The organism is Sinorhizobium medicae (assembly GCF_007827695.1).
GTDB lineage: Bacteria > Pseudomonadota > Alphaproteobacteria > Rhizobiales > Rhizobiaceae > Sinorhizobium > Sinorhizobium medicae.
On the sequence record NZ_VITA01000025.1, the window covers coordinates 1 to 57,328 of the forward strand.

50 protein-coding genes and 2 pseudogenes are annotated in these 57,328 nt (G+C 62.7%); 20 read left to right on the plus strand and 32 right to left on the minus strand.

What is annotated here, in order from left to right:
- The 9 genes and pseudogenes from FB009_RS33430 to FB009_RS28495 all read right to left on the minus strand — a co-directional run.
- Positions 1-122 (minus strand): annotated as a pseudogene (locus tag FB009_RS33430) (KpsF/GutQ family sugar-phosphate isomerase); the annotation flags it as partial.
- Positions 123-253: 131 nt separating this feature from the next.
- The gene (locus FB009_RS28460; RefSeq protein ID WP_011974402.1) at positions 254-715 is read right to left on the minus strand and encodes an RrF2 family transcriptional regulator; all 462 of its coding nucleotides are present in this window, start codon (positions 713-715) and stop codon (positions 254-256) included.
- Between the two features lie 159 nt (positions 716-874).
- Positions 875-1,870, minus strand: a complete 996-nt coding sequence (locus tag FB009_RS28465; protein ID WP_011974401.1) for a Gfo/Idh/MocA family protein — start codon at positions 1,868-1,870, stop codon at positions 875-877.
- Positions 1,867-2,748 (minus strand): sugar phosphate isomerase/epimerase family protein, encoded by an 882-nt coding sequence (locus FB009_RS28470; RefSeq protein ID WP_011974400.1) that lies wholly within the window; start codon positions 2,746-2,748, stop codon positions 1,867-1,869. Before FB009_RS28470 ends, FB009_RS28465 begins: the two co-directional genes overlap by 4 nt.
- A gap of 23 nt (positions 2,749-2,771) precedes the next feature.
- On the minus strand, positions 2,772-3,605 hold the full coding sequence (locus FB009_RS28475; RefSeq protein WP_011974399.1) for a carbohydrate ABC transporter permease: 834 nt from the start codon (positions 3,603-3,605) through the stop codon (positions 2,772-2,774).
- The gene (locus FB009_RS28480; protein ID WP_011974398.1) at positions 3,602-4,525 is read right to left on the minus strand and encodes a carbohydrate ABC transporter permease; all 924 of its coding nucleotides are present in this window, start codon (positions 4,523-4,525) and stop codon (positions 3,602-3,604) included. Before FB009_RS28480 ends, FB009_RS28475 begins: the two co-directional genes overlap by 4 nt.
- A gap of 105 nt (positions 4,526-4,630) precedes the next feature.
- Positions 4,631-5,824, minus strand: coding sequence for an ABC transporter substrate-binding protein (locus tag FB009_RS28485; protein WP_024311109.1), 1,194 nt, complete (start codon positions 5,822-5,824; stop codon positions 4,631-4,633).
- Between the two features lie 23 nt (positions 5,825-5,847).
- The gene (locus FB009_RS28490) at positions 5,848-6,828 is read right to left on the minus strand and encodes an alpha/beta hydrolase (protein WP_145162607.1); all 981 of its coding nucleotides are present in this window, start codon (positions 6,826-6,828) and stop codon (positions 5,848-5,850) included.
- On the minus strand, positions 6,825-7,511 hold the full coding sequence (locus FB009_RS28495) for a GntR family transcriptional regulator (protein ID WP_011974395.1): 687 nt from the start codon (positions 7,509-7,511) through the stop codon (positions 6,825-6,827). Before FB009_RS28495 ends, FB009_RS28490 begins: the two co-directional genes overlap by 4 nt.
- Before the next feature lie 97 nt (positions 7,512-7,608).
- On the opposite strand from FB009_RS28495, the gene FB009_RS28500 reads away from it, so the two are divergent.
- On the plus strand, positions 7,609-8,688 hold the full coding sequence (locus FB009_RS28500; protein ID WP_011974394.1) for an ABC transporter ATP-binding protein: 1,080 nt from the start codon (positions 7,609-7,611) through the stop codon (positions 8,686-8,688).
- 1 nt (position 8,689) lies between these two features.
- Here FB009_RS28500 and FB009_RS28505 read toward each other — a convergent pair whose 3' ends face one another.
- From FB009_RS28505 to FB009_RS28530, 6 genes are all read right to left on the minus strand, one after another.
- On the minus strand, positions 8,690-8,905 hold the full coding sequence (locus FB009_RS28505; protein ID WP_127582110.1) for a hypothetical protein: 216 nt from the start codon (positions 8,903-8,905) through the stop codon (positions 8,690-8,692).
- Positions 8,906-9,422: 517 nt separating this feature from the next.
- Complete coding sequence (secD, locus tag FB009_RS28510) at positions 9,423-11,957, minus strand: protein translocase subunit SecD (RefSeq protein ID WP_011974392.1); 2,535 nt, start codon at positions 11,955-11,957, stop codon at positions 9,423-9,425.
- Positions 11,958-12,052: 95 nt separating this feature from the next.
- Positions 12,053-12,475 carry a hypothetical protein gene (locus FB009_RS28515; protein ID WP_011974391.1) on the minus strand — a complete coding sequence of 141 codons (423 nt, stop codon included), beginning with the start codon at positions 12,473-12,475 and terminating at the stop codon, positions 12,053-12,055.
- Positions 12,476-12,655: 180 nt separating this feature from the next.
- The gene (locus tag FB009_RS28520) at positions 12,656-14,269 is read right to left on the minus strand and encodes a 5-guanidino-2-oxopentanoate decarboxylase (protein ID WP_011974390.1); all 1,614 of its coding nucleotides are present in this window, start codon (positions 14,267-14,269) and stop codon (positions 12,656-12,658) included.
- Positions 14,266-15,456, minus strand: coding sequence for a pyridoxal phosphate-dependent aminotransferase (locus tag FB009_RS28525; protein WP_011974389.1), 1,191 nt, complete (start codon positions 15,454-15,456; stop codon positions 14,266-14,268). The genes FB009_RS28520 and FB009_RS28525 overlap by 4 nt, the downstream gene beginning before the upstream one ends.
- A 12-nt stretch (positions 15,457-15,468) precedes the next feature.
- On the minus strand, positions 15,469-16,095 hold the full coding sequence (locus FB009_RS28530) for a TetR family transcriptional regulator C-terminal domain-containing protein (protein ID WP_011974388.1): 627 nt from the start codon (positions 16,093-16,095) through the stop codon (positions 15,469-15,471).
- A gap of 266 nt (positions 16,096-16,361) precedes the next feature.
- Here FB009_RS28530 and FB009_RS28535 point away from each other — a divergent pair, with 266 nt between their 5' ends.
- From FB009_RS28535 to FB009_RS28570, 8 genes and pseudogenes are all read left to right on the plus strand, one after another.
- Positions 16,362-17,135 (plus strand): ABC transporter ATP-binding protein, encoded by a 774-nt coding sequence (locus FB009_RS28535; RefSeq protein WP_011974387.1) that lies wholly within the window; start codon positions 16,362-16,364, stop codon positions 17,133-17,135.
- 34 nt (positions 17,136-17,169) lie between these two features.
- Positions 17,170-17,952 carry a transporter substrate-binding domain-containing protein gene (locus FB009_RS28540; protein ID WP_011974386.1) on the plus strand — a complete coding sequence of 261 codons (783 nt, stop codon included), beginning with the start codon at positions 17,170-17,172 and terminating at the stop codon, positions 17,950-17,952.
- A 105-nt stretch (positions 17,953-18,057) separates the two neighbouring features.
- Positions 18,058-18,783 (plus strand): ABC transporter permease, encoded by a 726-nt coding sequence (locus FB009_RS28545; protein ID WP_011974385.1) that lies wholly within the window; start codon positions 18,058-18,060, stop codon positions 18,781-18,783.
- A complete protein-coding gene (locus FB009_RS28550; RefSeq protein ID WP_011974384.1) occupies positions 18,780-19,604 on the plus strand; it encodes an ABC transporter permease in 825 nt (274 codons plus the stop codon). Before FB009_RS28545 ends, FB009_RS28550 begins: the two co-directional genes overlap by 4 nt.
- A gap of 1 nt (position 19,605) precedes the next feature.
- Positions 19,606-20,773: pseudogene (locus tag FB009_RS28555) on the plus strand (M20 aminoacylase family protein).
- A gap of 310 nt (positions 20,774-21,083) precedes the next feature.
- Entirely contained in the window at positions 21,084-22,499 is a 1,416-nt protein-coding gene (locus FB009_RS28560; RefSeq protein WP_011974382.1) for a cytochrome ubiquinol oxidase subunit I, read from the plus strand.
- Entirely contained in the window at positions 22,489-23,493 is a 1,005-nt protein-coding gene (gene cydB / locus FB009_RS28565) for a cytochrome d ubiquinol oxidase subunit II (RefSeq protein WP_011974381.1), read from the plus strand. The genes FB009_RS28560 and cydB overlap by 11 nt, the downstream gene beginning before the upstream one ends.
- A 221-nt stretch (positions 23,494-23,714) precedes the next feature.
- Complete coding sequence (locus tag FB009_RS28570; protein WP_011974380.1) at positions 23,715-24,026, plus strand: chorismate mutase family protein; 312 nt, start codon at positions 23,715-23,717, stop codon at positions 24,024-24,026.
- Positions 24,027-24,047: 21 nt separating this feature from the next.
- On the opposite strand, the gene galE is transcribed toward FB009_RS28570, so the two are convergent.
- From galE to mscL, 3 genes are all read right to left on the minus strand, one after another.
- Entirely contained in the window at positions 24,048-25,076 is a 1,029-nt protein-coding gene (galE, locus tag FB009_RS28575; RefSeq protein ID WP_011974379.1) for a UDP-glucose 4-epimerase GalE, read from the minus strand.
- Between the two features lie 170 nt (positions 25,077-25,246).
- Positions 25,247-26,413 carry a pyridoxal phosphate-dependent aminotransferase gene (locus FB009_RS28580; RefSeq protein ID WP_011974378.1) on the minus strand — a complete coding sequence of 389 codons (1,167 nt, stop codon included), beginning with the start codon at positions 26,411-26,413 and terminating at the stop codon, positions 25,247-25,249.
- Positions 26,414-26,540: 127 nt separating this feature from the next.
- The gene (gene mscL, locus FB009_RS28585; RefSeq protein WP_011974377.1) at positions 26,541-26,969 is read right to left on the minus strand and encodes a large conductance mechanosensitive channel protein MscL; all 429 of its coding nucleotides are present in this window, start codon (positions 26,967-26,969) and stop codon (positions 26,541-26,543) included.
- Positions 26,970-27,186: 217 nt separating this feature from the next.
- On the opposite strand from mscL, the gene FB009_RS28590 reads away from it, so the two are divergent.
- Positions 27,187-30,693 carry a hybrid sensor histidine kinase/response regulator gene (locus FB009_RS28590; RefSeq protein ID WP_011974376.1) on the plus strand — a complete coding sequence of 1,169 codons (3,507 nt, stop codon included), beginning with the start codon at positions 27,187-27,189 and terminating at the stop codon, positions 30,691-30,693.
- Positions 30,694-30,826: 133 nt separating this feature from the next.
- On the opposite strand, the gene FB009_RS28595 is transcribed toward FB009_RS28590, so the two are convergent.
- Positions 30,827-31,474, minus strand: coding sequence for a response regulator transcription factor (locus FB009_RS28595; protein WP_011974375.1), 648 nt, complete (start codon positions 31,472-31,474; stop codon positions 30,827-30,829).
- Between the two features lie 135 nt (positions 31,475-31,609).
- On the minus strand, positions 31,610-32,047 hold the full coding sequence (locus FB009_RS28600; RefSeq protein WP_011974374.1) for a hypothetical protein: 438 nt from the start codon (positions 32,045-32,047) through the stop codon (positions 31,610-31,612).
- 118 nt (positions 32,048-32,165) lie between these two features.
- Between FB009_RS28600 and FB009_RS28605 the strand changes: the two genes are divergently transcribed.
- The gene (locus tag FB009_RS28605) at positions 32,166-32,513 is read left to right on the plus strand and encodes a DUF952 domain-containing protein (protein WP_011974373.1); all 348 of its coding nucleotides are present in this window, start codon (positions 32,166-32,168) and stop codon (positions 32,511-32,513) included.
- Positions 32,510-33,598 (plus strand): quinone-dependent dihydroorotate dehydrogenase, encoded by a 1,089-nt coding sequence (locus tag FB009_RS28610; RefSeq protein WP_011974372.1) that lies wholly within the window; start codon positions 32,510-32,512, stop codon positions 33,596-33,598. Before FB009_RS28605 ends, FB009_RS28610 begins: the two co-directional genes overlap by 4 nt.
- Here the strand turns inward: FB009_RS28610 and FB009_RS28615 are convergent.
- The 3 genes from FB009_RS28615 to FB009_RS28625 are packed head-to-tail and all read right to left on the minus strand — an operon-like array spanning position 33,574 to position 35,762.
- A complete protein-coding gene (locus FB009_RS28615; protein WP_024311103.1) occupies positions 33,574-34,941 on the minus strand; it encodes an MATE family efflux transporter in 1,368 nt (455 codons plus the stop codon). The genes FB009_RS28610 and FB009_RS28615 overlap by 25 nt on opposite strands.
- A gap of 48 nt (positions 34,942-34,989) precedes the next feature.
- Complete coding sequence (locus FB009_RS28620) at positions 34,990-35,493, minus strand: CAP domain-containing protein (RefSeq protein ID WP_011974370.1); 504 nt, start codon at positions 35,491-35,493, stop codon at positions 34,990-34,992.
- A 2-nt stretch (positions 35,494-35,495) separates the two neighbouring features.
- Positions 35,496-35,762: a DUF6460 domain-containing protein gene (locus tag FB009_RS28625; RefSeq protein WP_018011631.1), complete on the minus strand. Its 267-nt coding sequence runs from the start codon at positions 35,760-35,762 to the stop codon at positions 35,496-35,498.
- 147 nt (positions 35,763-35,909) lie between these two features.
- Between FB009_RS28625 and FB009_RS28630 the strand changes: the two genes are divergently transcribed.
- Entirely contained in the window at positions 35,910-36,848 is a 939-nt protein-coding gene (locus FB009_RS28630; RefSeq protein ID WP_024311101.1) for a class I SAM-dependent DNA methyltransferase, read from the plus strand.
- 105 nt (positions 36,849-36,953) lie between these two features.
- Positions 36,954-37,589 carry a YitT family protein gene (locus FB009_RS28635; protein ID WP_011974367.1) on the plus strand — a complete coding sequence of 212 codons (636 nt, stop codon included), beginning with the start codon at positions 36,954-36,956 and terminating at the stop codon, positions 37,587-37,589.
- A 101-nt stretch (positions 37,590-37,690) separates the two neighbouring features.
- On the opposite strand, the gene FB009_RS28640 is transcribed toward FB009_RS28635, so the two are convergent.
- Together FB009_RS28640 and FB009_RS28645 are read right to left on the minus strand one after the other, a co-directional pair.
- Positions 37,691-38,152, minus strand: a complete 462-nt coding sequence (locus FB009_RS28640; protein ID WP_011974366.1) for a carboxymuconolactone decarboxylase family protein — start codon at positions 38,150-38,152, stop codon at positions 37,691-37,693.
- Positions 38,153-38,180: 28 nt separating this feature from the next.
- Positions 38,181-38,687 carry an Rrf2 family transcriptional regulator gene (locus FB009_RS28645; RefSeq protein WP_011974365.1) on the minus strand — a complete coding sequence of 169 codons (507 nt, stop codon included), beginning with the start codon at positions 38,685-38,687 and terminating at the stop codon, positions 38,181-38,183.
- Positions 38,688-38,742: 55 nt separating this feature from the next.
- Between FB009_RS28645 and FB009_RS28650 the strand changes: the two genes are divergently transcribed.
- Both FB009_RS28650 and pdeM read left to right on the plus strand, forming a co-directional pair.
- Positions 38,743-41,373, plus strand: coding sequence for a ligase-associated DNA damage response DEXH box helicase (locus tag FB009_RS28650; protein WP_375714199.1), 2,631 nt, complete (start codon positions 38,743-38,745; stop codon positions 41,371-41,373).
- 109 nt (positions 41,374-41,482) lie between these two features.
- A complete protein-coding gene (gene pdeM, locus FB009_RS28655; RefSeq protein ID WP_011974363.1) occupies positions 41,483-42,208 on the plus strand; it encodes a ligase-associated DNA damage response endonuclease PdeM in 726 nt (241 codons plus the stop codon).
- Positions 42,209-42,258: 50 nt separating this feature from the next.
- Here the strand turns inward: pdeM and FB009_RS28660 are convergent, their stop codons facing one another.
- The 5 genes from FB009_RS28660 to FB009_RS28680 form a co-directional block, all read right to left on the minus strand.
- A complete protein-coding gene (locus FB009_RS28660; RefSeq protein WP_011974362.1) occupies positions 42,259-42,495 on the minus strand; it encodes an Lrp/AsnC ligand binding domain-containing protein in 237 nt (78 codons plus the stop codon).
- Between the two features lie 106 nt (positions 42,496-42,601).
- Positions 42,602-43,009, minus strand: coding sequence for a GFA family protein (locus tag FB009_RS28665; RefSeq protein WP_011974361.1), 408 nt, complete (start codon positions 43,007-43,009; stop codon positions 42,602-42,604).
- 210 nt (positions 43,010-43,219) lie between these two features.
- Positions 43,220-44,023, minus strand: a complete 804-nt coding sequence (locus tag FB009_RS28670) for a TIGR02186 family protein (protein ID WP_011974360.1) — start codon at positions 44,021-44,023, stop codon at positions 43,220-43,222.
- Positions 44,023-44,949 carry a sulfite exporter TauE/SafE family protein gene (locus tag FB009_RS28675; RefSeq protein ID WP_011974359.1) on the minus strand — a complete coding sequence of 309 codons (927 nt, stop codon included), beginning with the start codon at positions 44,947-44,949 and terminating at the stop codon, positions 44,023-44,025. Before FB009_RS28675 ends, FB009_RS28670 begins: the two co-directional genes overlap by 1 nt.
- A gap of 318 nt (positions 44,950-45,267) precedes the next feature.
- Positions 45,268-48,948: a peptidoglycan-binding protein gene (locus FB009_RS28680; RefSeq protein WP_011974358.1), complete on the minus strand. Its 3,681-nt coding sequence runs from the start codon at positions 48,946-48,948 to the stop codon at positions 45,268-45,270.
- Between the two features lie 449 nt (positions 48,949-49,397).
- Between FB009_RS28680 and FB009_RS28685 the strand changes: the two genes are divergently transcribed.
- The 3 genes from FB009_RS28685 to FB009_RS28695 all read left to right on the plus strand — a co-directional run bounded on the left by FB009_RS28685 (position 49,398) and on the right by FB009_RS28695 (position 54,738).
- Positions 49,398-51,194 (plus strand): acyl-CoA dehydrogenase C-terminal domain-containing protein, encoded by a 1,797-nt coding sequence (locus FB009_RS28685; RefSeq protein ID WP_011974357.1) that lies wholly within the window; start codon positions 49,398-49,400, stop codon positions 51,192-51,194.
- 103 nt (positions 51,195-51,297) lie between these two features.
- Positions 51,298-52,506, plus strand: coding sequence for an acetyl-CoA C-acetyltransferase (locus FB009_RS28690; protein ID WP_011974356.1), 1,209 nt, complete (start codon positions 51,298-51,300; stop codon positions 52,504-52,506).
- A gap of 21 nt (positions 52,507-52,527) precedes the next feature.
- A complete protein-coding gene (locus FB009_RS28695; protein ID WP_011974355.1) occupies positions 52,528-54,738 on the plus strand; it encodes a 3-hydroxyacyl-CoA dehydrogenase NAD-binding domain-containing protein in 2,211 nt (736 codons plus the stop codon).
- Between the two features lie 332 nt (positions 54,739-55,070).
- On the opposite strand, the gene FB009_RS28700 is transcribed toward FB009_RS28695, so the two are convergent.
- Positions 55,071-55,544, minus strand: coding sequence for an SRPBCC family protein (locus FB009_RS28700; RefSeq protein WP_011974354.1), 474 nt, complete (start codon positions 55,542-55,544; stop codon positions 55,071-55,073).
- A gap of 126 nt (positions 55,545-55,670) precedes the next feature.
- Between FB009_RS28700 and FB009_RS28705 the strand changes: the two genes are divergently transcribed.
- On the plus strand, positions 55,671-56,234 hold the full coding sequence (locus tag FB009_RS28705) for a winged helix-turn-helix transcriptional regulator (RefSeq protein WP_011974353.1): 564 nt from the start codon (positions 55,671-55,673) through the stop codon (positions 56,232-56,234).
- Here FB009_RS28705 and FB009_RS28710 read toward each other — a convergent pair.
- Entirely contained in the window at positions 56,209-57,294 is a 1,086-nt protein-coding gene (locus FB009_RS28710) for a calcium:proton antiporter (RefSeq protein WP_024311098.1), read from the minus strand. The two genes, FB009_RS28705 and FB009_RS28710, sit on opposite strands and share 26 nt — an antisense overlap.
- Positions 57,295-57,328 lie beyond the last annotated feature (34 nt).

Consider the following 57,328-nt stretch of genomic DNA (forward strand, 5'->3'; position numbering starts at 1 on the left):
GTTTTGTCGCTCGACAGATGGTCGGCAAGCGCCCTGATGCCGTTCGTCGCCGTCGCCAACGTCCTGCCGATCGACTCCAGCACGGTGCCACCGGCGTCCGCCTTCGCGTGTCTCAAGCCCATCATCGACCCCTTAGCGAGAATGCGGTCTCTTCAGCGGACCGCAGCAAAGATAGACGCCAGATAGGCTCTTTCTTTCGACAAACCAAGCCTTTCGGCGGCCTTTTATGACGAACCGGCGACTTTTCGCACCGTCATGATCGGCGCGCCTGCTTTTCCACTGCAGCTTCCGGAGCGAGAACACCGCCTGCGGCGAATTCAGAGAGGGTCATCGAATCGAGGATGGACGACATGGCATCGCGAACCGACGTCATCGAGATGCGGACACGGCAGGTTTCCGGATCGCTGCAGTCTTCGCAGATTTCATAAGCCGTGCGGCTGGCGCAGCGTATCGGCGCCAGCGGGCCGTCCAGCGTCCGTATGACGTGGCCGATGCGAATCTCGGAGGCCGGTCTCGACAGGGAATAACCGCCGCCCGGCCCTTTCTTCGACCGCAGCACGCCGGCATTGCGCAGTTCCAGGAGAATTGTGTCGAGGAACTTCTTCGGAATGTTGTTGCGCTGCGCGATTTCCGTGATGAAGGCCGTCTCCCCGGGCGCGAGCCGTGCCAGATCGACCAGCGCCTTCAATCCGTATTTCCCCTTCTTCGTCAGCATTCGAGCCGCTACTCCCCGGTCCGGCAGAGACGCCGGAACCGCCTCGGATACAATTCGCCCTGCCATAGCACAAGAATGCTTGACCGACACTCAGCTATACTCGAAAGGCAGCGTCCAGACCGGGAGCGTAAAGCGGCGCCTCATCGAGCAGCCCGGCCTTTAGAGCGCGAGCGCGCGCCGCAGCGTTTCCAGGCGTTCCATGGCGATCACGCCCTCGCGGATGGTCGGCGCCGGCGTCTGCTTGCCTGCAAGCGCCGGAATGACGTCGGCGAGCAGCGCATGATAGCCCTTCGGGTCCTCGTTGGCGGCTGCGGTGAAGTTCGGCTTCCAGGTCAGCGTGTCGACCGCGCCGTCAAGTGTGGCAGCCGGATCATCGACCTTGAAGGGCGGATTTCTGTTCCAGCGCACCTCGATGACATTATCCACCTCGATGCGCTGGTGGTCGCCCATGATCTCCAGGCGCTCCACCGGCGCGCCGCGCGACTGGGCCGTGCCCATCGCAATCGTGCCGATCGCGCCGCATTCGAAATCGAAATGCACGTGGAAGAGGACCTTGCCGCGATCCTTTTCGACCTTGCGCGCCGTCAGTTTCGTAACAGGCGAGACGAGGAAGGAAACGAGGTCCATATAGTGCACGCAATGGTGCAGAAAGAAGCCGGTGTAGTCGACATTGCCGGCGAAATAGGCCGGCGCCGTCATGTAGTAGCCGGTGAGGCCATAGACGGGGCCGAACCGGCCCGAGCGCAAGATGTTCGCCGCAATCCTGTTTCCGGCGGAATACCGCTTCATGAAGCCGACGAGCAATGGCTTGCCGGACCTTTCCGAGGCGGCGAGCAATTCGCGCGCGCCTTCCGCGCTGCCGGACGGCGGCTTTTCCATGAAGACCGGCAGGCCCCGCTCCAGAGCCATCTTGCCGAATAGCAGGTGCTGGTCCGGCCCGACGGCCATGCCGACCGCGTCTATGTCGGAGCGGCGGATGAGTTCTTCCGCATCGCCCGTCAGGTTCGAAACGCCGAACTGCCGCCCTGCAGAAGCAAGGCGAGCGGCATCGATGTCGCAGAGCGCAGTCACCTGGATGTCATGGCGAACGAGCTGTGGAAGCAGCATCTGGCTGGCGTGCACGCCACAGCCGATCCAACCGATCTTGAGTGTCATCGACGATATTCCGTAAGCAGGATGTGGGACTTGATGAATTCGGCGCTGGCGGCGAGGCGTTCGCTCTCGTCCTCGTGCGGCGGGCGCCACTGGGCAAAGGGCACGCCGAAACGGTCGTCGTTGCGACGGAACGGCTCGAGCGAGATGGGGCCTTGATAGCCTGTCTCGTGCAGCGCCCGGAACACCGCGACCCAGTCCGTGGCGCCCGTTCCCGGGAAGCCGCGATGGTTCTCGTTGGCCTGGAAATGAACGATGCGCCTGCCAGCGAGCCGGATTGCTTCGGCAATCGAGGCCTCCTCCATATGCATGTGAAACGTGTCGAGCATCAGTTGCACGGCGGGATGATCAACCGCATCGAGCAATTCGATCGCCTGCCGGGTGGTGCAGAGCACGTCGCTCTCAAAGCGGTTCAGCGGTTCGACCGCCAGCATGACGCCGAGCCCGGCCGCATGCTCACCGGCCTCTTTCAGACCGGCGACGCACCGGGCCTTGCGGGAAAGGCGCTCCTCCTCGCTCACAGGCTGCGGCGGCCGGCCCGCAAAGACCAGAGGATTTCCGGTAAGCGGACCGCCGACGATCACGGCGCCGAGCGCGGCGGCGCAGTCGGCTGCGTATTTCAGATAGTCGATGCCGGCGCGATGGGCGGCAGGATCGTCCGAGGAAAGATTGCGCTGGAGGCTGACGCGGGCGGCGAGCACCACGAAGAGCCCGGCGGCTTCCAGCGCGCGGCGCGTTTCGGCAAGGTCGATTTCGCCGGGTTCGGGCACCAGAAGCTCTACGAAATCGTAGCCGAGCCTTCGCATCCCGGCGAAATGGGGGAAATGTTCGGCCGTGAAGGGCCGCGCAAACTGCATGGAGATCAACCCGACGGGGTTCATGGTCAGTCCTCTTTCATTCGCAATCAGCCCTTCACCGCGCCCTGGGTCAGACCGCCGATCAGCCGGCGTTGCACGAGAAGGAAAAGGATGGTGGCAGGCATGGCGCCGACGACGGCACCTGCAGCAAGCAGGCCCCATTCGATCTGGTACTCGCCGATCAGGGTCTGAATCGCGACCGTAACGGGCCGTACGTTCTTGCCGCCGAGCGTCAGCGCGTAGAGATATTCATTCCAGGCCGTGATGAATATGTAGATCCCGGTGGAGATGATGCCCGGCATGGTAAGCGGCAGCACGACGCGGCGCAGCGCTGAGAGCCGCGAGCAGCCATCGATCATCGCGGCTTCGTCAAGGCTCTTCGGGATGGCGCCCACATAGCTGGTCAGCATCCAGACCGCGAAGGGAATGGCAACCGTCGCATTGGCGAGGATGAGCCCGAAATGCGTGTCGAGGATGCCGGCTTTGCGCATGAGCACGAACAGAGGCAGGATCAGCAGCACGATCGGAAACATGTTGATGAGCAGGAACTGCAGCATCAGGAGCTTGCGTCCGGCGAAGCGGAAGCGCGAGAAGGCGTAGGCGGCCGTCACCGCCACGGCAAGGCCGAGCACCACCGTGCCGCAGGCGATAATGAGGCTGTCGAGCATGTTGCCGAGAAACGAGGTCTGCTGCAGCAGGCGCGCGTAATTGTCGAGGCTCCAGCCGGAAGGCGAGACGGAAACGCCTGTCGCGTTCAGCGCCGCTGTCGGCGTCAGCGAGGTCAGCACCATCCAGGCGAAGGGCGCCATGGCGAAGAGCACGATCAGCAGTACCGGGAGGTCGGTAGTGAGGATACGACGGAGCGTGGACGGTCTGTTCATCGTTCGACCTCCCGCATGGTCCTGGCGAGATAAACGGCGACGATCGTGCCGAGGAGAATGGTGAAGGTGACGGCGATCGTCGTGCCGTAGCCGAAATCGAGATTCTGGCGGGCGCGGACGAAGGCGTAGAGCGGCAGGGTATGCGTGGCATAGCCCGGCCCGCCGCCGGTCATGACGAAGATGACATCCATTGAATTGGCCACCCAGATGACCCGGAGCAGCCCCGCCGTCGCAAGCACCGGGGCGATGCCCGGCAGCGTGATGTGCACGAACTGCCGCCAGGCCGACGCACCATCGATGGAGGCGGCCTCGTAGTGGCTGCGCGGAATTCCCTGGAGGCCGGCGAGGATCATAACGGCGAAGAAGGGGAAACCCTGCCAGGTCAGCGTCGCAATGATCGCATAGAGCGCAAGGTCCGGATCGGCAAGCCACGGCACTGCCGACTGCACGACGGAAAGGTAGAGGAGGACATCGTTCAGCACGCCGGTATTCGGATCGTAGATCCAGCGCCACATCAGCGCGATCACCACACTCGGTAGCGCCCAGGGAATGATGATCAGGGCGCGTGCCAGACCCCGCCAGGGGAATTCGCGATTGAGCAGCAGCGCGGTCAGGAGGCCAAGACCCATCTGAAGCGGCACCGTCAGGCCGATCCAGATGGCGGTGTTGCCGAGCGCGGTCCAGAATACGGGGTCGGCGAAAAGTTTTACATAATTGCCGAAGCCTACGAAGCGGCTGGCATTCGGCTTCCATAGGATGAGATCGTAGAAGCTGGTGTAGACCGCCTGCACCATCGGGAAAAAGACGATGAAAAGCGTGACGAGCACCGCGGGCGCCAGCAGCATATAGGGCATCATCCGTACGCTCCAGGGCGTCGGGATGGTCACGGCGGTCGGTGGGGGTGCTGTTGTCGCGGTCATCAGGTCGTTCCCGGCCGTTGGCAATCGAAAGGCCCCATCCGCCCTGATATCAGGGCGGGGCGGATGGGAAGTCGAAGTGGGTGGAGAATCACCCGCTCCACGACATCATTGCTGCACGAAAAGAGCTTCGAGCTGCTTCATCATCTCTTCGGAGGTGATCTGGCCCGTCAGCGCCTGTTGCATGGCCGTTTGCCAGGCCGTGTTGACGAACTCGGACGTCGCGGTGTTCTGCGGCAGCACATGGGCGAAGGGCAGCGATTGTACCGTCGCATCGACAAAGCGGCGCTCATGCAGCGTCCAATTTTCCGAACCGCTCTTGGTCACCGTCATTTGCCCGGTCGCCTTGTTGAAGGCGACGTTGTTCTCGCCCTCGGCAAGAAACGAGATCCACTTCCACGCGGAATCCTTCACCTCCGAGGAGGAGAAGATAGCCAACGACTCGTCGCCATAGGACGTCCAGCGGCCGCCGCCGCATTCCGGCACCGGCACCGCCGAGACCTTGTCACCGAGTGCCTTGACCATGTCGTTCGACGAGCCGACATGATGAATGGTCATGGCCGTGGTCCCTTTCTTGAAGGCGGCGGTGATTTCCTGGAAGCCGTCATTCGGTGCCGAGGGCGGAATGACCTTGTCCTTCTGGAACAGATCGATCAGCCACTGGTTGGCAGCGATCGCCTGCGGCGTCGTCAGACCGCCCGGCTCAAGCTTCGCGCCCTGCGACAGCACGAAGGCCCCCCACTGGTCCCAGCCACCCTTGCCGCCGCGCAGGCCGAAGCCGTAGGTCGCCGGCTGCTTGGTGAGCTTGATCGCCGCGTCGCGGAACGCGTCGCAGGTCGCCGGCGGCTTCAGGCCGGCGGCGTCGAACAGGTCGGCGCGGTAGTAAAGATAAAGCACGACATACTGGATCGGCAGGTAGTACTGCTGACCGTCCGACCCCTTGTTGAGGTCGAGGAGGTTGTCGAGCAGGTCCGCCTTGCCGGCCCAGCCGTCAATGCGCTCGCCGAGCGGCTCCAGCGCGCCCATTTCGATGAGGCGCGGCTGGGCGAAGAGCTTGACCATCGCGGCGTCCGGCGCGTTGCCGCCGACGAGCGCGGTGTAGAGATTATCGTAGTAGCTGTTCCACGGAACGTTTTCCGCTTCGATCTCGATACCCGGATTGGCCGCTTCGAATTTCGCGATCAGATCGGCCATCGGGTTTTCCGGATTGTCGAAGTGATACCAGAAACGAACGGTTTCCGCCGATGCGGTGCTTGCCAGAAGCGATGCCGCGAGAGCGGTGCCTATTTTCCAGATTTTCATTGTCTCCTCCTTTGAAAATCGCTTCAGTTCGCGCCTGCCATTCGCCGGGCTTCGGCACCTGCCTTCGCAAGCGCCTCCCGCGCGGCGGCGAGATCGAGGGTGTTCTGCAAGAAGCCGTGCGTGACGCCGGGCACCACCATCAGCGCCTCGCCCCGCCCGAGTTGCTTCAGGCGTTGGTGCAGCGCGATGCTGTCCGACAGCAGCGGGTCGACGCCCGCCGCCATCAGATGAAGCGGCGGCAGAGCCGCCAAGGCCTCATCGGAGGCGAGAAGCGGACATGCGAGCGGATCAGCCGAAACGTCGCGGTCGCCGACATACCAGCGCCAGTAGCGCTGCATCTTCGCCGTCGTCAAACCCGGCCCATTCTCGAAATTTCGATAGGACTCCGTGCGGAAATCGCCGGCATAGGTTCCGTAGAAAAGGAGTGCACCAGCCATTCGCGGGCGCCCCGCCGCCGCTTCGTGCAACAGTGCGGCGAGTGCAAGATTGGCGCCCGCCGAATCGCCGGAAAGGAGTAGCGGGCCCGCCGCCACGCCGAAGGGCGCCGAGACTGCAAATGCGTTGCGGATCGTCGCGACAACATCCATCAGGCCGGCGGGATAGGGATTTTCCGGCGCCAGGCGACAATCCGGCAGGAGCACCGGCAGGCCGCATTCCAGCGCGAGAACGCGCGCACAGCGCTCATGCGATTCCGGGCTGCAGAAGGCAAAGCCGCCGCCATGCACAAAGACCACCGCACCGGAGCCGGCGCCCGGCGGCACCAGTATCTTGAGGCGCAGGCGCGCCGAGCCGATAGCCGCGTCCGCCTCGACAAAAGCCTCTCCGACCGCCGCCATTTCCGGCAGCCCGACGTTCCACCGCCGGTTGCCCTCTTCCGAAAGCGAGCGGCCCTCGGCCGGCGGCAAGGTCGTGGGATCGACCTGCGGCCCCGTTTCGGCAGCCACGCGCAGGAGCAGCGCCGCCATTTCCGGCGACAGCCGCGACAGGTCCGGCGCCGCGCTCATTGGGTCGCATCCGGGAAGACGTCGGGGCCCAGATCAACGATCGTCGCGATGTGATGGCGCAGGGCTGCGCCGGCCTTCGCGACATCGCCGCTTTCGATCGCCTCGATGATGGCGCCGTGCCGCTGCGCAGTCGCCACGAGATCGCGCGGGGTGATGCTTCGCGAGATCTTGAAACGGTGATTGTGGACGAGGCAACGATGCAGGATCGGATCGAGCGCCGGAAGCCGGGCATCCTGGAAGATGCGCCGGTGGAAGTCCCGGTCGAAGGATGCAAGCTCCAACTCGTCCCCGGCCTTCGCAGCATCGAGCATTTTCGCAAGTAGCGCCTGAAGATCGGCAGCCAGCGTGCGGCTCGGCGCCTGGAGCGTCCGGACGATGCCGCTGCACTCGACGTGCAGGCGCACGCGGAACATTTCCACGGCCTCCGCCTCGGTGCATTCGGAGACCTGCGTACCGCGATGCCCCTGCCGCCGCACCAGGCCCTCCTCCTGCAATTGCAGCAGCGCCTCGCGCACCGTGCCTTGGCTGCAAGAGAAATGCGCCGCCAGATCCAGCTCGGTCAGCGCCGCTCCCGCCGGAAGCACGCCCAGCATGATGTCACGCTTCAGCGCATTGAAGGCAGCGGTGGCCTTGGCGGGGCGGGCCGCATTGCGGGTCCTCGAGGGGGCAGAAAAATACGTCATCGCGGGCTCGCGGAGTTGCCAATCAAAATTGCTGCCATTATTGATATTGATATCGATAATGGAGGTCAAGGGTAGAGATGACCTTGGAGGGAAAACCGTGACGGCAATCGCATTGAGGCAGATCCGGAAAACCTATGGCTCGCTGCAGGTCATCCACGACGTCGATATCGACATTGAAAGCGGCGAGTTTCTGGTCCTCGTCGGACCCTCCGGTTGCGGCAAATCCACGCTCCTGCGCATGATCGCCGGGCTGGAGGAGATTTCCGGCGGTATTCTCGACATCGGCGGCAAGGTGGTGAACGCGCTGCCGCCATCGGACCGCGACATAGCCATGGTGTTTCAAGATTATGCGCTCTACCCGCACATGAGCGTGCGCGAGAACATGGCGTTCGGCCTGAAGATGCGTGGCACGGATGACGAGACGATCGAAAAACGCGTGTCGCACGCCGCAGGCATCCTCAAGATCCAGCCCTTCCTCGATCGGCGGCCGGCCCAGCTTTCCGGTGGCCAGCGCCAGCGTGTCGCCATGGGCCGCGCCATCGTGCGCGAACCCTCGGCCTTCCTCTTTGACGAGCCCCTCTCCAACCTCGACGCGGCACTGCGCGTCGAAATGCGCCTGGAAATCGCCAAGCTACACAACCGCATGAAAGCCACGACCGTTTACGTCACCCATGACCAGGTCGAGGCGATGACACTGGCAGACCGCATCGTGGTTCTGAATGCCGGCAAGATCGAGCAGATCGGCCCGCCGCTCGATCTCTACCACCGACCGGCCAGCCTCTTCGTCGCGCGCTTCATCGGGAGCCCGACGATGAATACCTTGCCGGCGAAGGTTGTCTCCGATGGCGGCGGCAGTGCCATACGCCTAAAAGAGCGCACCCTGCAGCTGGTCGGCTGGTCCGGACAGCCGATCCGCGCTGGCGAGGTCACTTTCGGCATTCGGCCGGAAGACCTGGTCGTCTGCCGGCCGGAAGATGCGTGGTTCAGCGGTGAGCTTGCCGTGGCCGAGCGGCTGGGTAGCCAGACTTACGGCTATGTTGAGATCGGCGAGGAGCGGATGCTGACCGTCGAATTTCCGCGCAGCACGCCGATCCGCGTTGGCGAGCCGATCCATGTCCGCCCGAACATGGAAGCAATCCATCTGTTCGATACCGCGACCGGCCTGCGCAAGACCTGAATCAGGCAGCTATGTCGGGAGGCCGGTTGGTGATGTTCCGCCCACGCTGAGCGGAAAGGAGCCGGCCAATGGCCGCGCGGGCCTCATCGACCGAACGGAAGCGCTGCGCGTCCAGGTCCCAGACATAATATTTGACGGCCAGAAATTTCAAACGGTCTTCGTCGGGAACGACGACTCCGACGGCTTCACCGCCATATTCGATAACTTGCTTGCTCATATAAGTAACGCTCCTCCGCACCCAACGGCGCGGATAATTCAATTCTCGGCAAAGGGTAAGGTCTGGAAGTTCTGACGATCACATTCGGCGGAGTTGACGAATGTGACCTTTAACCGTTGCACGACAAAGGGAACGTGAGCCGCAGAAAGCGGCGGTCGATATTCCGAGCATGTCACTCTCCTCTGGCTGGCCGGCGCAGCACGCCGAGCGTTCATGAACAATCGAAGCGGATCTCTCCGCTGACAGCGACAAAGTAGAATAATTTACCGATTCGTCAACTGCAGAAACGATAAAGCGAAAAATAATTCTCTCAACTCGTTCCGCCGAACCATGGCAAAAGTTCCATTCGCCTGCCCGTGGCATCTCGCTATCTAGGGAGCAGCGAATCGCCGTGCAAGGGACAGGGGCGATAAAGACAGGACTTTCCGACGAAAAAGGGGCAGCCCCATCGGAGGCTGCCCCTGGCACGAGATGCGTTTCACGGTTTCAACAGAACGTTGAAGCGCTCTGATCCTGATCAGGCGGTCGGCGTTTCCGCCTGCTGTCCGCCGGAACGAGCGGCTTCCCGCTCTTTCCACCAACGGCTCAGGAACAGCAGGATCGGACCGCCGATATAGATGGACGACGTCGTCGCGACGATGACGCCGAAGATCATCGGCCAGGCGAAGCTCTGCACCGCCTCGCCGCCCCAGATGGCCATCGGAACCAGCGACAGCGCCGTCGCTGCGGAGGTGAAGATGCATCGCGCGATCACCTGATTGATGCTCAAGTCGATCAGATCCGAGAACGCCATCGATTTGTACCTGCGCAGGTTTTCGCGCATGCGGTCATAGACCACCACCTTGTCGTTGACCGAATAGCCGATCATCGTCAGCAGCGCGGCGATCGCGGTCAGATTGAAGTCGATGCCCGTAAGAGCAAAGAATCCGACGGTTTTGGTGATGTCGAGCAACAGCACGGCGATAGCGCCGACGGCGAAGTGCCATTCGAAGCGGAACCAGATGTAGAGCAGGATCGCAACCATGGCGAGTGCCACGGCGAGGAAGCCCGATCGAGCCAGTTCGCCGCTGACCGTGGGACCTACGACCTCGGTCCGCTCCATGCTGGCGCCGGGGATGGCGGTCGTCACGGCATCCTTGACCTTGTTCAGGGCCAGGCTCTGCGCCTGCTCGCCGCCCGGCTGGCGCTGCACGCGGATCAACACCGATTGCCCGCCACCGAAGTCCTGCAGGGCCACCTCGCCGAGATTGAGCTCCTCGACGCTTCGCCGGAGCGTCGCCAGGTCGATCTTCTCCTTGGAGACCGCCTCCACCTGAATGCCGCCGATGAAATCGATGCCGTAATTCAGGCCGGGTGTGAAGAACAGAACCACCGAACTGATCGACAGGAAAGCCGAAAAGCCTATCGCCAGGAAACGGCCTTTCATGAAGGAGAAGCTCGGCAGGCGCGGCACCGGACCGAAGAGCGACGGTATCACGAGCTTCTTCATCTTCCGGCGAACGACAACCTCGCGCATCAGAAGACGCACGACGGTAACGGATGTGAACATCGAGATACCGATGCCGAGCATCATGGTGACGGCGAACCCCTTGACCGGGCCGCTGCCGAACCAGAACAGAAGGACCGTGCCCGCAAGCGTCGTGACGTTGGAGTCGATGATCGTCGCATAGGCCTTGTTGAAGCCGATATCGAGCGCCTTCATCGCGCCGGCACCCGCCTCGGTCTCTTCCCGGATACGGGCATTGATAAGGATGTTGGCGTCGACGGCCATGCCGATGCCGAGGATGATACCGGCGATGCCGGGCAAGGTCAGCGTCGAGCCTATGAGGCCGAGGATGCCGATCGTCATGATCGTGTGCAGAACCAGGCCGACATTGGCGATCATACCCCAGGCCCCGTAAAGGACGACCATGAGGACGACCACGAGGCCGAAACCGGCGAGACCGGTAAAGAGGCCCATGCGAATCGAGTCGCTGCCGAGATTGGGGCCGACGGAGCGCTCTTCGATAATGGTCAGCGGGGCGGGCAGTGCACCGGAGCGCAGGAGTGCGGAAAGAACCGTTGCCTCCTCGACGGTAAAGCTGCCGCTGATCTGACCGCGGCCACCAAGGATCGGCTCATTGATGACGGGCGCCGTCAACACCTTGCCGTCGAGCACGATGGCGAAAGGCCGCCCGACATTTTCGCGGGTGATGTCGGCAAACTGCCGGGCTCCGAGCGAGTCGAAGGTGAAATCCACGACCGGCTGATTGGTGCGCTGGTCGAAGCCGACCTTGGCATCTTCGAGCCGCTCTCCGGAAATGGCAATGCGGGTCTCGACCGCGTAGCGGTTGCCATCGTCGGCGCCGGGCAGAATGTCCACCCCACGCGGAGCCGGCTGGGTCACATCCACGCTCTGGTCGAGCATGTGGAAGCTCATCTGTGCCGTGGAGCCGAGAAGCTCACGCAGGCGTGTCGGATCCTGGAGACCGGGGAGCTGAACCAGTATGCGGTTGGAACCGATCCGCTGGATCAGCGGCTCGGCAACGCCGACCTGGTCGACACGGTTGCGAATGATTTCCAGGCTCTGCTCGACCGCCTTGGTCATGCGGTCGGCAAGACCCGCCTCGGTCATGCCCAAGGTAATCACATCGCCCGTCGTCGATACTTCGACTTCAGGAGCACTGGCGGCAAAACCGACCGTGCTTACGGGCGTTGCCAATTCCTGCAGCTTCGGCAGAACCTTGTCCCGGTCCTGAGCATCGGGAATGCTCACGGTGACGCCATTGCCGCTGATACGCGCCGAGGAGGCGGATACGCGCTCACCGCGCAAGACGCGGCGGGTATCGTCGAGAAGCGAGTTGAGGCGGGCTTTCTGAAGCCCCGCCCCGTCGACTTCGAGGACGAGGTGCGAGCCGCCCCTCAGGTCGAGGCCGAGCGTGACCGGCTCGAACGGGAGAACGGAAGCGACCTGCTCCCTCATGGCCGGCGTCAGCACGCTCGGCAGCGCCGCAAGGCATCCGAAGATGATAATTGCGACATAGGCGAGAACCGCCCATCTGGATGTATGCATGTGGGAATTCCATAAACGCCAGAACGCGCCATGGGCAGCATCCGGGCCGGGTTTTCATCAATGGCTGAGGCGGGCGCGAAAGACCTGCCGAACTCTCAAAGGAAGGCTCCCGCCGCTGGCGGCGCGCGAATGCACTTGCTCTGACAGGATGGGAGACGCGCAATTCTGGTTTTCGCCACCGGCAGGGAAGGAGCCATCTCTGGCGCAATCAGGGCAATGGCCTGGAAAGGAACGAACGCTGCAGGATCTGCGCCGGAGCATGACTTGCCATCGGCCCGCTCGCCGATGAAACGAAGATCGGGCAGCGCAACCGCCCTGCATATCTGGCGAGCGACCGGGCGGTCGGAGGAGCCTGTATCGGGCTGAGCGACATTGCCGGCCGGCGCCCCGGCCGCACGGGACGCGGCACTCTGGCCGATCGCGATGACCTGCATCGAAAGCGAGGCACAGAACAGCCACAGCACGGCGAGAAGCCGGCTGGCCTGCATATTCCTGCTGCCACCACGCATGAGGTCCATCGAGGACACGGTCCCTTTTCTCTCTGCATCCTCTATCCGCGATCGGATGCAGGCGAGACGAAATCAGCCCGAGGACCAGGCTAAACGAAGAACGTGGCCGGATTCGAGCATGTGCGCACTTAACACCACTCCGGGCCGGAAAAGTCAAATCCGGGGCTGGATGAGCCCTTCACCAGGGCGTCACGCTGTGGCTCCGGCAGTCCTTTCCTGATGGATCTCGATCAGCGAAGGCCCCGATCGCGACACCGCATCGGCAAGCGCACGCGGCAGATCCTTCACCGTCGCCAGTCGCTCCGCAGGCACGCCATAGGCCTTTGCAGCAAGCAGGAAATCGGGTGCGGAGGGTTTGACGCCTTCCGGCGTGATTCCGTTTTCGACCATGTAGGACTCGATTTCCCGGTACCCGTCATTATTCCAGACGAGGAAAACGACCTGGGCGGCCGCATCCACTGCCGAGCCGATCTCCGCCAGGGAAAACTGAAATCCGCCGTCGCCGACAAGACATATGACCGGTCGCTCCCGATCGGCAACCGCAGCACCGACCGCGGCGGGGGGCGCATAGCCGAGGGAGCCGTAGCCCGTCGCCGAATTGAACCAGGCCCTTTGGCGCGGCGCATCGCAATAGAGGTTCCCGGCATAGACGGCCTGAGTCGAATCGCCGACGATGATGCAATCTGGAAGCGTGCGGTAGATCGCCTCGACGACGCCGACCTCGGCAAGCATTTTCGGTGTCAGCTCTCTCAATGCCGCCTTGCGCGTGGCCTCCGCCCGAAGAATGCCGTCCCTGGCCGCGGCATGATCCGGCAGGAAGCCCAGAATACCCGCGGTGGCGGCCCTCGCGCCTGAAAGGATCGAAAGCGCTGCCTGCGGCCCGCGTGCGAGCTGCGCCGCATCGATGTCGGTGCGAACAAGGTTCTTCAGCGGCGGAAAACCGCCATCGGCGTAGAGATCGTAATCCGTCTGGCCCATCTCGGTGCCGAGCGCCAGCACGAGATCCGCCTCTCGCAAAAGGGCGCGCACCGCCTTGAGGCTGGGGCTTGCCGGCACCCGGAGCGGATGGCCGGCAAGAATGCCGCGGGCGTTGACCGTCGTGACGACCGGCGCGCCGATCCTTTCGGCAAGTTCACGCACTTCCGCTTCCGCCGTCAGGGCACCGCCGCCGCACACGATGACCGGGCGGGCGGCCTCCGCACAAAGGATCGCTGCCCTCTGCAGCGTTTCGCTGTCGGAGCGCGGCCGGGTTGCCGTTGCCGGCGCCGAGGGCCGGTCCTCGATCCTGAGCGCCATCACGTCGGTCGGAATCTCGATGTGGACCGGGCCCGGACGGCCGGAAAGCAGAACCGCAAAGGCGCGGTCCACGACGAGCGGCAGATCCGCGGGGTTGAGCAGCGTGTGCGAATAAAGTGCCAGCGTCTTGATCATTCCGTGCTGATCCGGCAGTTCGTGGAGCAACCCCTGCCCATGACCGAGCGAATCGCGGCGGTTGACGCCAGAGATCACCAGCATCGGGATCGAGTCCTGCCGGGCCTGCGCCATGGCGGTGATCGTGTTGGTGAGGCCCGGGCCGGTGATCACGAGCGCCACGCCCGGCTTGCCGCTGACGCGTGCATAGCCATCGGCCATGAAGCCGGCACCCTGTTCGTGGCGAGGCGTCACGTGGCGGATTTTCGATGCGGAAAGGCCACGATAAAGCTCGACCGTGTGCACGCCGGGAATGCCGAATACGACCTCCACGCCGTTTGCCTCCAGAAGGTCGACGAGGGTTTCGCCGACGGTCTTCAATTCGACGCTCATGCGCGGCGCTCCCTGCAGGCGGTGCAGCGTAGGGCGAGAGCAGCAATGCGGCGGCATGCCTCTTCAATGACATCATCGGGAACGGTGAGGCTCACGCGAAGGAAGTTTCGTGCCGTGTCGCCGAAAGAAGACCCCGGCATGACTGCAACCCCCTCCTCCTCGAGGAGCGCCCAGGCGAAGGCTTCGCCGGAGAGGCTTGTGCCCGAGACGTCGATCAGCGCGAACATACCCGCTTCGGGCGGCAGCACCGAAACGCCGGGCACTCCCGCAAGGCCGTCGATGGTCAGTCGGGCGCGGTGACTGTAGGATTCCCGCATTTGTCTCGCCGTGCCGATCTCGTGCGTCAGCGCGTAGGCGGTCATATCTGCGATGAACGGCTGCTGACCAAAGAGCATGGTCTCGGAAATCGGCAGCAGGCGCTCGGTGAACTCGGCCGGTCCAACCGCCCAGCCGCTGCGAAAGCCCGTTGCTGCATGCGACTTGGAGATGGACGAGACGACCACTGTTCGTTCGGCGAGATCAGGATTGTCGAAGGGCGAAGCAAAGGCGGCGTCGAAGACGAGTTCCTCATACACTTCGTCGCAGACGATCCAGAGATCGTGACGTCGTGCGACCGCACCGATCGCCGCAATCTCTTCCGGCGTCAGGACGGCACCGGTCGGATTGTGCGGGGTGTTGAGGAGCAGCACCCGGCACTCGGGCGTGACCGCCTTCTCCAGGTCCTCGGCCTGCATGTGAAAGCCGTGTTGCGGGTTGAGCGGCACGAACACCGGATGGGCGCCCGTCGAGCGGATCACCCCTTCATAGGTGGCGTAGAGCGGGTCTCCGACGAGCACGCCGTCGCCTGCCTCCGCAAGGCCGAACATGACGGCGAAGAGCGCCGTCTGCGTTCCCGGAAAGCAGAGAATATTTTCCTTCGTAACGCCGGAGCGGCGGCGCCGGTACTTCTCCGTCAGGGCCGCAACGACCGCCGGTTCACCGCGGCCGTTCGAATACCGATAGCGCCCCGCGTTCATGGCCCGCTGGCACTCCTCCAACAACGCGGGATCCGGCGGCAGATCGGGTTCGCCGATGGTCAGTTCGATGATATCGGCCCCGCTCGCCTTCAGCTGACGCGCGCGAACATGCAGCGTCCATTTTCCGGAACCGAGGTCGGCGAGGCGGGATGTGATCGACGCGTAGCGCAAAAAGTAGCTCCCTTATTTGTTTTCTGTTTTTTTGATGGGAAGACCGAGCAGGGCTTCAACCGACGCCATGGCGATGCTGACCAGCTCGCCCTCGCGAAAAAGATCGCCGGCCAGACAGCCTTCCACCCAAAGTCCGTCAACGAGGCCGTTGATCGCGATCGCGTAGCGGCGGCACTCCTCGGGGCCTGCAGGCCGGCCATTGGCCGCAAGGAAATCGGCAAGCAGCGCCTGCAAAACATTGCGGAAGGCGAGATAGCCGTCGCGATGGATTTCCGCAAGCACCGGATCGACCCTCACCTGACTGATGAAGGCGGCCCAGAGAGAAATGCTGCGGCTGTCAGCGACCGGCTCGGTCAGGTTGATCGCTATGAAGTCCCTGAGACGCGTCGCCGGATCACCCTCGACATTCGCCGCCTTCTCCGTGAGAGAGGCGATGACGGCGCGGTAAGCCTCCGCGACCATCTGGTCTTTGGATACGAAATAGTGGCGGACGAGCCCAGCGGTGACGCCCGCGCGAAGGGCGATCTGGCGGACGGTCGCGCCCTTGAGACCGAATTCCGAAATACAATCCAGCGTCGCCTCGATCAATTCGTGACGCCGCTCGCCCTCCGGGGCACGGTAGAAGCTGCGGCGGTTCACCGCATGCTCCGAACATTGGCGTTCAGCCAGATGGTGATTGCCTGCGAAACGGTTGGGCTCATGTCGCTGCTCCGGGGTGACCGTTCGTTGAGAAGGTTAAAAAATCGACTTCATGGCTATTATACGCTTGAATAATAGGGACACAAGTGCAACGATGCCATTTAGAAACAGCGTGACAGCCGAAGATGCTGCACGGGAGAACGACCAGGGGAACTGTTTTATATGGCTTCAGAAAGCGTTCCGCGAACGATAGGAGCCGCGTGCCGATGACGGATGCGGCCCAGGCAATCGCGGTGACAGACCTTCACAAGCGTTTCGGGTCGCTGGAAGTGTTAAAGGGCGTATCCCTAAGCGCGCAGCAAGGCGACGTCATTGCGATCATCGGCGGCAGCGGTTCGGGCAAATCCACCTTGCTCCGCTGCATCAACATGCTGGAACTGCCGTCGGCCGGTCAGATCAGCGTGCACGGTGAAGAGATCCGAATGAAGCCGGACGGCCGCGGCGGGCTGATGCCGGCCGACCGAAAGCAGGTCCAGCGGATCCGCACCCAACTCGGCATGGTTTTCCAGAGCTTCAATCTTTGGCAGCACATGACAATCCTCCAGAATGTCATCGAGGTGCCGATTCATGTGCTCAACAAATCGAAGGCCGAGGCATTGGAAACCGCCGAAGCCTTGCTTCGCCGGGTCGGTCTTTATGAGAAGCGGGATGCCTATCCGGCCTTCCTTTCCGGTGGCCAGCAGCAACGGGCCGCGATCGCCCGGGCGCTCGCCATCCAGCCGCTGGTCATGCTCTTCGACGAGCCGACCTCTGCACTCGATCCGGAACTCGTCGGCGAAGTGCTTTCGGTGATCGGCGATCTCGCGGTCGAGAAGCGAACCATGGTGCTCGTTACCCATGAGATGAAGTTCGCGCGCGACGTCGCGAGCCACATCGTCTTCCTGCATAACGGCGTGATCGAGGAGCAGGGACCGCCCGAAGCGATCTTCGGTGCGCCGAAATCCGAAAGGCTCAAGAAGTTCATCAGTTCCATTCACTGAATTCGCAATGCTCAACAAGCAAAAAGGGAACGGCATGAAGAAGACACTGAAACTCCTGGCGCTGGCCACCGCTCTTGCGATCACGGGCGCAGCGACCGCAGCGGCCGAACAGGTCAAGGTCGGCATCGCAGCGGAGCCCTATCCGCCCTTTACCTCGCCAGACGCCAGCGGAAACTGGCAGGGCTGGGAGATCGAATTCATGAAGGCCATGTGCGCTGAGGCCAAGCTCGACTGCGTGGTCACCCCGGTCGCCTGGGACGGCATCATTCCGGCGCTGACCTCGAAGAAAATCGACATGATCATCGGTTCGCTGTCGATTACGGCGGAGCGGCAGAAGACCATCGATTTCTCCGACAAATACTACAACACGCCAACCGGCATCATCGGCGCCAAGGGCGACGACATCACACCGACGCCGGAGGGTCTCGCCGGCAAGACGATCGGGGTGCAGGTGTCGACCGTGCACCAGGCCTATGCGATGAAGCACTTTGCACCGGCCGGGGTCGAAGTGAAGGAATATCAGACCCAGGACGAGGCAAACCAGGATCTCGCCGCCGGCCGCGTCGATGCCGTCCAGGCTGACGCGATCGCCCTCGACGCCTTTCTGGAAAGCGATCAGGGCAAGCAGTGCTGCGATTACAAGGGCGAGGTCGCAGAGGATGTCGACGTGATCGGCCCCGGCGTCGGCGTCGGGCTGCGCAAGGGCGAAACTGAACTGAAGGAGAAGATCAACGCTGCCATCAAGGCGATTCGCGAGAACGGCACTTACGAGGCCTTCTCGAAGAAGTATTTCGACTTCGACATTTACGGCGGATAACCGCCGCAGGCCGGCGGTCCGGGCGACCGCCGGCCACGCATTTTTGTTCGAACGGGATATGGATGGGCGTATATTCATGATCCCGCTCTTGTTTGAGAGGCTGCCTTGGTCGGGGATTCCTTCATCAACTGGAGCCTGCTTTCGCTCTCGGCACCAGGCTGGGGCGGCCTCCTGCTGCAGGGTTTCCTTAGCTCGATAGAAATCGCGGTCGGAGGCTATGCTCTCGGGCTTTTGCTCGGAATCGGCGGCGCCTCGGGCAAGCTTTATGGCGGTCCGCTGGTGCGTGATCTCCTGGAGTGCTACACGACGGTGGTTCGCGCCGTCCCCGAACTGGTGCTTATCCTGCTCCTCTATTACGCGGGCACCGATCTCTTGAACCAGGTTCTGGGCGCCTTTGGCATCGGGACGGTCGACATCAGCGGGCTGATGGCGGGCATCTTCGTGATCGGCGTCGTGCAGGGTGCCTATTCTACGGAGGTTCTTCGTGGCGCGATCAAAGCGGTACCCGCCGGCCAGATCGAGGCGGCGCGCGCCTATGGCATGTCCCCGTTCATGGTGCTTCGGCGCATCACACTTCCGGCGATGCTCCCCTACGCAATTCCGGGCCTTGCCAATCTGTGGCTGATTGCCACCAAGGATACGGCTTTGCTCGCAGTCGTAGGGTTCAGCGAGCTGACGCTCGTTACCCGCCAGGCTGCTGGCGCCACCAAGGCCTATTTACTCTTCTTTTGCGCGGCCGGGGCGCTCTATCTGGCGCTGACACTCGTTTCCAACGTCTTCATCGGCATGCTCGAGCGCCATGCCCGGCGCGGCTTCGCGGAGCAACGATGACAGACGAAACAACGCACGCGCTTGCATACACGCCTGAAGACCTCCCGAAAAAGGAGAGCTTCCTCAAGCCGCATCGCATCCTGCTGATCCTCCTCTTCGCGGCGCTCGTGGTGGCAATCGCAGTTTTCATGCGCTGGGACTGGCTGCCGCGCTACTTGCCGAGGCTCGGCTCGGGCATCCTCGTAAGCCTCGCAATGCTCTTCAGCACGGCATTTCTCGGCTTCCTGCTCGCCGTGCCGCTTGGCCTCTTCCAGGTGACGGGCCCCTCTTTCCTCAAAGTTCCGGCCCGCATCTTCTGCACCGTAATTCGCGGCACGCCGCTGCTGTTGCAGCTATGGCTCCTCTATTACGGCCTCGGCTCGCTGTTTCCACAGTTCCCGGCGATCCGGCAATCCTTTCTCTGGCCATATCTGCGCGAGGCCTGGCCCTATGGGGTGGCAGCGCTCACGGTCTCCTTCGCCGCCTATGAGGGCGAGGTCATGCGCGGCGCGTTTGCCGGCGTGCCCGCCGGAGAGCTCGAGGCGGCCCGCGCCTACGGCATGGGCCGATGGACCATGTTCCGGCGCATCTGGCTGCCGCGGGCGATCCACCGAGCTCTGCCCACCCTCAACGGCGAGACGGTGCTGCAGTTGAAGTCCACCCCTCTCGTCGCGACAATCACCGTCGTGGACGTCTATGCGGTGATCTCGAAGGTACGCCAAGAAACGTACCTGACCTATGAGCCGCTCCTGCTGCTCGCGGCCATCTATATGTGCCTGACCGGCACTCTGGTCGTCGCCTTCCGCTATTTCGAAAATCGCATCCCAACGCGTGGTGCCTGACATGAAACTCTCCGCCTCGATCGATAATGCCATGCCGGAACTCGTCGCCATCCGGCGCGACTTCCACGCCCATCCCGAACTGGGGCTCGCGGAGACGCGGACATCCGCCTTCGTGGCGCGCCATTTGGAAGCGCTCGGCTTTGAGGTGACGACGGGTTTGGCAAAGACAGGTGTGGTCGGTACGCTGAGCTGCGGCACCGGTTCGCGCTCGATCGGCATCCGAGCCGACATGGATGCCTTGCCGATCGCGGAAGAAACCGGCCTCGACTATGCCAGCAAGACGCCAGGGCTGATGCATGCCTGCGGGCACGACGGCCATACCGCCATGCTGCTCGGAGCAGCCCGGGCGCTTGCCGAACGAAAGAATTTCAACGGTACGATCCACCTCATTTTCCAACCGGCCGAGGAGAATGCCGGCGGCGCGAAGATCATGGTCGACGAGGGTCTCTTCGAGAGATTCCCCTGCGATGCCGTGTTCGCACTTCACAACGAACCGAACCTGCCCTTCGGCCAGTTCGCCCTTCGCGACGGGCCGATCATGGCGGCGGTCGACGAGGCCCGGATCACCGTTCATGGCCGCGGCGGTCACGGCGCCGAACCGCAGGAGACCGCCGATCCGATCGTCTGCGGCGCCAGCATCGTCATGGCGCTGCAGACCGTCGTCGCACGCAACATCCACCCGATGGATCCGTCCGTCGTGACCGTCGGCGCCTTTCACGCCGGCTCGGCCAGCAACATCATTCCGGAGCGGGCGGAGATCGTCGTCGGCATCCGCTCCTTCGATCCCGCCGTTCGCGACGAACTCGAACGCCGCATCCGGATGATCGCCAAATCGCAAGCCGAAAGCTTTGGCATGCGCGCGACCGTCGATTACGAACGCAGCTATGACGCGACCGTCAACCACAAGGCGGAGACGGATTTCCTTCGCGAAACCGCCATCCGCTTCGCCGGCGCCGACCACGTCGTCGATCTCCAACGACCCTTCATGGGAAGCGAAGACTTCGCCTACATGCTGAAGGAAAGGCCAGGCAGCTATTTCTTTCTGGGCTCGGCGCGTAACGGGCGAGGAAAAGTCCCTCCACCACCCCGGCTATAATTTCAATGACGATCTGCTCCCGATCGGGGTGGCCTTCTGGACCGAACTCGCCGAGGCCTACCTCGCGCGCTAGAGTGGGCGTTTGAGGTGGGGATGATTTGAAAGTTGCCGTAATTCTATGTCACCCCGGCTCCGTCATTCCTGTGCTCGTTGTTTAGCCCTGAGACATGGCTGACAACAAGCACAGAGATGAGGGCGGCGAAGGTGCGGGGCCACACGGTCAAAATGTCGCGGGCGCGCGATTGCCGCAGTGTGACAACGTGGCGATCAGCCTGTCATTGACCTTTGGGAATATTGCGTCAGATTCAATCACACGATGCAGATCGCAGATCTAAGACGCCATTCGCGTCTGGCTTGCGGCCCCGCCTGAAAGGATCAGCGCCGTGTTCGAGAGTTTTGACGCAACTGTGCTTGCACGCATCCAGTTCGCCTTCACAGTGTCGTTCCACATCATTTTCCCGGCCTTCTCCATCGGGCTTGCCAGCTACCTGGCCGTCCTCGAAGCGCTCTGGCTCTGGAAAAAGGACGAAGTCTATCTGGAGCTCTTCAACTTCTGGAAGACGATCTTCGCGGTTGCGTTCGGGATGGGCGTCGTCTCCGGCATCGTCATGTCCTACCAATTCGGCACCAACTGGAGCGTGTTTTCCGACAAGGCCGGACCGGTGATCGGACCGTTAATGGGCTACGAGGTGTTGACCGCCTTCTTCCTCGAGGCCGGTTTTCTCGGCGTCATGCTTTTCGGTCTCAACCGCGTCGGTCCCAAACTGCACTTCTTCGCGACCGCGATGGTCGCGCTTGGCACCCTGATCTCGGCGACCTGGATCCTGGCCGTGAATTCCTGGATGCAGACGCCTGCCGGTTTCTCCGTCAATGAGGCAGGACAGTTTATTCCCGACGACTGGTGGGCGGTGATCTTCAACCCGTCATTCCCCTACCGGCTGGTGCACATGGTGCTCGCCGCCTATCTGACGACGGCCTTCGTCGTCGGCGCCTGCGGGGCATGGCACCTGCTGCGTAAGACCGCGCCGCGGCGCGCCCGCACAATGTTCTCGATGGCCATGTGGATGGCGGCGATCGTCGCTCCGATACAGATCTTCGCCGGCGATCAGCACGGATTGAACACGCTCGAACATCAGCCCGCAAAGGTGATGGCAATGGAAGGACACTACCAGAGCCACCCGGACGGCGCCCCGCTGATCCTCTTCGGAATCCCGAATTCCGCCGAGAAGCGCATCGACTACGCGCTCGAAATCCCGAAGCTTTCGAGCCTGATCCTGAAACATTCGCTCGATGCGCCTCTTGCCGGTCTCGACACCATACCCGAGGAGCGGCACCCGCCGGTCGCCATCGTTTTCTGGTCGTTCCGCGTCATGGTGGCGATCGGCTTCGCCATGCTCGGTCTCGGCCTCTGGAGTCTTTGGTGCCGAGTGCGCGGCACGCTCGACAGCAATGCCGCACTTCACAGAACGGCGGCACTCATGGGCCCCGCGGGCTTCGTAGCGGTGCTTGCAGGCTGGATCACGACGGAGGTCGGGCGGCAGCCCTACACGATCTACGGGCACCTTTTGACGGCGGACTCGATTTCGCCGATCGAAGCGCCGGCCGTCGCCGCCTCGCTCGTCGCCTTCATCATCGTCTATTTCCTCGTTTTTGGCGCCGGCACGTTTTACATCCTGCGGCTGATGGCGCGCCTGCCGCGCGATACGATGCCGGAACTCGACGAGGGGCCCCTGCGAACGGCCGGCGTGACGCCGGGACCCGCAAGCCCCAAAGCCCCGGGAGGCCAGCATGGACTTTGATCTGCCATTGATCTGGGCTGCAATCATCGCTTTCGCGGTGCTTGCCTATGTCGTGCTCGACGGCTTCGACCTCGGCGTCGGCATACTTTTTCCGTTTTTCCCGGAGAAGCATGACCGCGACGTCATGATGAACTCCGTGGCTCCTGTCTGGGACGGCAACGAAACCTGGCTCGTGCTCGGCGGCGGGGGTCTTCTCGCCGTGTTTCCGCTCGCCTATGCGACGGTCCTGCCAGCACTTTACGCACCCATCATCGCCATGCTGATCGGCCTGATCTTCCGCGGCGTGGCTTTCGAGTATCGCTGGCGCACGCAGCGTGGCGAATTCCTGTGGAACTGGGCCTTTGCGGGCGGTTCGATGCTCGCCGCCTTCGCGCAAGGGCTGGCACTCGGCGCGCTCGTGCAAGGCATACCGGTGGAAAACCGGGCCTATGCGGGCGGCTGGTGGGACTGGCTGACGCCTTTTTCAATCGTGACCGGTTTGGCCATTATGGTCGGTTATTCTCTTCTTGGAGCGACCTGGCTGGTCATGAAAACGCGTGGCGAACTCGCCGAACGCGCGCGTGGCGTCGCTCTGAGATCGGCGCTCGCTACCATCGCAGCCATGGGCATCGTCAGCCTTTGGACGCCGTTTCTCGAGCCGGTCTATCTTCAGCGTTGGTTCGGCTGGCCGACGGCGATCTTCAGCATCGTCGTGCCGCTGCTCGTCCTCGGTTGCCTCTACCTCCTCCTCAAAGGCATTCGCGACCGCCACGATGTGCAGCCCTTCATTGCCGCCCTCGGGCTTTTCGTGCTCGGCTATATCGGGATCGGCATCAGTTTCTATCCCTATATGGTACCGCCGTCGCTGACGATATGGGACGCCGCCGCTCCGGACGAGAGCCTGGCTTTCCTGCTCGTCGGCGCACTTGTGCTGATACCGATGATCCTCGCCTATACAGCCTATGCCTATTGGGTTTTCCGCGGCAAAGTGGATCCGGAGGAGGGTTACCATTGACGCGATCCAACGGCCCCTGGCGCAAGCTTCTCTGGTTCGTCGGCCTCTGGGCCGCCGGCGTTGCCACGGTGACGATCGTCGGGCTTGCCATCAAGCTCGCTCTTGGGGCCTGAAGAAACCGGTCGCCCGCTGCGTCGGTTTAACCCCTTCTCAGCCGGCGTCCGCTTTGCTAGCAGTTCGGCGATCAAATGGGGCGGTTTCCGCTCCCGCAAGGACCCGACATGCAGAAAACCGCCGCAGAATGCACCACGATGGCCGATATTCGTGTTGAAATCGACCGGATCGACCACGCCCTCATGACGCTCTTCGCCGAGCGTTGGGGCTATATCGAGCGGGCCGCGGAGATCAAACGCCCGCTGAACCTGAAGGCGGACATTCCGGTACGGGTGACGGAAGTGAAGCAGAATGCGCGCCGGAATGCCATTGATCTCCGGCTGGATCCGGACTTTTACGAGGATCTGTGGGCGCGACTTGTCGAAAGTGCCATCGCCCATGAGCGCAAGCTTCTCGGCGAGGACGACGCTGAAATTTGAAGCTTAAGACGTTATCGAGTGTCAGCCTCTGGCGATCAACCGCTCGTCCCCTTCCCGGTCGAAGCTGTTCTTACGGCTGAGATAGCCCTCCCAGTCGTAGGCGCTCTGGACGATATGTTCCAGGCTCGCATGCGTCGGAACCCAGTCGAGTTTCAGACGCGCTACGGAGGGATCGGCGACCACTTGCGCCGGATCACCCGGGCGCCGTGGCGCATAGTCGACCGTGAAGTCGCGGCCGGAAACCTGCCGTACCGTATCGAGCACCTGCAGCACCGAAAAGCCGTGGCCGTAGCCGCAATTTGTGACGAGCGGTTCGCCGCCCATCCGCAGATAGGCGAGCGCGCTCCGGTGCGCCGCGACAAGGTCACTCACATGGATATAGTCTCGAACACCGGTGCCGTCCGCCGTCGGATAGTCGATGCCGAAGACATCGACCTTGTGACGTTTGCCGAGCGCCGCTTCGCAGGCGACCTTGATCAGATGCGTGGCGCCGAACGTCGACTGACCGGCGCGACCAAGCGGATCCGCGCCGGCCACATTGAAATAGCGCAACGCGACAAAACGGAAATCATGCGCGGCCGCCGCATCCGCCAGCATCAACTCCGACATCCACTTGGATCGGCCATAAGGACTCTGGGGCCGCGGAGCGGCCGTCTCGCTGACCGGATCGGGCGTATCCTGCGTCCCGTAAACGGCAGCCGTCGATGAAAAGACGAAGTGGCGAATGCCGGCCTCGATGGTTGCGGCAACAAGCGTGCGGGTATTGGCCGTGTTGTTCTCGTAATAGGCAAGCGGATTGGCGACCGATTCCGGTACGACGGCCGATCCGGCGAAATGAACCACGGAGTCGATGTCGTTCTCTGCAAAGACCCGCTGGAGCAGTGCCCGGTCACCGGCGTCGCCGAGATAGAAGCGCGGCTCCGGCGCGACCGCCCACCGGAAGCCGGTCGACAGACAGTCGAGCACCACCACCGCTTCGCCGGCGTCCAGGAGCGACCACACCATGTGGCTGCCGATATAGCCTGCCCCGCCCGTCACCAATACGGCCATTTCCCGCCCCCAGTCGCTTCCTACGCAGGATCAGAAATGACGAGTGCTCGTTTCAGAAATGGTAAATACAGGGGCCGTTTCGCCCGCCCGAGCGCCTATTCTCGGCCGTGTGGTTAAGCGTCCTTCGCTCGGATCGTTCAAGCTTTAGCGATCGGTCGAATCGCGCTTCTTCAGCGGCTGAGGATATAACGCTGCAATCGCTCCGCGGCCTCGGCGATCTGGTCAGGATCGCGCAGGAAACAGGCGCGCATGAAGAGCGCGCCGCCCTCGCCGAAAGCCGTTCCGGGCGCCAGCCCCACGCCGGTCCGATCGACGATGTCGATCGCGGCGGCGCGCGAATCCGCGACGCCGTCGATCTTCAGAAAGGCGTAAAGCGCACCGTCGGGTTTCAGGGTTTCGACCCGATTGGTCGCGATCAGCGCGTCGCAGAGCGTATCGCGGTTGCGCTTCGCCTTGGCGATGTTCGCGTCAACGAAGCCGTCGCCCTCCTCGAGTGCCACTGCGGCGCCGCGCTGCATGAACTGGGCGACGCCGGACGTCGAATACTGGATCAGGTTCTCAAGCACCTGTCCCATCGCCGGCGGAGCCACGATCCAGCCGACGCGCCAGCCGGTCATCGACCAGTTCTTGGAGAAGGAATTGACGAACAGGATGCGATCTTCCTCTTCCATCACGTCGAGGAACGACGGCGCCCGGCCGCCGAGGTAATGATAGAGGGCGTAGATTTCGTCGGCGACGATCCAAAGGCCGTGCTTGCGCGCCAGCGCCAGGATGGACTTGAGATCATCAAGCGTAGCGGTCCAGCCGGTCGGGTTAGACGGCGTATTGATGAAAAGCGCACGCGTCCTCTCGCCGATAGCCGCCTCGAGGCGGGTCAGGTCGAGCTGCCATTTGCCGGCTTCGAAGCGGAGCGGCACTGCGACCGGGCGGACGCCGGAAAGATCCGCGGCGGCCGCGAAATTCGGCCAGGCCGGAGTGAGCAGGACCATCTCGTCGCCGGGAGATGCGACCGACTCGATCGCAAGCTTGATGGCCTGCATTCCCGAGCCGGTGACATAGAAGTTTTCGGGAGAAAGCGTCTTCTGGAACCGGCGCTGATAATAGCGCGCCAGCGCTTCGCGCAAGGGAGGGATGCCGCGCTGCCAGGTATAGAAGGTTTCGCCACCCATCAATGCGTCGGCCGCCGCGCGGCTGACGAAATCCGGCGTCGGCAGATCGCCCTCGCCGACCCAGAGCGGAATGAGCCCTTCACGCCCGCGCGCATAATTGACCACTTCGACGATGCCGCTTTCGGGCGCTGCCGTGGCGCGTGGACTGAGGCTCGTCGTGATCGTCATCGCAGCCTCCTGATTGCCTGCCGCTTTTAAACGCTTCGGCGTCGCCGATCACGCGAATTTCTCTGACCTGTTTATCGATTTCCGTGATGTTTCGCGCGGCCCGGCGAGCGCCCGGCCGATGAACGGCTCAGGCGCGCTGCTTCAGGAGATCGCGAATTTCGGAAAGAAGCAGGATGTCCTGCGGCGGAGGTGCAGCCGGTTCCGGAGCCTTTTCCCGCTCGACCGAGGCGCGGGCGCGATTCACCAGCTTGATCAGAAGAAAGATGATCCAGGCAAGGATCAGGAAGTTGATGAACACGGTGATGAAATTGCCGTAAGCGAAGACGGCGCCCTGTTCACGTGCGGCCGCAAGCGTCTGCGCGGTGACGTTCCCCGAGAGAGGCAGGAAATAATCGGAGAAGTCAAAGCCGCCCCCGGTGAGCGCTCCGACGACGGGCATGACAAGGTCGTTGACGACCGAATCGACGATCTTGCTAAAGGCCGCACCGATGATCACGCCGACCGCAAGGTCCATGACATTGCCGCGGGCGATAAACTCCTTGAATTCGTTCAGCATGCCTCTCTCCGTAAAAATCCCCGAACGGCCACTCGCACCTGTCCTGCAAGGCAACCGCCGGTAGGAATCTGGCCAAAGCCCCGCGTGAGGAAATCGCACTCTTCGCATTTGGTCAAGCTCTGCAGGTATCGGGTGCTCGATCTTCAACTTAAGACTGATGACCGGCCGATTTCCAAGCAAATGGACTTGCCCTATGCTTATGGCAGAGGAGTGAGGCATGCTTTCGGGTTCGGTCATTTTTGCCTCGGCCTTCGCCTATCTGCTGCTGCTCTTTGCAGTTGCAAGCTATGGCGACCGGCGAGCCAGACGAAACAGGATTTCCGAGAAGGGCAGGCCGCTCGTCTATGCGCTGAGCCTTGCGATCTATTGCACCTCCTGGACCTATTTCGGCGGCGTCGGCCTTGCGGCGGAGCGCGGACTCGAATTCACCGGCATCTACATCGGCCCGATCCTGATGTTCACGCTCGGCATGCCGCTCATCCGGCGCATCGTCCGGCTCGCTAAGACCGAGAAGCTGACTTCGGTGGCCGACTTCGTGGCCGCGCGCTATGGCAAAAACCCGTCCGTTGCGGCCATCGTCGCGCTGATCTCGCTCGTCGGCGCCGTTCCCTATATCGCGTTGCAGCTGAAGGCGGTGTCCAGCTCCGTCGCCACGATGATCGACACGAGCGACTATGGCATCGGTTCGGGCGAGAATTTCGTCGATCTGCCGCTGCTGGTGACACTGTTCCTGGCGTGTTTCGCCATCGTCTTCGGTACGCGTCACACGGACGCGACCGAACATCAGGACGGGCTCATCCTCGCGATCGCGATGGAATCTGTGGTCAAGCTCGTCGCAATGCTCACGGTCGGCATCTACGTCGTCTTCGTCCTGTTCGGCGGGCCAGCGAACCTGTGGGCGGAAGCGCAGCAAAGCCCGGCCGTTCTTGCCTCGCTCGAATATCAGACGCCGGTCGCACGCTGGATCCTGCTTATCGCGCTCTCGGCCTTCGGCATCATCATGCTCCCGCGGCAGTTCCATGTGACGGTCGTGGAAAATCGCACCGAAAACGAGCTGCGAACCGCAGGCGTCCTCTTTCCGCTCTATCTGATCGCGATCAATATCTTCGTCCTGCCGATCGCGATTGCCGGTGTTCTGACCTTCTCGGGCTCCGGCAACGCGGACCTCTATCTGCTTGCCGTGCCGCTTGCCGGCAACGTGCCGGTCATCACGCTGTTCACCTTCATCGGCGGCTTTTCCGCGGCGACCGCCATGGTCATCGTGGCTTCGGTCGCGCTCTCGATCATGGTCTCGAACGACATCGTCATGCCGGTGTTTCTGCGCCGAAGATTGGGCACGCGCGGCTTCCTCCAGGCGGACATGGCAGGTACGCTCCTCAATATCCGCCGCACGGCGATCTTCGTGGTCCTCTTTCTTGGCTACGGCTATTACCGTTCGGCCGATATCAGTGCCGGGCTCGCCTCGCTCGGGCTGCTCTCCTTCGCCGCCGTTGCGCAAATGGCGCCAGCGCTTCTCGGCGGTCTCGTCTGGCGGCAGGCCAATGCCCGCGGTGCGATCGCGGGAATGGTCAGCGGTTTCCTCGTCTGGGCCTATGTCCTTTTCCTGCCGAGCCTCGGCGGACCCGACAATTCTCATATCGCCTCGACGATCCTTGGCTTCCTCCTGCCTTTCACCGACCTCTTTTCCGGGCCGCAGTCCGATCCGCTGGTGAATGCGACGGCTCTCAGCCTGCTCGTCAATGTCGCGGCCTATGTAGTGGGTTCGCTGACGCGCGCGCCGAAGCCCCTGGAGCGTTTTCAGGCCGGCGTCTTCATCACTCGCCGCTCGCGCAGCGAGGGGACATTCCGCGGTCGCAAGACCAAGGTGACGGTGCGCGACCTCAAGACCACGATCGGCCGCTACATGGGCGAGGAGCGCATGCAGCGCTCCTTCCATACCTATGAGCAGCAATCCGGCCGCTGGCTGGACGACAACGCCTCCGCCGACATGGCACTCGTCCATTTCTCGGAACAATTGCTCGGCAGTGCCATCGGGTCGTCCTCGGCCCGGCTCGTTCTTTCGCTGGTCCTCCAGCGCATGGACGACGCCTCCTCCGACACCGCCTGGTTGCTCGACCAGGCGAGCGAGGCGCTGCAGTACAACCAAGACATGCTGCATACGGCTCTCTCTCAGATGGATCAGGGCATTGCCGTCTTCGACAATGCGAACAACCTCATCATCTGGAACCGCCGCTTCCGGGAACTCATGGACCTCCCGGAGGCCGCCGGACAGGTGGGCTTTCCGCTTGCCGATATCGTCGCGATCCTTGCCCGCCGCGGGGATGTCCGCAAGAACGAGGAGAAGGCGCTGATCGCCAACTTTTTGACGCTCGACAAGCCCTTCCTGCTCGAACTTGCGGGAGGCGCACGCATTATCGAAGTCAGGACCAATGCCATGCCCGACAAGGGCATCGTCACCACCTACACCGACATAACCCAGCGCGTGGCCGCCGACATGGCGCTCAAACAAGCGAACGAAACGCTGGAGCTGCGGGTCGCCGAGCGGACAGGGGAACTCACACGCGTCAATCGTGAACTGGGCGAAGCACGGGCCGCCGCCGAAGAGGCGAATATCGGCAAGACCCGCTTCTTCGCTGCGGCGGGTCATGACATCCTGCAGCCCTTGAACGCAGCGCGCCTCTATTCCTCCTCTCTGGTCGAGCGCCTCGGCGATTCGGAAAACCGGTCGCTTGTACAAAACATCGACTCCTCGCTCGAATCGGTGGAGGCCATCCTCGGCGCTGTGCTCGACATCTCACGGCTCGATACCGGGGCCATGAAGCCGCGCCTGCAATCCGTTCCGCTCCATGAACTGCTCCGGCGGATCGAGACGGACTTCGCGCCGATGGCGAGAGCGAAAAACATCGAGCTCGTCATCATGCCGACCTCGCTTTCCGTGCGCAGCGATCCGAACCTGCTCAGGCGCCTCGTTCAGAATCTCGTGTCCAACGCCATCAAATACACCCTTCGAGGCAAGGTCCTGGTCGGCGTGCGCCGGCAAGGACAGATGGCGACGATCGAAGTTCTGGATTCGGGTATCGGCATTCCTTCGTCGAAATTCCGCACGGTCTTCAAGGAATTCGCGCGTCTGGACGAAGGCGCGCGAACCGCATCTGGACTCGGACTCGGCCTTTCCATCGTCGATCGCATCTCGCGTGTGCTCAATCACCCCGTTGCCCTGCAATCGAAATCGGGCAAAGGAACCGGATTCAAGGTCGCCGTGCCGATCGACAGGAGCGCCGCGGCAAGAGTGAAACCGCAGCCCGTGGCAGCGGCGAAAGCGAGCGACGCCCTGGCCGGGCTCAACGTCATCTGCATCGACAACGAGCCGAAGATCCTCGAAGGCATGGCCCTGCTGCTCGGCGGCTGGGGCTGTCGCGTGACCGCCGTCGATTCACTCGCCGGCTGCACGGAAATGGGACCCGACAGACTGAGCGTGCGGCCCCAGGCGATCGTCGCCGATTACCACCTTGGCGACGGTACCGGCGTCGAGGCGATCGCTGCAATCCGCGGCCTGTGGCAGGAGAGCATCCCCGCCCTCATGGTAACGGCCGACCGTTCACCGGAGGTGCGCGGCGCTGCCGAGCGCGACGGTGTTTCGCTACAGCACAAGCCTGTACGGCCCGCAGCGCTCCGCGCCTGGCTCACGCAGCTGGCGGTGGCGGGACGGGCGGCGGCGGAGTAGCAGTGGTTTATGGCTCGGAGCCGCCCGTTATCGGGCCTGCCGACCATTTTCCCCCATGCGGGGCGAAGGGACAACCGGGCGAAGGGTCAGGCGGCAGGCGGATGAGGGGCGGAGGCGGACGGCTGGCGGCGGGTCAAGCCGCAGCCACGCTGCCGAGCTTCGATAGCTGAATGACGGCCTGCGTGCGGCTGTCGACGTTGAGCTTCAGCAGGATAGCCGAGACATGCGCCTTGATCGTCGCCTCCGACACGCCGAGCTCATAGGCGATCTGCTTGTTGAGCAGGCCCTCGGCAAGCATCGAAAGGACGCGCGATTGCTGCGGTGTCAGCGTCTGCAGCCGATGCAGCAGATCGGCAACTTCCGGCTCGTATTCCTGATTCCGGTCGTAACCGGCCGGCACGAACACCTCGCCCGCCATCACCTTTGCGATACCGTCGCGGATTTCCTCGATACCGGCAGATTTGGACAGGAACCCGGCCGCGCCCAGGTCGAGAGCACGATGAATGGTCGCCGGATCGTCATGAGCAGAGACGATCATCACGGGCAAGCTTGGAAACTCGGCGCGAAGCGCGATCAATCCCGAAAGTCCACTGACGCCCGGCATGGTCAGATCGAGCAACATCAGGTCGGCTTCCGGATTCTCTGCAGCGGACTTGCGCGCAGCTGCGAAATCTCCGGCCTCGACGATCGCCGGGGCGCCCGACAAGCTGCTGAGCGCCTGGCGCATTGCGCCGCGGAAGAGTGGATGGTCGTCAGCGATGATGATCGTCAGTTCCGGCATGATGACGCTCCCTCCCAAGAGCCTCAGCTGCGACCCTGCAGCATCGCGCATGATAACGCATGTGAGCGCTGCTGCCGCATGTTTCCTTGAACAGCAATTCGCGAAGCGCGTCCTCCGACGCCCATGAGGTCGTCTTCAGGTCTTCTGCGGTACGCTCTCACCTTCGTCGGTGGAATCGCTGCCGTCGCCCTCGAATTCCTTCACGATCCCCATGAACCTGCGCATCATTCTTTCCATGATGCTCATTGCGCGGTCAATCTCTTCCTCGTCCGGAAGGGGCGGTTTGGCCGCGGTTTCACCACTTTCCACGGCCCTTTCCAGGGCTTCGATGCGATCGCTGAGAAGATCGAGCTCCCGTTCGAATGCGGCACGCTCGTCGGCGGCCATCCTGCAGACGAGCTCTCCGTTGTTTTCCCGACACAGAGAAACCTCGCCGGTTTCGGTGTCGAGTCGGGCAAACCCGGTCTCCGATTTCTGCATGCTGTAGCGGCCCGGCGACGCTTCCTGGGCGGCGGCCGGGGCGATCAGACCGAAAGCCGACCCGAGCGCGAACATCGCGACTATCTGTCTCATGAGATACCCTCCGTTGAATGCCTTCGGAATTCCGCCTCGATCTTACGCGGTACGGTGGACATGTGCCAATATTTGCGGCAAGGCGATCACTGATGCTCACGACGGATAAGCGAACCAGATGAACGCTACCATTTACAAGATCGTTCCGGTGCTCCTATGGCAGGAGGCCCGGCGGACCGGCGCTTTCTTCGGCGCCCCGGTCGACCTCGCCGACGGCTTCATTCATTTTTCGACACGGGATCAGGTCGTCGAGACGGCTGCGCGGCACTTCGAGGGACAGGACGGCCTGCTGCTCGTTGCGATCGATGCAAGCGCACTGGGCGACAAACTCATCTATGAGCCCTCCCGTGGCGGGGCGCTGTTTCCGCATCTCTATGCGGACCTCCCGATGGAAGCGGTGCTGTGGGAAACACCGCTTCCGCTACGGCCGGACGGGCAGCACGACTTCCCGGAGCTCGCGCCATGATCGGCGGGCTGGAGCACCTCGCGCGGCGCGGCCTCTTCCTCTTCGACCCGGAAGCGGCTCATGGCCTTTCGATCACAGCGCTGAAAACCGGCCTCGTACCGAGCTGCGCCGCCCCGGCCGACCCACGCCTCCAGCAGAGCGTTGCGGGCCTCGCCTTTCCCAATCCGGTCGGCATGGCGGCCGGCTACGACAAGAATGCCGAGGTGCCGGAAGCCTTGCTGAAGATCGGTTTCGGTTTTACCGAAATCGGCACAGTGACGCCGAGACCGCAGCCCGGCAACGACAAGCCGCGGCTTTTCCGGCTCATCGAGGACGAGGCGGTGATCAACCGCCTCGGCTTCAACAATGAGGGACATGGTGCGGCGCTGGCGCGGCTCAAGGCCTGCTCGCGCGAGGCGCTGATCGGCGTCAATATCGGCGCCAACAAGGACAGTGCCGACCGCATTGCCGATTACGTGACCGGCATCCGGACCTTCTACGCGGTCGCCCGCTACTTCACCGCCAACATCTCCTCGCCCAACACGCCGGGCCTGCGCGACCTGCAGGCGCGCGAGAGCCTCGCGACGCTGCTTTCGGCGGTGCTTGCCGCCCGCGAAGATGAAGCGGGAAAGTGCGGGCGGCGGGTTCCGGTCTTCCTCAAGATCGCTCCGGACCTGACCGAGGAGGGCATGGACGACATCGCGGCGGAAGTGCTGGCGCAGGGTCTCGACGGCTTGATCGTATCCAACACGACGCTCGCGCGCGCGCGTCTCCGGGACAGGAAACAGGCCAGTGAGGTCGGCGGGCTCTCTGGAAAGCCGCTATTCGAGAAGTCGACCGCGGTTCTTGCCCGGATGCGCAGGCGCGTGGGCCCCGACTTGCCGATCATCGGCGTCGGCGGCGTGAGCTCGGCGGAAACCGCTGCGGAAAAGATCCGCGCCGGAGCCGATCTGGTACAGCTTTACTCCTGCATGGTCTATGAGGGGCCGAGCTTGCCGGGCCGTATCGTGCGCGGCCTCTCCGCGCTTTGCGACCGCGAGAAGCTTGCCTCGATCCGGGAGATCCGCGACAGCCGGGTCGATTACTGGACTGGCATGAACGTCTGAGCTGCCCGGCGCGGGATCCTTATCAGCAGGAAAACGCCGCGCATGAGCAGGAACAGGTTGAGCGCGGCCCAGAGGCCGTGATTGCCGAAGGCAGGGACGAGCACGGCAAGCGCTGCGACGTATCCGATGAAGGCAGCCAGCATCATGTTGCGCATGTCGCGCGACCAGCCGGCTCCGATGAAGACGCCGTCCATGAGGAAGGCAAGAGCACCGGTCAGCGCCGTCACCGCCGCCCATGGCATGTATTCATAAGCAAGAGCGCGCACATCCGGCGCCGTGGTCATCATATTCACCACGGCATTGCCGAAGGCGAGCAGAGCGAGCGTCGTCAGGGCGGCGAGACCGAGCGACCAGAGCGCAGTCATCCGCAGAACCCGGTCGAAAGCGGGGCGATAAGCGGCGCCGATGGATCGGCCTGTCAACTGCTCGGCGGCGGTGGCAAGTCCATCGAGATAATAGCCCGCCACAAGGAAGATCGTCATCAGCACCGCGTTCGCCGCAAGCGTCACGGGACCGAAGGAGGTGCCGATCCGGGTCACGAGCGTGAAGGCCGCCAGAAGGGCGAATGATCGGATCATGATGTCGCGATTGAGACCGAACAATTTCTTCAGGCGGTCGCCGGCAAGGATCATCGCCCAACCTGGCGCGTCCTTGCTGTCGAAGCGGCCATAGACGATCGCGAAACCCGCAAGCGCGCCGATAACCTCTCCGGCGACGGTCCCGATCGCGACGCCGGCTACACCCCAGCCGAGAACGAGGCCGAGCAGGACCGAAAGCACGATATTGGTGCCGTTTATCAGCGTCTGCAGCATGAGGCCAAGAGTGCCCTCGCCGCGCCCGAGCACGAATCCGAGGATGGCGTAGTTGGCGAGCGCGGCCGGGCCGGAGAGGATGCGATATTGGAAATAGGTGCGCGTCACCTCCGCGACGTCCGGACCGGGCCCCATGAGCCAGAGGCCGGCGGAAAGCAGAAAGGGAGATATAAGCACGATGGCAGCGCCGGTGACGAGCGCAATCACAAGCGAACGCCAGAAGACCGCCTGCTGCTCGCGTCGATCGCCGCGTCCAAGAGCCTGTGCGACCAGGCCCGTGGTCGCGGCTCGAAGGAAGTTGAAGGTGGTAAAGATGAGGTCGAAGATCACCGCGCCGACCGCGAGGCCCGCGAGCAACTCCGCCCGGCCGAGCCGGCCAACGACGGCCGTGTCGACGAGACCGAGAAGAGGCGTCGTAAGGAAGCCGAGCGTCATCGGCAGGGCGATCGAGAAGATCAGCCTGTTGGTGACGATAAATGGCCCGGCTTCGGGACTATCGGAGTCGCGCTCGAGGCTTTGTGTCGCCGTCATCATCCTCTTTCCCTGCGCGCGGATTCCGCGGGAAATCCGGGAATCGACTCAGCTGCAGAGCACCATGGCCCAATAGGGGCGGTTTCCGGAAGCGGAATTCTGCGCCACCGCGACGCCAAGCCCCCGGTAGTTGCCGAGCATGTTTTCGAGATGCTTCGGTGAATTGAACCAGGCTTCGTAGGCGCTCTCGGCGTCGTCTTGACCTACGGCGATGTTTTCGGCGGCCGGCAGCGCGACGCCCTGCCCTTTCATCCGGTCATAAAAGCTGTCGCGCCAGCCGATATTGTGCCGCATCTTGCCCGCACTCGCCATCCGCGCCGCCTGATGCATGGCCGCAACGGAAGCGGCACGATCGCCGGTGAGATTGGAAAGCCCCCTGCCCTTGCGCAGCGCATTGACATGGCCGAGCGTTGAATCGGTCTGATCGCTGCCCGTACCGCCGTCCGGAGACAGGAGGTTGGAGGTCGTGCAGCCGGTGATCAGCCCGAGTGAAACGACCGCCCCGGCGCGCAGAAGCAACCGTCTGCGGGCGACATAAATCTGGTCGTACATGCTTACCGTCGATAATTGAAGAAACGCAGAATGAGGAACAGGGGGATGACGATCACGGCGCCGAGAAGCAGGTAGTCGCCCACCCGCCCGAGAGCCGCGAAACCTGTCCTCCAGAGATCGAGGAAGAAATTGCGGATGGCATAAAAGATATCGGCCGGATACCAGTCGAAGACCGTCATCACGAAGCCGACAAGGATCGACACCACCACGAGCTTGACGAGCACGCGGAGAGGCGAGTCCCCCAGAAACTTGTTTATTCCGTCCGACATCAGCGACAACGTCTCCTGTTTTCCTTCACATAAGCCGCGAGCCCCAAGCGTGCAAGGCGTGATGACCCGATGTGCTCCTTCGAGAATCCGCTTGTGTTTTGCTTTATCCGGCGTCAGAAGCGTCCATCGCAACCAAGCCGCATCTTCATGACCTTCAACCAGCTCTCCTCCGGCGACCTGATCGCCGATCGCCGCGCCGACTACGCGAAGATGCTCGCCGATGCGGGCGACGCGCCAGGCGCGGCGGAACTCATGGCTCAGGCGCTGGAGCTAGCGCCGGACTGGGCCGCGGGCTGGTTCCGGCTGGCGGACTATGAAGAGAAATCGGGCCGAAAAGAGGCAGCCGTCGACGCGCTCCGCCATACGCTTCGGCTCAATCCGGAAGACATTTTCGGCGCCAGCCTCAAGCTCGCCCTGCTCGGTGCCACCGACACGCCCGAACAGCCGCCGAGCGTCTATGTCGAGCGCCTTTTCGACGATTATGCGGAGCGCTTCGACCAGGCGCTCGTCGAGAAACTCGACTATAGCGTTCCGGAAAAGCTCGCAGCGTTGATCGCCCGGATGACAGACGGCGGCCATTTTCGCCGCGTCGCCGATCTAGGCTGCGGCACGGGGCTCTTCGGCGAGCGTATCCGCGCCCGCGCCGAGATCCTCGAGGGCTTCGATCTTTCCGCCAATATGCTGGCAAAGGCCGAGGCGAAGGGAATCTATGATCGGCTCGGCCAGGCGGACCTTTCCCTGGTTCCGGAGGACTCGGGGGTCTTCGGCGCACTGTCGGAGCAGCGTGCCGATCTCGTCAGCGCCGCGGATGTCATGATGTATCTCGGCACACTCGAAAGCGTCTTCGTCATCGCCGACCGGCTGCTGGCGCCGGGCGCGCTCTTCGCGTTTTCCGTGGAGGATGCAGGTGCGTCCGGCGGCTTCGTTCTGAGACCGTCGCTGCGTTATGCGCATACGAAGGACTATGTCGCTTCTCTCTGTTTCGATAACGGCCTCTCGATGATCGCGGTCGAGCACACCGTCATTCGCAGGGATGCCGGCCAACCGGTCGCCGGGATACTGTTTCTTGCCCGCAAACCGGCTTGACCAGCCGAAGCGCGCCCGAAATAGGTCAGCATTGCTTACATATTTTCCTTGAAATATTTTGTGCAATGCAGCAATGCTGATGCCATTGCGATCTGAGGGTCAGCCATGGCACAGGCAAGCAGCGTTTTCGGTCTCTGGAACACAAGCCCCACGCGGCACACGGCGGTGGAGGACGTCCAAGGCGTGTTTTCCGGTAGCTTCGTCGCAGCCCTCGGCCTCTATTTTCTCGCCAGCGCCGGGCTTCTGACCGGCAGCACCGCCGGCATCGCCTTCCTTCTGCATTACGCCATGGGCGTAAACTTCGGTCTGACCTTCTTCCTGCTCAACCTGCCTTTCTTCTACCTGTCGATGAAGCGGCTCGGTCGGGCGTTCACGCTCAAGACCTTCATCGCAATCGCGCTCACCTCGGTCCTCACCGACATGCAATCGCGTCTTTTCGAGATCGGACTGATCCATCCGGGCTGGGCTGCCCTCATCGGCGGCCTTCTGCTCGGCTATGGCCTTCTGGCACTCTACCGCCACCGCGCGAGTCTCGGCGGCGTCGGCATATTGGGCATCTACCTGCAGGAACGCTTCGGCATTCGCGCCGGACTGGTGCAACTCGCGATCGACATGGTCGTTCTCGCGGCAGCCTTCTTCGTGACGACGCCTGCCGTCGTCATGTGGTCGGTGCTCGGCGCGGTCGTACTCAACCTTTTCGTGGCGATCAACCACCGCGCCGACCGATATATCGCCCTTTAGGTCTGACCGACCTAAAAACACGAGATCGATTCCAAAGGGTTAGGACGCGGGATGCGGGCGGAAAACCGCACACATTTTTCCTCATCCCGCTCTAACGCGCTTTATGCCGCCTTGGCCGGCGCATCGATCGGGGGCAAGGCGCGGAAGCCGACGCACAGACGGTTCCATACGTTGATGGTGCCGATCGCGACGGTGATCTTGGTCATCTCCTCTTCGTCGAAATGCGCCCTGAGCGCCTCATAGGCATGATCGGGCGCGCGTGTCTCAGCCACATTGGTCAGTGCCTCGGTCCAGCCGAGGACGGCTCGTTCGCGCTCGTCGAAATGCGGCGATTCGCGCCAGACACAGACGAGATTGATCCATTGTTCGCTGAGGCCGCTGTGGCGGGCCTCCTTGCTATGCATATCGACGCAATAGGCACAGCCGTTGATCTGCGACGCGCGCAGCTTGATCAGGTGGAGCAGGCGAGGCTCGATTCCCGAACCCTTGACGTAGGTTTCGAGCGCGGCGACGGCCTTGTAGGCTTCCGGCGCGGCTTTCGCAAAATTCAAACGTGGCTGCATGATCGTCTCCTTTGGTGGCCGGTTCACATCAGGCGGCAGTGCCTGATTTCCGTTCATGAAGGGCGAGAAAACCGTTTGTTCGTGCCGCGATCGCCCCGTCGCCGTCGATGGTCTTCAGGTCGGCGATGATGCCGGCGACGGTCACGCGCCGGAGCTCGGCGCGGTAGGCCTGCTCTGCCCTGAGCATTGCGACGTTGATCGTGCATGGCGCGGCCGGTTTGCAGGTGTAAGGATTGGGGCCGCGCAGGCGAATTTCGTTGCAGCGAAAGGCCGGCTCCGGTCCTTCGACCGCAAGCACGATGTCGAGAAGGGTTATCTTCTCCGGCGCACGCGCCAGCCTGTAGCCACCCTTCGGTCCGGACACGGCTTCGAGCAATCCGGCCCCGGACATCGCCTGCAAGTGCTTCAGGAGGTAACTCGTCGAGACGCCGTGGAACTCCGCGAGCGCTGCGGCCGACAGCGTGCTGCCGGGCTGAAGACAGCTCAGCATCGTCACGCTGTGAATGGCCTGTTCGACGCCGTCACCAAGCTTCATCTGCATCTCCTATCATGGATAATATTTATCCATGATTCGGCCTTCGTGTCAATCAATGCGACGGCACCTAGATGCAGCCTTCTCTTTTTCCGCGTTTGATCTACCTTTGTTCTCCGTGGAAAGGATCGATTCCCCATTGCCGGAAAGCGGCGCCCTGACATTGCCCACACCCTTTCTCCGGTGGTTTTCGGAAAAGGGCTGGCGACCGCGCGCGCATCAGCTGGAGCTTCTATTACGCTCCGAGGCTGGCGAGAGTACGCTTCTGATCGCGCCGACCGGGGCCGGCAAGACGCTCGCCGGCTTTCTGCCCTCGCTCGTCGACATCGACAGGCGCGGCATCATCCCCGCCGGATCGCCCTTCGTCGGTATCCATACGCTGTACATATCGCCGCTGAAGGCGCTTGCCGTCGACATCGAACGCAACCTTATGAAGCCGGTCGGTGAGATGGGGCTGCCGGTCCGGATAGAAAACCGCACCGGCGACACGCCCCAAGGCAAGCGACAGCGTCAAAAGCTCAATCCGCCCGACATTTTGCTGACGACCCCGGAGCAACTGGCGCTGCTTCTCGCCAATGGCGAGGCGGAGCGCTTCTTCAAGGATCTGCGTTATGTGGTCCTGGACGAGCTGCACTCGCTGGTGATGTCGAAGCGCGGTCATCTCCTGTCGCTCGGCCTCGCGCGTCTGCGCCGGCTCGCCCCCGCACTGCAGACGATCGGCCTTTCGGCGACGGTCGCCGATCCTTTGGACCTGCAGCGATGGCTGGTCGCGCAAACGCCCCCGCAGGAGGCCACCCCACAGGAGACCCCCACGCAGCAGGCGTGTGCGGGGTTGATCACCGTTGCCGGTGGAGCAAAACCCGAAATCGCCATCCTTCGGACGGAGAAACACGTGCCCTGGGCCGGCCATTCGGCACGTTATGCGATCGCCGACGTCTATGTCGCCATCAAAGAGCACCGTACGACGTTGCTCTTCGTCAACACGCGCAGCCAGGCGGAGATGCTGTTCCAGGAGCTCTGGACGATCAACGACGATAATCTGCCGATCGCCCTGCACCACGGTTCTCTCGACGTCGCCCAGCGTCGCAGGGTGGAGGCGGCGATGGCCGAAAACCGTCTGCGCGCCGTCGTCGCGACGTCGACGCTCGATCTCGGGATCGACTGGGGCGACGTCGATCTTGTCGTCCACGTCGGGGCTCCGAAGGGTGCAAGCCGGCTTGCGCAGCGCATTGGCCGCGCCAACCATCGCATGGACGAGCCGAGCCGCGCCATTCTGGTTCCGGCCAACCGCTTCGAAGTGATGGAATGCCAGGCGGCGCTCGACGCCAATTATATCGGCGCTCAGGACACGCCGCCGATCGGCAAGGGCGCGCTCGACGTATTGGCACAGCATATTCTCGGTATGGCCTGCGCGCGGCCCTTCGATGCGTTGGAACTCTACGATGAGGTGACCAGCGCTGCGCCCTATGCCCATCTTTCCTGGGAAACCTTCGAGCGGGCCGTCGACCTCGTCGCCACCGGTGGATATGCCCTTCGCACCTATGAGCGCTACGCCCGCATCCGCAGGACGAAGGACGGGCTCTGGCGCGTCTCCAACCCGACGGTCGCACAGCAATACCGTCTGAATGTCGGAACGATCGTCGAGTCGCCTATGCTGAACATCCGCATGGTCAAGCGGAACCAGCGCGGATCGCTCGGCCGGGGCGGCATGTCGCTGGGCAAGGTGGAAGAGTATTTCCTCGAAATGCTTTCACCCGGCGACACCTTTCTCTTTTCCGGCAAGGTGCTGCGCTTCGAGGGCATCCGCGACAACGAATGCCTGGTTTCGCAGGCGTTCTCCTTCGACCCCAAAGTACCGAGCTATGCCGGCGGCAAGTTTCCGCTATCGACCTATCTCGCGGCACAGGTGAGAGAGATGCTCGCCGACCCGGATCGCCGCGACCGCCTGCCGGACCAGGTCAGGGACTGGCTGGCCCTCCAGGGGGACGTCTCTATGCTTCCGCGCGCCGACGAACTCCTGATCGAGACCTTCCCGCGCGGCAGCCGGCATTACATGATCGCCTACGCCTTCGAAGGCAGGCTGGCCCACCAGACGCTCGGTATGCTGCTGACGCGCCGCCTCGACCGCGCCGGATTGAAACCGCTTGGCTTCGTCGCGACAGACTATTCCCTCGCCGTGTGGGCGCTCGACGACATGGGCGCGGCATTCCAGGCGGGTAGGCCGTCGCTCGGTCAGCTCTTCGAGGAGGATATGCTGGGTGACGATCTGGAGGCATGGCTGAACGAATCCTTCCTCCTGAAACGCACCTTTCGCAACTGCGCGGTTATTGCCGGGCTCATCGAGCAGCGCCATCCCGGCAGAGAGAAGACGGCACGGCAGATTACGGTTTCCGCCGACCTCATTTACGACGTATTGCGCGCGCACGAGCCGGACCACATCCTCCTCGAGGCGACGCGCAACGATGCGGCCACCGGGCTCCTGGACATCGACCGCCTGGGTTCCATGCTCAAGCGGATCAAGGGACACATCACCCATCGCGGGCTCGATCGCATCTCGCCGCTTGCCGTGCCGGTGATGCTGGAAATCGGGCGGGAATCGGTGCATGGGGAAGCACAGGATTTCCTGCTGACGGAAGCGGCCGACGATCTGATCAACGAGGCGATGGGCGGCAAAGGTACGGACTATTGAGGGCAATGGGAATCACGGGCTACATAGGGGCGGCTCACCCCCCTCTTGAAGGCAGGCCAGCAGGAAGTGCCGGCGCGCCCTCCTTCCGCACGAGAATGCCGGAGTAACAATGCACCGCCTTCTACACGCGATATCGGCGCCTGCCGCCAACGTCTCCATTCAGACGCGCACGACGATCAATGGCGTCGCGGCGATCTGCGACCCGCTCGGCGGTCTCTACCTGCCCGAAGGCCGCACGCTTGTCGTATCCGACCTCCATCTTGAAAAAGGGTCGGCCTTTGCCCGGCGCGGCATGATGCTGCCCCCTTACGATACGCTTGCGACGCTCAGGATACTGGAGGCGGTGGTCGCTCGCCACAGCCCGGCAACCGTCATCAGCCTCGGCGACAATTTCCACGACCGCAAAGGATCGGCGGCAATGCCGGAAAATTTCCGTCAGATGGTCGCTGCGATGGCCCGTGGCCGCGAATGGATATGGATCAACGGCAATCACGATCCCGACGGGGCACAGGGGTTGCCCGGCACCTCCATGGACGAGCTACGCCATGCCGGCCTCGTCTTCAGGCACGAACCCTCGACAGGCGACGGCATCGGCGAGATCGCCGGCCATCTGCATCCGTCCGCTACGGTGAGGCGGCGGGAAAGGTCGGTCCGGCGCGCCTGCTTTGCGACGGACGGCAGGCGTCTCGTCATGCCCGCCTTCGGCGTCACGACGGGAGGCCTCGATCTGAGGCATCCTGCGATGACCGGCCTCTTCGACCGGCAGCAGCTCATCGCCCACATGCTCGGCCGAGACCGGATCTATTCGGTGCGCTTCGCCAATCTTCTCGGTTAGTGCGTTCCGCTTCTCGCAGCGTAACTCGTTTGCGATTTTCGCGCGACGGTTCAAAAGGCGTTGAACGTAAGCGTCGTCAGTGAGCGGGAGATGCCCGGAACGCTTGCGATATTGTCGTTGATGAACTTCCCAATGTCCTGCCCTTCCTCGATATAGATCTTCAGAAGCAGGTCGTAATCGCCGCTCGTCGAATACATCTCCGAGACGATCTCCTTGCGATAAATCTCGTCGGCCACCTCATAGGTCTTGCCGGGAGCGCACTGCACTTGCACGAAAATCGGTTTCATGGGGGCTTCCTCAAGTTCGCATCGCTTGCCGCCGATGCCTTTCGCCTGCTTCCTTAGACTAAACCGCCGCAAGGCAAAAGAGAGCGCCGATAGCGTCCATACAATGCTAATGCCCGGTTGGAAGGCCTTCGAAGTGCTCGAGCGCGTCGTCAAGCTGCACCCATTTATGTCTCGATTGTTCGAATACCGACATGGAGGGTGGCGCGAAGGCCGGTTCGGCGAAAGAACCTACCGCGACCCCGATCCAGGACGGAGCGCCATCGGCTCTCCAATAGACGGTCGAGCCGCAAATCGGGCAAAAGTACATACGGACCTTGCGACCGCTCTCTGCGATACGAATGAATTCCGTAGAGGCTCCCGAGATCTCGACACATTCAGCCGAGTAGAACGCATTGGCGCTGAAGGGCGCACCGGTTCGCCGTTGGCAAGCCAGGCAGTGGCACACCGCAGTCAATTGTGGCGGCTCGCTGACCATCAGTTTAAGTGCGCCGCAAGCGCATTGGGCATTGGCCATGGAAACTCCTCCCGCTCGCAGGGTGAAATTATGATGATGAGGGCTGAAGCGCAGGGCCGAGCCGCAATTCAATTGCGGCGGCCGATGCGAGGGGGCTGAGACCTGATACGATTTCAGGCTCGCCGAAACCCGAAAGTAGATCGCGGGAAGGCCGAAGTCTAGGCCCCCTCTAAACGCTTACGAAAGAACTCGGCCCTATGGCCGAGCAGTCTATTCCTTGCGGAAGAGCAGGCTGGCGCCCCAGCCGGTGACAACGGCGAGGGTCACGGCCAGAAGGCCGTAGATCAGCGGCTGATCGTGCGCTGCGCGGGTGATCGCCTGTTCGAGGCCCGTCTTGACGACCCGAAGCGGCAGAGCCTTTGCGGCGACGAAAACACCGTCACGGAAGAGATAGGCACGCACGATATGAATGCCGTTCGGGACGTTGGCGGGCAGCCGTACCGACGCCTTGAACAGGCTCGAACTGATGAACTGCACCCCGCCCGGATCGCGCTGGTAGACACCGCTTGTCTCGCGAATCGTCCGGAAGGCGTTGCGAAACTCCCCGAGCGAGCTGCCGTCGCCGACGAAGCCGAGCGGCACCAGCCGCATGTGATCGACGCCGATGCCCATATTGGCGATGTCGCGCCGCGGCGCGATGGTCTCGATGGCGCGGGTGCTCGACAGAGAGTAGGCCTCCGGAACGAGCTCGAAAGTCATCGACTGGGTATTGACCCAGATGCCGAACACGCGCTCCTTCTTGCGCACCGTCGCATTGTCCTTCGGCCCTTCCAGCGCAACGATGATGTTGTATTTGCCCTGCGCCAGCAGGTTTGCGTCGAAGCCGTCGATGGCGCCGAAGATCGTCAGGTCGGCGCCCCGAAAATCGGAGGTGATGGCAATCTCCTCCGTAGAGATGCCGATCTCGAGCTTTTCGGTGAAGTCGGTGACCTTGCGCTCCAGAACCTGCGCCAACGCCGGTGTGGTGACGGCCAGCACAAGCGCAACGAGAGAGAGGGGGAGGAGCCAGCGCATCAGAAGCCTGCTCCCGCGGATACGACCGAGTAGATGTTCTTCGGCGGGATGACGAGTTCGATCGCCAGACGGATGCCGACGGCGAGGACGAGCAGAGCCAGCAAGGCCCTGAGCTGCTCGCCGCGCAACCTTTGTCCGACCCGCACGCCATATTGCGCGCCGATGACGCCCGCGATCATCAGCACGAAGGCGAGGACGATGTCGACGGTGTAGTTGGTCGAAGCCTGGACGATCACCGTATAGGCGGAAACGAAGACGATCTGAAACAGCGAGGTACCGACGACGACGTTGGTCGGAATACGCAAAAGGTAGATCATGGCAGGCACCATGATGAAGCCGCCGCCGACACCCATCACGGAGGTCAGCACGCCAATCGAAAAGCCGAGCGTCGCCACCGGGATGACACTCAGATAGATCTTCGACTTCTTGAAGCGCATCTTCAACGGCAAGCCGTGAATCCAATTGTGCTGGCCGGGCCGCCTGAGCTGCGGCGCCTGGTTTTTCGCCGCCTTGCGCATGGCGCCGATACTTTCCCAAAGCATCAGCGTGCCGACCGAACCGAGAAGCAGGACGTAGAGCAGCGAAATCACCAGATCGAGCTGGCCGGCGCTCCTGAGCAGCGAGAACAGCCAGACGCCAACGGTCGCACCCACAAGGCCGCCGCACAAAAGCACCGTACCGAGCTTGATATCGATGGTGCCGCGGCGGAAGTGGGCGATCGCCCCTGAGATCGACGAGGCGACCACCTGATTGGCACCGGTCGCCACCGCCACGACGGGCGGAATATTGTAGAAGATCAGGAGTGGCGTGATCAGGAATCCACCGCCGACGCCGAACATGCCGGACAGAAAGCCGACGGCCGCGCCCATGCCGAGAATGATGAAAATGTTCACCGACAACTCAGCTATGGGCAGATAGACCGTCACGGCCGAACCTCGATATGCCAGCGGCCCGCGGGGCGGGCGGAAATTGCTCCTTCACAATTCCTAATCGTAAACAATTGAGAAATTGTGCAATGTTTCACATTTCCCTCAGCCCTCACGCGTCCGGAGCCGCATGGCGCATTCTTCGGAGTGGCAGGTGATTACCACGGAGGGGATGTACTGTTGGACCAACCTCCCCTCTAAAGGGAGAACGGCAACACTGTCTGTCATGCGCTCACGCGCCGGAGCTGTCAACCTTTTCAGGGACATGCGAGATGCGCTGACCTGCGTCTTTATGGCGCCCCTTCAAACTCGCGATCATCAGCTGTTCCGCTTCAGCAGTTCCCGAACCAGAGCGTCGGTGATCTCGCCCGTCGGTTCCTGCCCGACGGTTTTCTGAAAGGCCTTGATGGCGGCAGTCGTCTTGTTGCCGACCCGGCCGTCCGGCGTGCCGGCATCGAAGCCGTTCTTGTTGAGGATTGCCTGAATGTTGCGAACGGCTCTCGTCATGTCGACGGTCGCAGTCTTGGTCGGGGGACCGATCCAGGCATCGGGGACCTCCACGGTGTTCGCTTCGGCATCGAGGGGCTGGAGCTTCCAGGCGTCGACTGCTGCCCTGGCGCTTGAAAGCTCTTCGGGCTTCAATGCCTTGGCGATTTCGTCCCGTTTTTCCGCCGCATCCTTGTCACCGTCGCGAGCCGCGATCGCAAACCATTTATAGGAATTTTCCAGATTGCGGGCCACACCGTCGCCGCGCGCATAGAGCACGGCGAGATTGAACTGGCTGTCGCGCACGCCAAGATTGGCAGCTTTCTCAAACCATTTGGCCGCCTCGGCGAGATCCGGCGGACCTTCCCGGCCGCCGGCGAGCATGACCGCGAGGTTGTGGATCGCGCTGGCATTTCCGGCCGCCGCCGCCTTGAGATAAAGCGCCTTTGCCTTTGCTCCATCGCGCGGAACGCCTGCGCCTTTTTCATAGAGGCTGGCGAGCCTGTATTCGGCCGGTACCACCCCGGCATCGGCGGCGCGTTGATACCACTTGACGGCCTCCGCCCGATCCGCCTCCACCCCACGTCCTTCAGTGTAGCGGGCGCCTATTTCGTAGAAGGCAAGAGGATCGCCGCCCTTGGCCGCAGTGACCAGCGCCGGCGGTCCGAACCCCTCAGGCAATATGATTTCGTTCGCCTTGGCTGGCTCCAAAGCCTCGATCTTGACCGCGCCGCCCGATGGCGGCTGCAAGGCCGAGGGTAGAGACCCCTGTACCTCTGCCGGCTCCATCAAGGCGGCATGGCCGGCGTTCGATCCGCCGCCGGCCGTGTCGGTCGTGCGCACATCGGCGTCGGTGGACCGCTCCGGTGTCCCTTTTGCGGGCGCTCCTTTTGCGGTCGTTGGCGCTTCGGCCTTCGCGGCAAGAGCTTCCGCCCTCGCCTCCTCCGCAACCTCTGCGGAAGAGGCCGGCTGAACGAGGCCGTCCTCGACTGCCTTCGGCTTTGCGATCTCTGCCTTGCGCTCGATCGCCGGTGCCGGCGCGCCCGGCACCTCCTTGCCTTTCACCACGGTGCTGACGAGCGGATAGGACATGATCGCGAGCAACACGGCACCGACTGCCATCAGGATCGGACGGCGATGACGGGCGAGCGCGCCGCCAGCGGCTGACGGTTCCCGGCTCTCCTTGGCGCGACTCAAGCTATCGGACTCCTCGACCGCCAGCTGCGCCGCACGCCGGGCAGCCGCGATGAAATCCGCTTTTTCGCCCTCGTTCACCTCCTGCGCACCACGCGCCATCTGGCCGGCGCGAACGCGCTCGAGAATCTTCTTGACGTCGGGGACGCCGGAGCCCGGCTCGAGGAGCTGATTGGGGTCCTCGGGAGCAAGCATTTCGGACGGGTCGATCGACGGAGCGGGCTCGATCATCTGCCGCGCCTGGGTCGCCATGGCCTCGTTCGGCTTCGGCGCGAACCGCCGGGTGAGACCGGCAAGCAGGCTCGTCTTCACCGCACGCGCCTCTACCCTGATCTCGCCGTCGTCGACCGTTGCGACTTCGGCGGCATCATGCGCTTCAGCGGCAGCCGGCACCGGTGCCTGGGCGTTGGTTTCGCTCTCGCTCGCGGACGCGCGCTCCGCTTCGTCCTCCTGCTCCGCCTCGGTCGAAGTGCACGCGAATTCGAGCGGCGCGGCCCTGGGTGTCGGAGCGCTTGTCCAAGGTTCGTGAGAAACCGGCTCCCGCTCTTCAAGCCGCTCCAATTTTTCCGCGATGTGTACGAGCGTTTCGTGCAGCGCTTCGAAGGTGCGCGCGGTCCGTTCGTCGCTCGACCGGCTGAGTTCCTCCAGGCTGCGAAGATCCTCGGCGAGCGCCGAGATCGCCGCCATGTCGGTGCTCGCCGCCAATTGCGGCGCGGTGTTCCTGGAATAGGCCTCCATGACCGCTTCCGCAGCCTGACGGGCGGCCTCGATGATATACTCGTCGCTGGTCGCCAAGTAGTCCTCGAGCGCGTTCATGCGGCCTTCGAATTCGGCGGGCAGGCCGGCTGCTTCAGCGTGCGACTGGCTGATCAGCGCGGAGAGATTTCCGATCTGCGCTTCGAGATTGCGCAGAGCCTGCCGGTCGTCGAAGGGCGCGGCATGCGTCTCCTCCAGGCGTTCGGCAATACCCGCCAGTCGATCCTCGAGACGGTCGAAGCGCCTGTCCGCCGTGGGCTCGGCATGGGGCGCGAGACCCTCGATACGGCGGGCGAGATCGTCGAGCCGCTCGGCCAATCCGTTGTTGACGCTATATTCGGAGAGCGCCTCGATCCTGCGTGAGATGTCGGCAAGATGATCCGTGAGATCCGGCTCGGCGCCCTGCCGGCTATGCTCCAGAACGGCGGAAAGCTGATCCAGACGCTCTTCCAGGCGGGCCGCCGCCTTCTCGCTGGCGAGGTCTTCCACGCGTGCCGCAAGCGCCTCGATCCTCGCGCCGAGGCCGGAGTCCCCCCGAACGGAAAGGGAGTCGATCTGCCGCGACAGATCTGTAAGCCTGCCTTCCAGGCGTTCGACGAATGAGCCATCGGCTCCGGCAACATTGCGGTCGTCCGCGGCGATCGCGCGGCTGATCTCATCGAGCCGCCTGTCAAGCCCGGCGAATTGAGGAGCGAAGCGCCTGTCGTCGGGCTGTATCTGGCGGCCGAGCATCTCGATCGCCTTGGCAACTGCGACGAGCTTGCCCTCCAGAACTTCGACAGCCGAGCCCTTGTCGAGGGAGTTGATCTGCGCCTTGATCTCGTCGAGCCGATAGGCGAGTGCGACAAGTTCGTCGTCTCTGTTCTGGTCGAATGCATTCAGGCGGTCTTCGACCCCGTTCCATCGGTTTTCCATGCGGCGCATGCTTTCTTCGCGCGCCAGACCCTCTAGCATGGCCCTCAGTTCGTCGAATTCGATCCTGAGGGCATCGGCCTCGGCGGGCGAAGCCTGCCGGCCAAGCTCCTTGATGCCGGCCGAAAGGCGCTCGATATCGTCCCGCACGTCTTCGGCAAAACGGCGATCCTGGGCGGCCTCGGCCTTAATGCCTCGGATTTCCGAACGCAGCGTATGCATCTCGCGGGAGAGGCCGTCATCGAGATCGCGCTTCAGTTCCTGCCGAAGACCGACAAGTGCTTCGGCGATCTCTGCTGCAGCCGACGAGCGCCCCGTGGACGGCGACGTTTGTGGAGCCTGATAGCGCGCCTCTGCCGCGGGGCGGGGCGGGGCCGGGCGATCGGGACCAACCGGAATAGCGCGCTCGCGCAGCGGCAAACGCTCGCGCGCCGCCTTGAGCGCGCGCTGGCGGTCGAGTATCTCGGAAACTGCGTCGCTTTCGGCCGTATTCTGCGGCTCAGGCCGCCGGGTCTCCCGGCCGACGCTGCTCATCAGGCCCTCGATGCGCGCCTCGAGCCCTTCGATGGTACGGTTCAGGGCATCGAGCGACGGCCTGTCACCCAAGGACGGGCTGCCCATACGCTGAGAAGTGGATCGCGATCCGTTCATTGCCTCTTCGCCCCTGTATCGCTTTGGCGCTATGGTCGACCAGCACCGAAGCCGCCGAAAGGCCCCGGGTTTCCCCGGCCCGGCCCAACTCCCTTGGCCTCAACGTCGTCGCAGCCGATGCGGGCAAAGCCGCAACAACGCAAAGACCGGACGGGTTGCAGCTTTGACCATCTCAAAGCGCACAATTCATTAAACGTGGTAAATAAGCCGTTAACCGATGGGATCTTTTAACGCTTATTGTTGCGAACGGTCCGGTTTCCGGCCGCTGCGTGTTTGGTAATGGCCGTGCCCTGTCGAAACTTTCGCGCTGCAAAATTTTGACGTTTACGCAAACGTCAAAATTGGCTAGCATTTCTTCAAGTCGCACACCGCCCCAGGTGCGCGCTCGACAAAGCGGGAATCGGGTCTGCCATGCGGCGGGGCCGAAAGGACATCAAGGCGAGGAAAGCATGCCCATCTACAAGGCTCCGGTCGACGACACCCTGTTCATCCTCAACGACGTGCTCGGCATCGAGCGCTACCACAACCTTCCGGGCTTTGCCGACGTGACGCCCGACATGACGGCCGCGATCCTGGGCGAAGCTGCAAAACTTGCGGAAGAGGTTCTCTTCCCGATCAATCTCTCGGGCGACCAGGAAGGCTGCAGGCGCCACGAAGACGGCTCCGTCACCGTGCCTGGTGGCTTCAAGGAAGCCTATGATCTTTATCGTCAAGCCGGCTGGCTTGGCCTTGCCGCGCCCGAAGAGTTCGGCGGCCAAGGGCTGCCCTATACGCTTCACACAGCCGTCGGCGAATTCATGTCGGCCGCAAACATGTCGCTGATGATGTATCCGGGTCTGACGCAGGGGGCGATCGCGGCCATCCTGGTACACGGCTCTGAGGAACAGAAGCGGGCCTATCTGCCAAAAATGGTTGATGGCACCTGGACCGGCACGATGAACCTGACGGAGCCCCATTGCGGCACCGACCTCGGTCTGCTGCGCACCAGGGCCGTTCCGAACGGCGACGGCTCGTACCGGATTTCCGGGCAGAAGATCTTCATCTCCGCCGGCGAACACGACATGGCCGAAAATATCGTCCACCTCGTGCTGGCACGCATCGAGGGCGCGCCTGATGGCGTCAAGGGCATCTCGCTGTTCATCGTGCCGAAATTCAGGCTCGACGCAGGTGGCGAACCTAGCGAGCGCAACGGCGTTTCCTGCGGCGCTATCGAACACAAGATGGGCATTCACGGCAACGCCACCTGCGTCATGAACTATGACGAGGCGACCGGCTACCTCATCGGTACGGAGAACAAGGGGCTCAGCGCCATGTTCGTGATGATGAACGAGGCCCGTCTGGCCGTCGGGATGCAGGGGCTTTCGATCGCTGAAGTCGCCTATCAGAACGCCGCCAACTACGCGCGGGACCGTATCCAGGGCCGCTCGCTGTCCGGCCCCAAGTCGCCTGACAAGAAGGCCGATCCTATTATCGTCCATCCGGACATCCGCCGCGCCCTGTTGACGATCAAGGCCTTCAACGAGGGCGGCCGCGCCTTCACGCTCTGGACGGCGCTGAAATCGGACATAGCCCACCGCTCCGAAAGCGAAGAGGAACGTCAGACCGCGGACGACATCCTCAGCCTGATGACGCCGATCCTCAAGGGCGTGCTGACCGACAAGGGCTTCGACCATGCGGTGATGGCCCAGCAGGTATTCGGCGGCCACGGCTATATCGAAGAACACGGCATGAGCCAGTATGTGCGCGACGCCCGCATCGCCATGATCTACGAGGGGGCCAACGGCATCCAGGCGCTCGACCTGGTCGGCCGGAAGCTCGCGCTGAACGGTGGCCGCGCCGTCATGGCGCTCTTCAAGGAGATCGGCGATTTCTGCGAGGAGAACCGAAACGACGAGAAACTCTCCGCCTACACGAAGGCCCTGAAGAAGGGTCTGAACGACCTCCAGTCCGCGACCATGTGGTTCATGCAGAACGCCATGGCCAAGCCCGACAATGCCGGTGCCGGTTCGACCGACTATATGCATCTCTTCGGCCTCGTCGTTCTCGGCTATATGTGGGCGAAGATGGCGAAGACGGCTGAGGAGACGCTTGCCGCTGGCGAAACGAGGCGCGCGGACTATCTGAAGAACAAGCTGATTACGGCGAAATTCTTCATGGAGCGCATCCTGCCCGAGACCGCGCTGCGCAAAGCCCGCATCGAAACAGGCGCAGACACGATGATGGCGCTGGACGCGGCCGCGTTCTGATTTCAGACTGGAGCCGGAATCGAAAGCGCGAAGCGGTTCGCCCGAATCCCGCTCCGATTGATAATGCGCGGCCCGAGGAAACGCCGCCGAAAGGGAGATCAAGATGACGAAAGTCTTCGTTTACGACCACGTGCGCACGCCGCGCGGCCGTGGCAAGAAGGATGGTGCTCTGCACGAAGTGCCTTCCGTCCGGCTCGCGGCCAAGGTGCTGGAAGCGGTGCGCGACCGCAACGGGCTGGATACCGCGACGGTCGACGACGTCATCATGGGCTGCGTAGATCCGGTCATGGATGCGGGTGCGGTAATCCCGAAGGCAGCCGCCTTTGAGGCCGGCTATTCGACCCGCGCGCCGGGCATGCAGATCTCCCGCTTCTGCGCCTCCGGCCTTGACGCCGTCAATTTCGGCGCCGCGAAGATCGCGCAAGGAGCGGACGACATCGTTATCGCCGGCGGTGTCGAGTCGATGTCCCGCGTCGGACTTGGAATGTCGGGCGGCGCCTGGTTCATGGACCCGTCGGTGAACCTGCCGGCCTATTTCATGCCACAGGGCGTTTCCGCCGACCTCATCGCCACGAAATACGGCTTCTCGCGAGACGACGTGGACGCCTACGCGGTCGAAAGCCAGAAGCGCGCCGCAAATGCGTGGGAAAAGGGCTACTTCAACAACTCGGTCGTCCCGGTCAAGGATCAGAACGGCCTCGTCATCCTGGACCGTGACGAGCATATGCGGCCCGGGACCGACATGCAGGCACTCGCTTCCCTCAACCCTTCATTCCAGATGCCCGGCGAGATGGGCGGCTTCGAGGCCGTCGCCATCCAGGCGCATCCGGAGATCGAGCGCATCAACTATGTCCATCACGCCGGTAATTCCTCCGGCATCGTAGATGGCGCCGCGGCCGTGCTCATCGGTTCCAAGGCCGGCGGCGAAGCCATGGGGCTGAAGCCACGCGCCCGGATCCGCGCCTTCGCCAATATCGGCTCCGATCCGGCGCTGATGCTGACCGGGCCAGTCGACGTTACCGAAAAGCTCCTGAAGCGCGCCGACATGAAGCTCTCGGACATCGATCTCTTCGAGCTCAACGAGGCCTTCGCCGCCGTGGTCCTGCGCTACATGCAGGCCTTCGACGTCCCGCACGACCAGATCAACGTCAATGGCGGCGCCATCGCCATGGGGCATCCGCTGGGTGCGACCGGTGCGATGATCCTCGGCACCGTGCTCGACGAACTCGAACGCCGCGACCTGAACACCGCATTGGTGACGCTCTGCATCGGCGCCGGCATGGGCACCGCCACGATCATCGAACGCGTCTGATCCGATCCCGGGAGAGAGAATATGTCTTACACGAACTTCAAGATCGAAACAGATGCCGACGGCATTGCACTGGTCACCTGGGACATGCCCGACAAGTCGATGAACGTCATCACCGAAGAGGTGATGACGGAACTGGACGGGATCATCGACCAGACGGCCGCCGACCCTGCCGTCAAGGGCGTGGTCATCACCTCCGGCAAATCCTCCTTCTCCGGCGGCGCCGACCTTTCGATGATCAAATCCATGTTCAGCTTCCAGGCCGAGGAAAAGAAAAAGGATCCGGACGATGCCGCCCGGAAACTCTTCGACCTCGTCGGCCGGATGACCGGGCTATTCCGCAAGCTCGAAACCTCGGGCAAGCCCTGGGTCTCGGCGATCAACGGCACCTGCATGGGCGGCGCATTCGAGATGTCGCTGGCCTGCCACGGCCGCGTCGCTTCCAATGCGAAATCGGTGAAGATCGCGCTTCCCGAGGTCAAGGTCGGCATCTTCCCGGGAGCCGGCGGCACCCAGCGCGTTCCACGGCTGACGAATACGCAGGACGCGCTGCAGATGATGACGACGGGCTCCTCGCTCACGCCGGCGCGCGCGAAAGCCATGGGGCTCGTGCACGAGGTGGCCGACCCGGACAAGCTGATAGAGGCTGCCAAGGCGATGATCAGAAACGGCCTGAAGCCGGTGCAGCCCTGGGACGAAAAGGGCTTCAAGCTGCCGGGCGGCGGCATCTGGACACCCGCCTCCGCACAACTCTGGCCGGCCGCCTCCGGCATCCTGCGCCGCGAGACCTATGGCAATTATCCCGGCGCGATCGCCATCCTGAAATGCGTCTATGAGGGACTGCAGGTCCCCTTCGATACGGCATTGAAGATCGAGCAGCGCTACTTCACCGAGATCCTGCAGACGACCGAGGCCTTCTCGATGATCCGGTCGCTGTTCGTCTCGATGCAGGAACTCGGCAAGGGCGCACGCCGGCCGGCCGGCGTGCCGAAAACCGAGCTCCGACATGTCGGCGTCGTCGGCGCCGGCTTCATGGGCGCCTCGATCGCTTATGTGACCGCCGCTGGCGGCATCCCGGTCACCCTCATCGACCGTGACATGGAAGCGGCAGCGAAGGGCAAGGCGCATTCGGAAGGCCTGGTGAAGGATGCGGTCGGCAAGGGCCGCCTGACGAAGGAAGAAGGCGAAGCACTGCTTTCACGCATCACACCTTCGGCCGACTATGCCGATCTCAAGGATGCGGGCCTCGTCATTGAAGCCGTCTTCGAGGACCGGCAGGTCAAGAAGGACGTGATCGATAAGGTGGAAGCGGTGATCGCCGACAATGCGATCTTTGCCTCCAACACCTCGACGCTGCCGATCACCGGCCTCGCCCGGAATTCGAAACGTCCGGAGCAGTTCATCGGCATCCATTTCTTCTCACCCGTCGAAAAGATGATGCTGACGGAAGTCATCCTCGGCGAGGAGACCGGCGATCACGCGCTTGCCTCCGCGCTCGACTTCGTCGCGGCGATCAGGAAGACGCCGATCGTCGTCAACGACACGCGCGGCTTCTACGTCAACCGCTGCGTCTTCCGCTATATCCACGAAGCTTACGACATGCTGATCGAGGGCGTACCGCCAGCAATGATCGAGAATGCCGCCAAGATGGCCGGCATGCCGGTCGGGCCGCTGTCGCTCAACGACGAGGTGGCGATCGATCTGAGCCAGAAGATCCTGAGAGCGGCGGTGGCCGATCTCGGCGAAAAGGCGGTCGATCCCGCGCATATGGCACTGATCGACAAGATGGTCGACGAGCTCGACCGGCGCGGCCGCAAGAACGGCAAGGGCTTCTACGAGTATCCTGCAAAGCCGGCCAAGAAATATCTCTGGCCGGGACTGAAGGAGCTCTTCCCGCAGACGAATGCCGACGGGATCGACGTCGACGTGCTGAAGCAGCGCTTCCTGGTGACGATCGCGCTCGAGGCGGCGCGCACGATCGAGGAAGGCATCGTCACTGATCCGCGCGAAGCCGATGTGGGCTCCATACTCGGTTTCGGATTTGCGCCCTACACTGGCGGCACGCTCTCCTATATCGATGGCATGGGCGCAAAAGCTTTCGTTACGCTCTGCGAGACGCTCGCCAGGGACTATGGCGACCACTTCCGGCCGACGGCGCTCCTGAAGGAGATGGCGGAGAAGGAGGAAACCTTCTACGGCCGGTTCGATCCATATGCGGCGCCGAAGGCCGCGTAAGCCGGTCGTTAGGCGCATGAAGATTTCGAGGGCCGTGCCGGTGGCGCGGCCTTTTTTCACGCCGTGATCTGAGCCACGCGGGAGATCACGTTATTTGCACATAAGCAAACTCATCGCCAGAGTACGGATCTGGCAAAGCGATGCCGGGGACGCACGGCGCTCGCAGCTCTACGGCGAAATCCGCGCCAATACCGGCCTGTCCAGCTTCGGGGAGAGTTACGCGTATTCAGGCAATGCAGGTTTGAGAGTCAGATTTTGAGAAGGCCCCCGAAGCTGGACCGACCCGAAGTAAAAAGAGCTTGCTCCGTCCGTTATGGTCCGGATCAAGTCTGTCAGGCGAGATCGGCCCGTTCGCCGAGCTCGGCCGCAAGAAATCCTATCAGCTGCTCCCAGCCCTCGCGGCGATGTTCGACCTTATCGAGCCCATCCAGGAACGCCGCCTGCTCGGTGAAGACGACCCGTGTGCCGGTGCCTTCCGGAATAAGGTCGACGGTTGCGATGGAGGCGGAGATGCGCCGGTAATCTTGTGCTATCGTGTAAGCTGAGACGATCCTCCTGTTCTCGACGATGTCGAGATAGACCGTCTCGTTGAAGTAGAAAGTCTTCCCGTCTTGGCTGAAACGGCCGCCTTCCCGCCCGCCGACACGGAAGTCGTGGCTATATTCCGCGACTGGCCAATTGTCGGCTTTCACGAACCAGCGGTCATGCGCCGCGGGATCGGCGAAGGCCGCGAAGACCTTTTCCGGCGGTGCTTTGACAACGCGTTCGATCGTGAAGTCGGCATGGTCGGCAGATGCTGCGGTCATGATCTTCTCCCTGTCACTTGCAATAGTGCTTGCATTTTGAAAGCAGTTGAACATTAGCGCCACTGATGCGATAATGCAAGCAGTTTCGAGCGGATACTCCGCTCCTCCTCGTTTTCAGAGACCAGAATGACCGATGACCATCGCTCGGGTTGCCCGATCAATCTTTCGCTCGAAGTCTTCGGCGACAAATGGAGCCTCCTGATCATTCGAGACATGATTTTCGGAGGCAAACGCCACTTCCGGGAGCTCCTGCGCTCGCAGGAGGGTATCTCCTCGAACATCCTGGCCGACCGGCTGAAAACGCTGGTCGAAATCGGCATGCTGACGAAGGCGGACGATCCGAGCCACAAGCAGAAAGCAATATACAGCCTGACGGAAATGGCGATTGCGCTGGTGCCGATCATGGCCCATCTCGGCGCCTGGGGCCGGCGCTACCTGCCGGTCACGGAGGAGCTCAGCATTCGTGCCCAGTTGATGGAAGACGGCGGGCCGAAGCTCTGGGAGCTTTTCATGAGCGAGTTACGCGCCGAACATCTCGGCGAGGCGCGTCCGGAAGGGCCGTCCGTGCGGCAGACCCTACAGGCGGCCTATGAACGTGTGGTGGCGCGCAAGTCAATGGAACAGCAGCCGGTCGACCACATTCACGATTCCAGCGAGAGCCGATCTAGAGCCCCAGAGCCGAAAGCATGATGAAGGTCGCGAAGAGCACGAAATGAGTCATGCCTTCGATGGCATTGGTCTGGCCGTCATTCAGGTTGATTGCGGCGGCAATGAGCGTGACCGCGACCATCACCGTCTGCACCGGGGACATGGCCATGATGAAGGGCTGACCGGTATAAAGCGCGATCGCCTCCATGACCGGCACGGTCAGAATCACAGTCGAAAGCGAAGCGCCGAGCGCGATGTTCACCACTGCCTGCATGCGATTGGCAAGAGCCGCGCGTAGTGCCGTCATGACCTCGGGCGACGCGGAGATCGCCGCAACCACGATCGCCGCCAATGCCGGCGGCGCGGCCGTGCCCTTGATGCCTGCCGAAAGCAGCCCGGACATGATTTCGGCGAGAAAGCCGATCACGATCACGCCCAGGACGAGCACCACGACGGAAGGAAGCACCGGCTCGCCTTCCAGCCGGCTTGCAGCACTTCCCGCTTTGGCACGCGGATAGCTGTAACTGAAGAAGTAGCTGTGCACGCCCACCTGCATTCTGAGGAAAAGGGTGTAAAGAACGATCATCGCGCCAATGGTGAAGGCGGAATAGTAGTGCCATTTCGACTGAGGCACGAATTCGGGAACGAGCATGGAAATGCCCATGGCGGTAAGGATCATGACACTGTAGGTGCGGGCCGAGTCGTCGTTATAGGGCTGCTCCCCATGCTTGAGGCCGCCGAGCAGTGCCGCAAGACCCAGTATCCCGTTGACGTCGAGCATGACGGCCGAATAGATCGTATCGCGCACCAGTGTCGGAGAGGTCTCGCCCGTCATCATGATGGCGAGGATGATTACCTCGACAAGGACCGCCGAGAGCGTCAGGATCATCGTGCCATAGGGATCGCCCACCTTGGCGGCCAGCACTTCGGCATGGTGGGCGACCCGCATGGAAGCAAGCACGATCGCCGCCACCATCAGGGCCGCACCCATGAGCGATGCAGCGCGACCGGCTTCGAGCAGATGATGCTCGAGCGCAACGCCGGCGAGAGCAGCAAGAAAAGCGGCAACGAGATGCCGTTCCGATCTCAGGATTGCAAGCAAGCACGCCTCTTCGTCCGGAGTGAAGCTTTCGTTC

Excerpts from the sequence above, each read along its gene's own strand:
- FB009_RS28670 (WP_011974360.1), bottom strand. The coding sequence starts at position 44,023 with ATGCGCTGGCTCCTCCCCCTCTCTCTCGTTGCGCTTGTGCTGGCCGTC.
- FB009_RS28645 (WP_011974365.1), bottom strand. The coding sequence starts at position 38,687 with ATGAAGCTTGGTGACGGCGTCGAACAGGCCATTCACAGCGTGACGATG.
- FB009_RS28660 (WP_011974362.1), bottom strand. The coding sequence starts at position 42,495 with ATGAAACCGATTTTCGTGCAAGTGCAGTGCGCTCCCGGCAAGACCTAT.
- FB009_RS28495 (WP_011974395.1), bottom strand. The coding sequence starts at position 7,511 with ATGACGTATTTTTCTGCCCCCTCGAGGACCCGCAATGCGGCCCGCCCC.
- FB009_RS28610 (WP_011974372.1), top strand. The coding sequence starts at position 32,510 with ATGATCGGCGGGCTGGAGCACCTCGCGCGGCGCGGCCTCTTCCTCTTC.
- secD (WP_011974392.1), bottom strand. The coding sequence starts at position 11,957 with ATGCATACATCCAGATGGGCGGTTCTCGCCTATGTCGCAATTATCATC.
- FB009_RS28515 (WP_011974391.1), bottom strand. The coding sequence starts at position 12,475 with ATGGACCTCATGCGTGGTGGCAGCAGGAATATGCAGGCCAGCCGGCTT.
- FB009_RS28475 (WP_011974399.1), bottom strand. The coding sequence starts at position 3,605 with ATGAACAGACCGTCCACGCTCCGTCGTATCCTCACTACCGACCTCCCG.
- FB009_RS28595 (WP_011974375.1), bottom strand. The coding sequence starts at position 31,474 with ATGCCGGAACTGACGATCATCATCGCTGACGACCATCCACTCTTCCGC.
- FB009_RS28600 (WP_011974374.1), bottom strand. The coding sequence starts at position 32,047 with ATGAGACAGATAGTCGCGATGTTCGCGCTCGGGTCGGCTTTCGGTCTG.
- FB009_RS28505 (WP_127582110.1), bottom strand. The coding sequence starts at position 8,905 with ATGAGCAAGCAAGTTATCGAATATGGCGGTGAAGCCGTCGGAGTCGTC.
- FB009_RS28635 (WP_011974367.1), top strand. The coding sequence starts at position 36,954 with ATGGCACAGGCAAGCAGCGTTTTCGGTCTCTGGAACACAAGCCCCACG.
- FB009_RS28540 (WP_011974386.1), top strand. The coding sequence starts at position 17,170 with ATGAAGAAGACACTGAAACTCCTGGCGCTGGCCACCGCTCTTGCGATC.
- mscL (WP_011974377.1), bottom strand. The coding sequence starts at position 26,969 with ATGCTGAACGAATTCAAGGAGTTTATCGCCCGCGGCAATGTCATGGAC.
- FB009_RS28630 (WP_024311101.1), top strand. The coding sequence starts at position 35,910 with ATGACCTTCAACCAGCTCTCCTCCGGCGACCTGATCGCCGATCGCCGC.
- pdeM (WP_011974363.1), top strand. The coding sequence starts at position 41,483 with ATGCACCGCCTTCTACACGCGATATCGGCGCCTGCCGCCAACGTCTCC.
- FB009_RS28665 (WP_011974361.1), bottom strand. The coding sequence starts at position 43,009 with ATGGCCAATGCCCAATGCGCTTGCGGCGCACTTAAACTGATGGTCAGC.
- FB009_RS28570 (WP_011974380.1), top strand. The coding sequence starts at position 23,715 with ATGCAGAAAACCGCCGCAGAATGCACCACGATGGCCGATATTCGTGTT.
- FB009_RS28580 (WP_011974378.1), bottom strand. The coding sequence starts at position 26,413 with ATGACGATCACGACGAGCCTCAGTCCACGCGCCACGGCAGCGCCCGAA.
- FB009_RS28605 (WP_011974373.1), top strand. The coding sequence starts at position 32,166 with ATGAACGCTACCATTTACAAGATCGTTCCGGTGCTCCTATGGCAGGAG.
- FB009_RS28615 (WP_024311103.1), bottom strand. The coding sequence starts at position 34,941 with ATGACGGCGACACAAAGCCTCGAGCGCGACTCCGATAGTCCCGAAGCC.
- cydB (WP_011974381.1), top strand. The coding sequence starts at position 22,489 with ATGGACTTTGATCTGCCATTGATCTGGGCTGCAATCATCGCTTTCGCG.
- FB009_RS28625 (WP_018011631.1), bottom strand. The coding sequence starts at position 35,762 with ATGTCGGACGGAATAAACAAGTTTCTGGGGGACTCGCCTCTCCGCGTG.
- FB009_RS28700 (WP_011974354.1), bottom strand. The coding sequence starts at position 55,544 with ATGACCGCAGCATCTGCCGACCATGCCGACTTCACGATCGAACGCGTT.
- FB009_RS28470 (WP_011974400.1), bottom strand. The coding sequence starts at position 2,748 with ATGAACCCCGTCGGGTTGATCTCCATGCAGTTTGCGCGGCCCTTCACG.
- FB009_RS28590 (WP_011974376.1), top strand. The coding sequence starts at position 27,187 with ATGCTTTCGGGTTCGGTCATTTTTGCCTCGGCCTTCGCCTATCTGCTG.
- FB009_RS28485 (WP_024311109.1), bottom strand. The coding sequence starts at position 5,824 with ATGAAAATCTGGAAAATAGGCACCGCTCTCGCGGCATCGCTTCTGGCA.
- galE (WP_011974379.1), bottom strand. The coding sequence starts at position 25,076 with ATGGCCGTATTGGTGACGGGCGGGGCAGGCTATATCGGCAGCCACATG.
- FB009_RS28620 (WP_011974370.1), bottom strand. The coding sequence starts at position 35,493 with ATGTACGACCAGATTTATGTCGCCCGCAGACGGTTGCTTCTGCGCGCC.
- FB009_RS28535 (WP_011974387.1), top strand. The coding sequence starts at position 16,362 with ATGACGGATGCGGCCCAGGCAATCGCGGTGACAGACCTTCACAAGCGT.
- FB009_RS28690 (WP_011974356.1), top strand. The coding sequence starts at position 51,298 with ATGACGAAAGTCTTCGTTTACGACCACGTGCGCACGCCGCGCGGCCGT.
- FB009_RS28680 (WP_011974358.1), bottom strand. The coding sequence starts at position 48,948 with ATGAACGGATCGCGATCCACTTCTCAGCGTATGGGCAGCCCGTCCTTG.
- FB009_RS28550 (WP_011974384.1), top strand. The coding sequence starts at position 18,780 with ATGACAGACGAAACAACGCACGCGCTTGCATACACGCCTGAAGACCTC.
- FB009_RS28685 (WP_011974357.1), top strand. The coding sequence starts at position 49,398 with ATGCCCATCTACAAGGCTCCGGTCGACGACACCCTGTTCATCCTCAAC.
- FB009_RS28705 (WP_011974353.1), top strand. The coding sequence starts at position 55,671 with ATGACCGATGACCATCGCTCGGGTTGCCCGATCAATCTTTCGCTCGAA.
- FB009_RS28490 (WP_145162607.1), bottom strand. The coding sequence starts at position 6,828 with ATGAGCGCGGCGCCGGACCTGTCGCGGCTGTCGCCGGAAATGGCGGCG.
- FB009_RS28460 (WP_011974402.1), bottom strand. The coding sequence starts at position 715 with ATGCTGACGAAGAAGGGGAAATACGGATTGAAGGCGCTGGTCGATCTG.
- FB009_RS28465 (WP_011974401.1), bottom strand. The coding sequence starts at position 1,870 with ATGACACTCAAGATCGGTTGGATCGGCTGTGGCGTGCACGCCAGCCAG.
- FB009_RS28650 (WP_375714199.1), top strand. The coding sequence starts at position 38,743 with ATGCGACGGCACCTAGATGCAGCCTTCTCTTTTTCCGCGTTTGATCTA.
- FB009_RS28695 (WP_011974355.1), top strand. The coding sequence starts at position 52,528 with ATGTCTTACACGAACTTCAAGATCGAAACAGATGCCGACGGCATTGCA.
- FB009_RS28640 (WP_011974366.1), bottom strand. The coding sequence starts at position 38,152 with ATGCAGCCACGTTTGAATTTTGCGAAAGCCGCGCCGGAAGCCTACAAG.
- FB009_RS28520 (WP_011974390.1), bottom strand. The coding sequence starts at position 14,269 with ATGAGCGTCGAATTGAAGACCGTCGGCGAAACCCTCGTCGACCTTCTG.
- FB009_RS28480 (WP_011974398.1), bottom strand. The coding sequence starts at position 4,525 with ATGACCGCGACAACAGCACCCCCACCGACCGCCGTGACCATCCCGACG.